Raw genomic sequence first — 56,283 nt, 5'->3', positions numbered from 1 at the left:
GACCCGCCGCCGAGACACTGCCTTCGATCGCGTAGGCACCGTTCTCATAATGGCTGGAAAAGGTCGATCTGGCGATCGAGAGACCAAGGAACGACACCGTGTATTCGCCCTTGAACGACTGCGGCGAGGCAGCGGACGCAGCGGTCGGCAAGGCGATGACAAGCGCGGCAACAAGCGCGTGAGACGAACGAGGCATGGCGGGATCGGATCCTTGGTTTCGGCCGGAGGCGGGCGACTCCGGTCTGGCGTGTCCCTATGAGACCGCTTATACGGTGAAATCCGGCCTTAATATGAAAAGTCGGGCGCTTCCGTGCGGAAGCCGGAGCTTGACGACCCGGTGAAATGCAACTATGGAACGCCAACTTTTCCATAAGGCCGCCTGACCAGAACCGCGCGCCACCCGGCGCGGGTACAAAGGTTTGGCAGGCCCCGAGAGAACTGAAGGTTAGAACCATGTCCCGCACCTGCGAACTCACTGCCAAGGCAGTCCAGACCGGCAACAATGTGAGCCACGCCAACAACAAGACCAAGCGTCGCTTCCTGCCGAACCTCGTCAATGTGACGCTCATTTCGGAAGCGCTGAACCAGAATGTACGCCTGCGCATCTCGGCCAACGCGCTGCGTTCGGTCGAACATCGCGGCGGCCTCGATGCCTTCCTGGCCAAGGCCGACGTCAAGGAACTGTCGCAGCGCGCGCGTCTCTTGAAGAAGCAGATCGCCAAGAAGCTTGCCGAGCAGGTCGCTGCGTAACATCCAGATAAAGGCGGGGGACGACCGCCTGGCCAACCTCCTTGCTGGCCGCTGAGCATCGGATAGATCCGCAAGGTTCGACACTCCGATGCTCAATTACGAAGCGAGCGCTGCCTCGGCATGATGCTCCGCTGGTTCCATTACCCAGGATAAAAAAATGTCTTCTTTTTCGCGGTACCTGCCTTTCGTGGCTGCCATGGCGCTTGTCGTCGTGGCATCGAACATCCTCGTGCAGTTTCCCATGCAGGGAAACGTCGGCGGCCTGTCGCTCGCCGACGTTTTGACCTGGGGCGCTTTCACCTATCCCTTCTCTTTCCTGGTCACGGACCTCGCCAACCGCCGTTACGGGCCTGCCGTGGCGCGCCGGATCGTCTTTGTCGGCTTCATGACGGCGGTGGTCTGCTCGATCCTCGTCCCGCCCTTCCTGTTCCGCCATGGCCTGATCGAATTCGAGACATCAGCCGACCGGCTGGTGCGCATCGCGGCGGCTTCCGGAGCGGCGTTCCTGTCCGCACAATTGCTCGATGTGACCGTGTTCAACCGTTTGCGCCGGCAGAGCTGGTGGCGGGCGCCGATCGTCGGCACGCTGGTCGGATCGGTGTTCGACACCCTCGTGTTCTTCGGCGTCGCCTTTTCAGCCGCCTTTGCCTTCGTCGGCCCAAGCGACGGGTTTGCGCTGGAGAGCGCCCCATTGATGGGCGTGTTTCATGTCGACGCCATGCGCTGGGTGTCCTGGGCGCTCGGCGACCTCAGCGTGAAACTGATCATCGCTGTCGTGGCTCTGATCCCTTACCGGCTGCTCGCCGCCCGCTGGAGCCAGCCGGCCGCCGCCGCGGCCTAGCCGTGATTCCCTGGATCCAGCTGGACTCCGCGAAAACGCCTGATGACCAGCAGGAACTGCGGCTGAAACAGCGCGGTTCTGAATTCTCGATCATGCTCGGTACCAACGAGCTGATGAACAGCCGGCTGAGCGGCTCCGAGGAAGCGCTGGCAAAACTGTCCTGCCAGAGGATTGCGGGTCATCGTCGGCCGAGAATCCTGATCGGGGGGCTCGGCATGGGTTTTACGCTGCGCGCTGCCCTCGCCGAATTGGGCGACAATGCCGAGATCGTCGTCGCGGAGCTGGTGCCGGCCGTCGTCGCCTGGGCGCGCGGCCCGATGGCCGAGATTTTTGCCGGCTCGCTCGATGATCCCCGCGTCACCATCCACGAAACCGATGTCGGTCAGCTCGTACGGTCCGCACCCATTGCCTGGGACGCGATCCTGCTCGACGTCGACAATGGCCCCGAAGGCATCGTCCACAAGGGCAATGACGCGCTCTACAGCGTGGCTGGCCTCGCCGCCGCACGCACCGCCCTAAGACCGGGCGGCGTCCTGGCCGTATGGTCGCAAGGGCCGGATGCCGGCTTCACGCGGCGGTTGAAACAGGCAGGTTTCGCTGTCGAGGAAGTCAACACGCGCGCCAACGGCAAGCGCGGCGCGCGCCATGTCATCTGGATCGCCACCAACAGCTCGCGGTCCTGACCAGAGCAGCAGCGGTGTTTGGACCTGTCTGGACTCGTGGAGCTCCGCGCAACCGTTGGCTTGTCAGGGCAGGATTCTCGGAAATGGCCGACGCATAAAAAAAATCGCCAATGAGCGTCGCGAAGGGGCTGCCCCTCAATCCTGGTGCAGAATGAATTCCAGATAGAGATTGCGCTGCAGGATCGAGTGGTTGTCGTCGGAGATCAGCGACACCATCAACGCGCCGTCATCCCGGCTCCAGACATCGAGCCCTTCCATATTGTCGATCTGGTAGCCCATGTCGGCTTGCAGCAGCACCGGCCCGTCGGCGACGGCGCCCTTCTCGACGCTCTCTCCATAAATGCGCCGCAGCCGCATCTTGAGGCCGCCCGCCATGGTGAAACTGCGCTCCAGCAGCAAGAGGTCGCCATCCGGTAGGAAGGCGCCGTCGGTGATGTCGAAATCGTCGTTGCGCTTGACAGTGAAGACGCCCCTATGCGGGCCTTCGATAATGGCGGCGTAGATGTTGCCTGATTTGTCGAGGCTCTTCTCCGAGACCACGACCAGGCCGCCTTCATGCTGGCCATTGGCATTTGAATGGGTGACTGTCTCGAAGCCGCGGTTCTGCCGCAGCTCCCACGCCTGCACCAGGAAATCCAGCTGCCTGAATGGCGCCTTCATGTTGTCCGGGTCGATCTTGAACTGGGAGACGCGGTGGTTGCGCTCGAAACCGACGGTGGCAATACCGTCATTGACCGCGAGGCCTTCGGCGTCGACTTCCCATTTTTCGTCGATCGGCCGGCCGCTCTGGTTGGCCATCTGCTGCATGCGAAAATTCTGGATGCCGAGGGGGCGCCTATCGGCGTCGCGGGCCACCGAGCCGAAGAACCAGTAACCGGTGTCGGCAACACCGATGAAATCGCTGCCGGCTTTCAGAAACCGAAAGGCCGACAACGCGCCGAAATCGCGTGATGGCGAGGTCATTTCCAGCCCACCGACGAATTCGAGCGGACCGAATTGCTTGTCGGCGCGGCCAATGTGGAATTCGGTGATCGGGCGTGCCGAGACGGCGACAGGTTCAACTGGAGCCGAGCCGGCCGAACCTGCCGGAGCCACACCGGCGAGCAGGACGATGGCGGCGAAAAGCGTTTGCCTAAACCCGCCTCGCGAAAAGATCATCCGGCGCGCCGCATGCCGCCGCGACGCGTATCCTTCGCGCTTTCCTCGGCAAACAGCGAAGCCAGCTGCTCGGTCATGGCGCCGGCCAGTTCCTCGGCATCGACGATGGTGACGGCGCGCCTGTAGTAGCGCGTGACGTCATGGCCTATGCCGATGGCCAGCAGCTCGACCGGTGAGCGCGTCTCGATCAATTCGATGACGGCGCGCAGATGCCGCTCGAGATAATTGCCCGGATTGACCGACAGCGTGGAATCGTCGACCGGCGCGCCGTCCGAGATCATCATCAGGATCTTGCGCTGTTCGGGCCGGGCAATCAGCCGGTTGTGGGCCCACAGCAGCGCCTCGCCGTCGATATTCTCCTTGAGCAGGCCTTCACGCATCATCAGGCCAAGGTTGCGGCGTGCCCGCCGCCATGGATGATCGGCGGATTTGTAGATGATATGACGCAGATCGTTGAGGCGGCCGGGGTTCGGCGGCTTGCCGTCCTTCAGCCACTTCTCGCGCGCTTGTCCGCCCTTCCAGGCCCGCGTGGTGAAGCCGAGGATCTCGACCGAGACGCCGCAGCGCTCCAGTGTGCGCGCCAGAATGTCGGCACAGGTGGCGGCGACCGTGATCGGCCGGCCACGCATCGAGCCGGAATTGTCGAGCACCAGCGTCACCACCGTGTCGCGGAACTTGGTGTCGCGCTCCTGCTTGAACGACAACGGCTGCATCGGATCGATGACGACGCGCACCAGCCGCGCCGGGTCGAGATAGCCCTCTTCCAGGTCGAAATCCCAGGACCGGTTCTGCTGCGCCATCAGCCGGCGCTGCAGCCGGTTGGCGAGCCGTCCGACCACGCCCGATAGATTGGCGAGTTGCTTGTCGAGGAAAGCGCGCAGCCGGTCGAGTTCTTCCTCTTCGCAGAGCTCCTCCGCGCCGACCGTCTCGTCGAAAGCTGACGTGTAAACCTTGTAGTCGATTTCCTTCGGCAGATTGGTGAAGGGATTGTCGTTGCGCCTAGCCTCGCCGGGCGTCTCGGCATCGGCATCGTCATCGTCGGACAGATCGTCGGCCGTTGCATCGGAGGCTTCCGTCTCCGCCGATTGCTCGTCGTCGGCCGATGCCTCGGCGTCCTCGGACTGCGACTGTTCTGAGCCGGAATCGTCCTCGCCGCCCTCCTCGCTCTGTTCCTCGCCTTGCGGCTGGTTGTCGTCATTGTCCTCGGAATCCTCGGTCTCCTGGTCGTCGCCGAGTTCCTCGGCCATTTCCATGGAGGCAAGCATCTCGCGCACGACGCGGGCGAAGGCCTGCTGGTCCTCGAGCTTTTCCGACAGGCCGTCGAGATCGGCCTTGGCCTTCTCCTCGACCCAGGGCCGCCAGAGTTCGACCAGCCGCTCGCCGCTCTTCGGCACCGGCCGGCCGGTCAGCTTTTCGCGCACCATCAGCGCCAGCGCCTCCTCGATGGGCGCATCAGCCTTGTCCTTGACGTCGACGAGGTTGGCCTTGGTGTATTTGTCCTCCAGCATCGACCCGATATTGTCGGCGACGCCCTGCATGGCGCGGCTGCCGATCGCCTCGACGCGGGCCTGTTCGACCGCGTCGTAGATGGCACGGGCGGCCTTGCCTTCCGGCGCCAGTCTGCTGTGGATGCGCACATCATGGCAGGCGCGCTTCAACGCCATGGAATCGCCGAGCCCGCGGGTAATCGCGATGTCGGACTTCGATGCCTTCTTGGGCAGTTCGGGCAGCCGCGCACGGCTGCCCGCCAGCGCCGGCCTGTCCTTGGCGAAGCCGACTTCCATTTCCTTGTCGCCGGCAATGGCGCGCATGCAGACGGTGACGGCGCGCTTGAAGCTGTCGGCTTCAGACCCCGTCTTGGACTTGTTGCGCGTATTGTCGCCCGGACCCGCCATCGAGGCTCTGCTTAGCCCAGCACCACATTGGCCGCGCTCTCGGGCAGATCCTGGCCGAAGGCGCGCTGGTAGAACTCGGCAACCACCGAACGCTCCAGCTCGTCGCACTTGTTGAGGAAGGTCAGCCGGAACGCCATGCCGACATCGCCGAAGATCTCGGCATTCTCGGCCCAGGTGATGACGGTACGCGGGCTCATCACCGTCGACAGGTCGCCATTGATGAAGGCCGAGCGCGTCATGTCGGCGACGCGCACCATCTTGTTGACGATGTCCTTGCCCTTGGTGTCGCGATAATGCTTGGCCTTGGCCAGCACGATGTTCACTTCATTGTCGTGCGGCAGATAGTTCAACGTGGTAACGATCGACCAGCGGTCCATCTGCGCCTGGTTGATCTGCTGGGTGCCGTGATAAAGGCCGGTGGTGTCGCCCAGACCAACCGTATTTGCGGTCGAAAACAGCCGGAACGCCGGATGCGGGCGGATGACCCGGCTCTGGTCGAGCAGCGTCAGGCGGCCGGACGATTCCAGCACGCGCTGGATGACGAACATCACGTCCGGACGGCCGGCGTCATACTCGTCGAAGCAAAGCGCGACATTGTGCTGGTAGGCCCAGGGCAGGATGCCGTCGCGAAATTCGGTGATCTGCAGGCCGTCCTTGACCACGATCGCGTCCTTGCCGACGAGATCGATACGGCTGACATGGCTGTCGAGATTGACACGCACGCAAGGCCAGTTGAGGCGGGCGGCGACCTGTTCGATATGGGTCGACTTGCCGGTGCCGTGATAGCCCGACACCATGACACGGCGGTTGTAGGCAAAGCCGGCGAGGATCGCCAAGGTCGTCGCCTTGTCGAACAGATAGTCGGGATCGACATCGGGCACATGCTCGCTGGTGACCGAGTACGCTGGCACCACCATCTTGGACTCGAAGCCGAATTTCTCCTTCACCGACACCGTCGCGTCGGGCAGGTTGGCGATGTCGCGATCGACCTTGTTCATATCTCTCAACGTCTCCACGGGCGAAACGTCGCGTTTCGCCGGCAATCCATTTTGTTCGGGGGCGGTCTTAGAGCCTTTTCCAACCTTATGAAAGTTGGAAAACGACACGAACCATAGGGTCGCTCAGCACAGGCCCGCCTGTTTGAGCACGCGATAGGCCTGAAGCACATCGCGGAACCGGTCTTCCGAACCTCTGTCGCCGCCATTCGCATCCGGATGGTGACGCTTCACCAGTTCCTTATAGCGCGCCTTGATGTCCTTGCCAGTCGCCTTTGTATCAAGGCCAAGCGTTTCCAGCGCCTTGGCCTCAAGCGGCTTGGCCTTGCGCTCGCGCGCCTCGCGCGGATCCTTCGGTCCCTTGAACAGGTCGAATGGGTCGCGCATGCGGTTGTAATAGCCTGCGCGGCCGGAGCGCATCTGCGCCATGTCGGGCGAGGAACGCGTCGAGGCGCCGTTGACGCCCATTTTCCAGGTCGGCCGGTGGCCGGTCATCGCTTCCTTCTGAAAGCGCGCCACCTCGGTGTCCGGCACGCCGGAGAAGTAGTTGAAGCCCTTGTTGTACTCACGCACATGGTCGAAGCAGAAGCGGAAATACTCGCCCTCCTTCATGCGACCGACCGGCGCGCGATGCGTGCCCGCCTCCTTGCAGCCATCCCACTGGCAGATCGGCGCGTGCGCCTTCACCTCCGCGTCCTTGTCGGGGCGGACGCGAATCTTCTCGAAATATTTGGGATACGGCTTCATCTCACCCATTTATGGGGCGTTCGCAGATGCGAAACAAGAATTGACATTTTCGCGATGATCGCCCTAACCGCTGAATCGCGGCTTAAAGCAGGCGGATGACCGATTTTGTTGCGCGCCAGCGGCCCGGCGAAACCTATTTCGGGTTTTCACGGCGGCGCGCCGACCATATGTGGTGAAGGGAGAAGACGATGTCCATACAGGCGACCATGGAAGACAAGCTCAACAAGGCATTTTCGCCCGAGCGGCTGGTCATCCTCAACGAAAGCCATCTCCACGCCGGCCATCATCATGTGGAATCCGGTCACCACGCTGAGTTCGATGGTACCGGCGAGACACATTTCCGTGTCCGCATCGTCTCGGCGAATTTCGTTGGCATGAGCCGCGTTGATCGCCACCGCGCCGTCAACGAACTGCTGGCCGACGAGTTGAAGGCGGGCGTTCACGCGCTGGCTATCGAGCCCGCGGCGCCCGGCGAACAGACCCGCTGGTAAGCCAAATCCCGGAGCTGGTCCTATAGCTCGTCTCGCGCTGCTCAGATTATCGCTTCGATCAGGAATGGCCCGCGCCGCGACAAGGCGGCATCGAGCAGCGCGTCGAACCGCTCGCAGGTGTCGGCACGCGCCGCCTCCACACCCATGCCTTTGGCCAGCGAAACCCAGTCCAGCGCCGGATGGTCGAGGTCGAGCATGCGCCTGGCATTTTCGCCGATCGCGTTCACCCCGACATTGCGCATCTCGCCATGGAGGATCGCATAGGTGCGGTTGGAAAAGACGATCGTCACCACGTCGAGCTTTTCCCGCGCCTGCGTCCACAGGCCCTGCACCGTGTACATGCCGCTGCCGTCGGCCTCCAGATTGATCACCTTGCGGCCGGGACAGGCGATCGCCGCGCCTGTCGCCAGCGGAATGCCGCCGCCGATCGACCCGCCCGTGCCCATCATGTAGTCGTGCGGCGCGGCAAAGGCCGACAGCGCGAAGAAACGTCGCGCCGAGGTGACGGCCTCGTCGCAGACGATCGCGTCGCCCGGCAGCTTTTTGGCCACCGAGAGTGCAATGGCATCTTCCGTCAAGCTGCCGGTTGGCGTTGCTTCCTCGGGAAAGGCGCTTGCAACCAACGCCGGCTGCGATTGCCTGACGCCCAGTTCGTCGCCAAGCGCCTCCAGTGCCGCATGCAGATCCTGACCATGGGCGGCGAGCGTCAGCACCTGGCAATCGTCACGAACAAGCCTTCCCGGTTTTCCCGGATAGGCGAAGAAGGCGACCGGCTCCTTGCCGCCGACCAGCACAAGGACATCGATATCCCTGAGCGCTGCCGTCGCCGCGTCGACCGGATAGGGAATGCGCGTCGGCGCGACGCGCCCGCGCCCGCGCTGCATACGCGCGATCAAAACCTCGCTGAACAGCCTGACATCGCAGGCCGCTGAAATCTGGCCGGCGATCTCGAGGGCATCGGCCCGCGCCGCCCGTCCCCGAACGATCATGCCGGCGCGCCCGGGAGCGGCACGGATCGCGGTAGCCACCGCTCGCACGGCGTCGATGTCGACGGCTGGCGGCGATGCGAGTTCCACCTTGCCGGGCGAAACCGGGTCGGCGTCGCCCCAGGCCGCGTCCGCCGGCAGGATCAGCGTGGTGACACCCGGCGGTGTCAGCGAGGCGCGAAAGGCCGCCTCCGTGGCCGGTTGGACATCGGCGGGCCCTCCGATGCGGCGCACCCACTTCGACATCGGCGCCGCCAGCCCCTCGATATCGCTGGTGAGCGGCGCGTCGAGCGGCAGATGGTAGGAGGCATGGTCCCCGACGATATTGATCATCGGGCTGAAGGCGCGCCTTGCATTGTGCATGTTGGCCAGCCCATTGGCGAGGCCCGGGCCGGTGTGCAGCAGCGTCGCGGCGGGACGATCGGTCATGCGCGCATAGCCGTCGGCCGCACCCGTCACCACCCCCTCGAACAGGCCGAGCACGCAGCGCATCGCCGGCTTGCGGTCGAGGGCCGCGACGAAATGCATTTCGGATGTGCCGGGATTGGCGAAGCAGACATTCACGTCATTGGCCAACAGCACGTCGCACAGAACATCGGCGCCATTCATGCGAATTTTCTCCCATTCACGAAGAGCAATTGCACCCGCGGATATCGGCACGGCAATATCCCGCCGCCGTTTTTGGCATGATCCAGCCACAGAATGGGCGAGCGACGGTCGGCAGGATCAGGCGACCGTCGATTTCAGGAACGCTGGCGCGGCGGCGTTCGGCGCATTGCCATCTCCGCCGAAATCGCGGTTGATGGACGGCCATTCGGGCCGGAGCGACGGAACAAACAATGCCTTCCCGCAGTTGAATATGCGAGCCCCATCAGAATGGCTCCGAAGGCAACGATCATGCGTGAGAACCAATCCGACGTCTTCCATCTCTTTTCGGAAATTTATGCGAACGCCGCCCAGGAAGAGATAAGTCTCCAGCAATATCTGCTCGCCTGCCGCGAGGACAAATCGATGTATGCCTCGGCGCCGGAACGAATGGTCGAGGCGATCGGCGAGCCAAACCTGGTCGACACCAGCAAGGACGAGCGGCTAGGCCGTATCTTCTCGAACCGGACCGTCAAGATATATCCCTCCTTCTCCGACTTTTACGGGATGGAGGATACGATCGAGCGCATCGCCGGATATTTCCGCTATGCCTCCCAGGGCCTCGAGGAGCGCAAGCAGATCCTCTACCTCCTGGGTCCGGTCGGCGGCGGCAAATCCTCCTTGGCCGAACGGTTGAAGAAATTGATGGAGGAGCGCCCGATCTACACGCTGAAGGTCGGCAACCAGATCAGTCCGGTTTTCGAATCGCCGCTTGGCCTGTTCCACCCCGATCGCATGAGCGATCTCCTGGAGGACAAATACGGGATAGCCCGGCGCCGCCTGAACGGACTTATCTCGCCATGGGCGGCCAAGCGCCTCGACGAACTGTCCGGCGACATTTCCAAATTCAGCGTGGTCAAACTGATGCCGTCGCGGCTGCGCCAGATCGGCATCGCCAAGACCGAGCCTGGCGACGAGAACAACCAGGACGTCTCGGCCCTGGTTGGCAAGGTCGACATCAGGCAATTGGAAAATTTCAGCCAGTCCGACCCCGACGCCTATTCCTACAGCGGCGGACTGAACCGAACGACGCAAGGCCTGCTCGAATTCGTCGAGATGTTCAAGGCGCCCATCAAGGTGCTGCATCCATTGCTGACGGCGACCCAGGAAGGCAGTTACAACGGCACCGAGAATTTTGGTGCCTTTCCCTACCAGGGCATCATCGTTGCCCATTCCAACGAATCCGAGTGGCAACAGTTCAAGAACAACAAGAACAATGAGGCGTTTCTCGATCGCATCCTCGTGGTCAAGGTGCCGTATTGCCTGCGCATCACCGAAGAGAGGCAAATCTACGAGAAGCTGCTGCGCGAGAGTGAATTGGCCGCCAGCCCTTGCGCGCCCGAGGTGTTGGACATCCTCAGCCGGTTCAGCGTCTCGACCCGCCTTGCCGAGCACGACAATTCGCCGCTGCACACCAAAATGCGCGCCTATGATGGTGAGAACCTCAAGGAAGTCGACCCGAGGGCGAAGTCAGTCCAGGAATATCGCGACGCCGCCGGCGTCGACGAAGGCATGACCGGCGTCAGCACGCGCTTCGCCTTCAAGATCCTGTCGCAGACGTTCAACTACGATACCAACGAGGTCGCGGCGGACCCCGTGCATCTTATGTACATCCTGGAAGAAGCGATCAAACGGGAGCAGTTTCCGAAGGAGACGGAAGCCGCCTATCTCGAATTCATCAAGTCGGAACTGGCCGCCCGTTACGCCGAGTTCATCGGCCACGAGATCCAGAAGGCCTATCTGGAATCCTATAGCGAATATGGCCAGAACCTGTTCGACCGCTACATCGCCTATGCCGATGCCTGGATCGAGGACCAGGACTACAAGGACCCCGACACCGGCCAGATCCTCAACCGCGAGGTGTTGGACAACGAACTGTCGCAGGTCGAAAAGCCGGCAGGCATCGCCAATCCGAAGGACTTCCGCAACGAAGTGGTGAAGTTCACGCTGCGTGCCCGGGCGCGCAACCATGGCCGCAACCCTTCATGGACGAGCTACGAGAAGCTGCGCGAGGTCATCGAAAAGCGCATGTTCGGCCAGGTCGAGGACCTGCTGCCGGTGATCAGCTTCGGCTCCAAGCAGGATAGCGTCACCGAAAAGCGGCACAATGAATTCGTCCAGCGGATGGTGGAGCGCGGCTATACGGAACGGCAGGTGCGCCGGCTGGTCGATTGGTACATGCGGGTGAACAAGGCGGGCTGAGAGCAGTCCGAATGGTTGCATGCCGATCTTTATCGACCGCCGCCTGAATCCGAAGGACAAAAGCCTTGGCAACCGCCAGCGCTTTCTCAGGCGTGCCCGCGAGGAGCTCAAGCGCAGCATTCGCGACCAGATCCGCGCTGGGCGGATCGCCGACGTAGACGCGGAGCACGTCGTGCCTATGCCTGAAAGAGGCACTGGCGAGCCGACCTTCAACGACGCCAGGGACACCGGCCGGCGCCGGCACATCCTGCCGGGCAACAGGCAATTCTCCCAAGGCGACCTGATCCCCAAGCCCGGCCAGGGCGGAGGCATGGGCGGTTCGTCACCGGGAAAAACCGCGTCCGAGGACGACTTTCGTTTCGTGCTTTCGCGCGAGGAGGTGCTGGATCTCTTTTTCGAGGATCTCGAACTGCCCGACCTGGTCAAGCTCAACCTCAAGGAGATCCTTGCCTTCAAGCCGCGCCGGGCGGGTTTCGCCGCCACCGGTTCGCCAACCAACATCAATGTCGGCCGCACGATGCGCAACAGCCACGGCCGCCGCATTGCGCTCAGGCGCCCCAAGCAAGCGGCGGTCGACGCGATCATGCAGGAACTCGCCTTGCTGGAGGCCGCACCGCCTGATGCTCAAACGCGCGAGCGCGTCGTGGCGCTCAAAGAAGAGATCGAGCGGCTGGAGCGCCGGCGCCGGCGGATTGCCTTCGTCGACCCGGTCGACATCCGGTTCAACCGCTTCCATCAGCGCCCGGTGCCGAATGCGAAAGCGGTCATGTTCTGCCTGATGGATGTGTCGGGCTCGATGGGCGAGCGCGAGAAGGACCTGGCCAAGCGCTTCTTCGTGCTGCTGCACCTATTCCTGAAGCGACGTTATGAACGCACCGAAATCGTCTTCATCCGCCACACGCACGAGGCGCAGGAGGTGGATGAGGAAACCTTCTTCTACTGCACGCAAAGCGGTGGCACCGTCGTTTCCACCGCGCTCGAGGAGATGCATCGCGTCATCGAGCAGCGTTACCCCGCGAGCGAGTGGAACATCTACGCCGCCCAGGCCTCGGACGGCGACAATTTCGCCACCGATTCCGAGCGCTGCATCGCCCTGCTGAACGGCAAGCTCATGCGCCTGTGCCAGTATTTCGCCTATGTCGAGATCATCGACGAACGCGAGAGTCACATCTTCGGCGCGACTGAAAACGGGACGTCGCTCTGGCGAGCCTACAGCGCCATCGAATCGAACTGGCCGAACTTCCAGATGAGCCGCATAGCCACGGCCGCCGATATCTATCCTGTCTTTCGTCAGCTCTTCGCCAAACAGCCCGCGCTCCGGAAGAGCGCCTGAGGGGAAACCATGGCCAGGACAGCCAGCAAACCGGGTTTGCTCTTTTCCGGATCCGACTGGGACTTCCAGAAATTGTCGCACGCCTACGACGCGATTGCGGCAATCGCCATCGAGGAACTCAAGCTGGACACCTACCCGGTGCAGATGGAAATCATTTCCTCGCAACAGATGCTCGACGCCTATTCATCGGTCGGCATGCCGCTGATGTATCGTCATTGGTCGTTCGGCAAGCATTTCCTGTACCAGGATTTTCTCTATCGCAAGGGTGGACGGGGCCTGGCTTACGAACTGGTCATCAACTCCAATCCCTGCATCGTCTATCTGATGGAGGAAAACACCATGGCCTTGCAGGCCCTGGTGACGGCGCATGCTGCGCTCGGACACAATCATTTCTTCAAGAACAATCATCTGTTCCGGCAGTGGACCGACGCCGGGGGGATTCTGAGCTATCTGGAGTTCGCCAAGGGCTACATTGCCCGATGCGAGGAGCGGCACGGACTGTCGGCCGTGGAAAGCATTCTCGACTGCGCCCACGCGCTGATGGAACAAGGCGTGTTCCGATATCACAGGCCGCCAAAGCTGTCGTCGGAGCGGCAGCGTGAAGGGCTGCGCGAGCGCCTGGAATATGAAGAACGCTCCTACAACGACTTGTGGCGCACGCTGCCTCCCTCGCAGGACAGCAGCAAGACCGAGAAGAAGGACGAAGGCTTGGCGGAGCGGAAGAAATCGCTCAACCTGCCCGAGGAAAATCTGCTCTATTTCCTCGAGAAGAACAGCCTTGTCCTGGAGCCCTGGCAGCGCGAGATCATCCGCATCGTGCGTATCGTCGCGCAGTATTTCTATCCGCAGCGGCAAACGCAGGTGATGAACGAAGGCTGCGCCACCTTCGTGCACTACACCCTCATGAACGCATTGTTCGACCGCGGCCAGATCAGCGAGGGCGCCATGCTCGAGGTCCTGCGCAACCATTCCAATGTGATCTTCCAGCCGGCCTTCGACGACCCCCGGTTCTCCGGTATCAACCCATACGCGCTCGGCCTCGACATGATGCAGGACATACAACGCATTTCGACCGCGCCGACGGCGGAGGACCGCGACTGGTTTCCCGACATCGCGGGCCGCGGTGACTGGCGCGATGTGCTCCTGGACGCCTGGGCCAACCACCGCGACGAATCCTTCATCCGCCAGCACCTCAGCCCAGCCCTGATACGGAAATGGCGGATGTTTGTCCTCGCCGATCAGGCCGACGACGCACATTACGAGGTGGCCTCGATCCACAATGAGCGCGGCTACCAAAAGATACGTGCCGCGCTGGCCCAGAGCTACGACATCGGCGCGAGCCGGCCGGATATCCAGGTGGTGGATGTCGACCTGCTCGGTAACCGGCATTTGCGGCTGCAGCACAAGGTGAAGGAGGGCGTACTGCTCGACAGTGGCAGCCGCGACGCGACCCTGCGCCATGTCCGAAGCCTCTGGGGCTATGAGGTCAGCCTCGCTTCGGTCGACGCCGAAACCGGTGCGACGCTCAGCGAACGGTCAAGCAACGACTTTTGAATTTCCGCCCGGCGGCATCGGCGGCTGCCAGGCACAACGAGTGGAACACGCCACGGACAGCCGGTGCGCTCAACCGACCGTCGATTTCAGGAACGCCAGCGCGGCAGCGGTCAGCGCGTCGCCGTCCTCGCCGAAATCGCGGTTGATCGACATGTGCGTATAGGCGGTGCCGTCGAACAGCGTCACCTCGGTGCCGCTGGCGCGCAGGCGCTCGGCAAAGGCCGTGGACTGCTTGCCGCGACCGTCGGCGCGGGAATAGGCGATGAAGGTCGGCGGATGCTTGCGGCCATCGACATAGCTCGCCGGTGACAGTGCCGCCCACTGCGAAGGATCGGAAAAGACACGCGAATAGGCCCGCACCATGCCGCCACTTCCGGCAAGGGCGGCGAGATCGTAAGCCCTTGTATCGTCGAGAAGCAGGCCAGCGACGCCGGGCAATCCGCCGCGCATGCCGGTCAGGGCGATCAGATGGCAGCCGGCCGAATGCCCCATGCCGACGATGCGGTCGGGATCGCCACCATGTTGGGCGATGTTGGTCCTGACATACGCATAGGCCTTTTCCACGTCGCCCGCCTGGGTGGCGACATCAGCCTGCGGCAGCATGCGGTAGTCGATGGAGACGAAGCAGAAGCCGTTGGCAAGCAGGAAGGCCGGCTTGGCGTTCACCTGGCTGCGTTTGCCGGTCCGCCAGGCGCCGCCATGGACGAAGAAGACCACTGGCAGGTCTTTCGCACCATCGGGCGCGTAGATATCGAGCTTGGCCGGACCGTAGTCGACAGTTTCGGGGGGATGGCGTATCTCGCGCCGCTCTCGTGCCGGTTGGCAACAAGGCAGCCACCGAGACCAGGAGCAAGGTTCGCCGATCGATCGTCATCGGCGAAGAATGCATCCCGGCGGGCGGGAGTTCCAGCGAGGATTGGCAAGGCGACGGCTCGACAGCAATTCCAGGAGAAGTGCGCAGCGGTTTTCCGTCCGGAATTGCGTAAGAACAAAGAGTTAGAGCGGCTCGGCGATCCTACCAACACTGAAAAGCTTTAACTGTCGCCGGCCGGCCGGATCCTGACCCTGGCAATCCGGTTCTTGTCGCGTTTCATGACGACGAAGCGCTTGCCGTGGAAGGTAAAAGCCTGCTTCTCCTCGGGGATCGATTGCGCCTCGTGGATGACGAGGCCGGCGATGGTGGTCGCCTCTTCGTCCGGCAGGTTCCAGTCGAGCGCCCGGTTGAGGTCGCGGATCGGCACCGTGCCTTCGACGACGACGGAGCCGTCCGCTTCCTGCTTGACGCCCTGGATGTCGACATCGTGCTCGTCGGCGATCTCGCCGACAATCTCCTCGATAATGTCCTCCAGCGTCACCAGCCCTTCGACCTCCCCATATTCGTCGACGACGACGGCAAAATGCGTCTTGCGGCGCAGGAAGGCGTTGAGCTGTTCCTGCAAGGTCGTGGTGTCGGGCACGAACCACGGTTTTGACGCGATCTTCATCACGTCGATCCGCGAGAAATCATTGCCGACTTCGTTCAGCGCGCGCAGCAGATCCTTGGCGTGCAGCACGCCGACGATGTTGTCGAGTGAACCTTTCCAGAGCGGCATGCGGGTGTGCGGGCTCTGCAGGATCTCGCGCACCACCGCTTCCGGCGCATTGTCGGCATTGACCGAGCGCATATTCGTGCGGTGGACCATGACGTCGGAAACTTCGAGCTCTTCGAGGTCGAACAGGCCGCCGATGCGGTCGCGATCCTCACGCACCACCTGGCCGTCGCGGCGAAAATCGTCGACCGCGCCGCGCAATTCGTCCTGGCTCGACCGCTGCGGCTCGATGCGCGACAGTTCATAGCCGAACATGGCAAGCAGGCGGGTGCGCACGGCAACGACCAGGATGACGAGGATGGCAAGAACGGCGAAGACGACCCAGCCAGTGTCCATCTCAGCCGGCTTTCCCGTTGCCTGGATGGTTTTCCCTGAGGAACGCCAGCACTTCCGAGGCCGGCACATCCTTGGCAATGAAGGCCTCGCCGATTCCGCGCGTCAGAATGAAGGTCAGCGCGCCGCGCGACACTTTCTTGTCCTGCGTGATGAATGAAAGCAGCGCATCCGCATCGGGCAAGTCGCCCGGAATTTCGGCCATCCGCCACGGCAGCCCGACGGCACGCAGATGCGCCTCGACGCGGGCCGCGTCGTCGGGGCTGGCGAGATTGAGCCGAGAGGAGAACCGGTACGCCAGCGCCATGCCGATGGCGACCCCCTCGCCGTGGACGAGGCGCGTCCCGTCATACTGCGTGGCGGCTTCGAGCGCGTGCCCGAACGTATGGCCGAGGTTGAGCAGAGCGCGGTCGCCGGTCTCGAACTCGTCGCGGGCAACGACACCGGCCTTGGCACGGCAGGCCTCGGCAATGGCCTCGACCCGCTCCGGTCCGCCGGCGAACACCTTTTCCCAATTCGTTTCCAGCCAGGCGAAGAAATCCGGCCGGTCGATCAGCCCGTATTTGGCAAGCTCGGCATAGCCGGCGCGAAATTCGCGGATCGGCAGCGTGTCGAGCACTTCGGTATCGGCCAGCACCAGCTTGGGCTGGAGGAAGACGCCGACGAGGTTCTTGCCGCGCGGGCTGTTGATGCCGGTCTTGCCGCCGACCGAGGAATCGACCTGCGCCAGAAGCGATGTCGGAACCTGCACGAAATTCATGCCACGCCGCACGATCCCGGCGGCAAAACCGGTGAGATCGCCGATGACGCCGCCGCCAAGCGCGATGACGACGTCGCCGCGCTCCAGCCTGGCGGCCAGGACGCCGTCGACAACCGCCTCGAGATGGGCAAAGCTCTTGGTTTTTTCGCCGGGCGGCATCGTGATGATCGCGGGCTGGATGCCACTCTTCTCGAGCCCCGCCCTCAGCGTATCGAGATGCGCGGCGGCGACGTTCTCGTCGGTCACCACAGCGGCGCGCGTGCCCGGCAACCGGCGCGAAATCTCAGCGCCGGCGCGCGACAGCAGGCCGGAGCCGATCACTATGTCGTAGGCGCGGTCGCCCAGACCGACTTCAACTGTGACTGGCTGATCCGCGCTCATGATTCGACCTCGCCCGTCGCGGCTATCGCATCGATGCCGAAATGCCGGCACAGCGCCTCGATCACCTCGGCCGCGATGACCTCCTTGCGATCGTCGCGGGTCGGCACGGTGACGTCAGAGGTGGCATAGACCGGATAGCGTTCCGCCATCAGCCGCTCCAGCACGGCGCGGGGATCGGCGCTTTTCAAGAGCGGCCGGTTCTGCTTCTTGGAAACGCGGTCCATCAGAAGGTCGATCTCGGCCTTCAGCCAAACCGAGACGCCATGGGCGGCGATGGCCTCGCGCGTCTGCGCGTTCATGAAGGCACCGCCGCCGGTCGACAGAACCTGCGGGCCGTTTTCCAGCACGCGCAGGATGACACGCTGTTCCAGGGCCCTGAACTCGGTTTCGCCATAGCGCTCGAACAGCTCCGGAACCGTCATCCGCGACACGCTTTCGATCTCCTGGTCGCTGTCGATGAAGGGCAGCGAAAGCATGGTCGCCACCTTGCGGCCGATCGCCGTCTTGCCAGCGCCCATCAGCCCGACAAAGACGATGGACCGGCTGCCCAGCCGGCCAAGCAGCGCGGCATGGGTCTCGCCTGGGGGATTTGCCTGTAGCGCGTTCATCGGCTGTTTCTTCGGCCCTCTTTGCCGGCGTATCGACATGAAAAGCCGGTTTGCGTCAAGCGTGCCAAGTGCCATGGGCCGATATGGAGAGCGACGCTTGCATCGGAAGTTGCTGACAGGGCTCCGCTTCTTCCTTGAATTGGCCGGATTGGCGTCCCATAAGGGCACAGGGTTTTGGAAACGCAGAACAAGAAGACGGGCGAGAACTGAATGCCGACACTGTTTCGCTTTGTCGTGACCCTCGCGATTCTGGCCGGCATTGCCTATGGTACGATGTTCGCGCTGGTGATGTTCGTCGAGCCGAAAAAAGCCGAGATGAGCGTGCGTATTCCGCCGGAAAAGCTCAATCCGAAGAAAAACTGAACCCCAAGAAGACCGACTCGGAACCGCCTCAAGGACATGAACAGCGCCGCTCGCATCGAGGCCTTCCTGGAAATGATGAGCGCCGAGCGGGGAGCGGCGGAGAACACGCTTTCCTCCTATCGCCGGGATCTCGAGGATGCTTCCGGCGGGATCGATGGCGGACTTGCCCGCGCCGGCGCCGCCGACATCAGGGCCTATCTCGACGATATCGCCGCGCGCGGCTTCGCGCCGACCTCGCAGGCGCGCAAACTGTCGGCGATCCGCCAGTTCTTCAAGTTCCTCTACGCCGAGGGCCTGCGCGCGGATGACCCCACCGGCACGCTGGACAGCCCGAAAAAAGGCCGTCCGCTGCCCAAGACGATGAGCGAGGCCGAAACCGGCCGGCTGATCGATCGCGCCGCGCAGGAAGCCGGCGATGCCGGGCTCGGCCACGCCGACAGGCTGGCGGCCTTGCGTCTGCATGCGCTGGTCGAAGTGCTCTACGCCACCGGACTGCGCGTTTCCGAGCTGGTCGGCCTGCCGGTGACGGTGGCGCAGCGCGACGATCGTTTCTTCATGGTACGCGGCAAAGGCGACAAGGAACGCATGGTGCCGCTGTCGGCCAAGGCGCGCGCGGCGATGCGGAGCTGGCTTGACGCCCGGGCCAAGCTGCCCGCCTTCGCCACCAGCCCGTTCCTGTTTCCGGCGGCATCCGACAGCGGCTACCTCTCGCGCCAGGTCTTTGCCCGTGACCTGAAAGGATTGGCGGCGCGCGCCGGCATCGCCTCGGCCAAGATCTCGCCGCACGTGCTGCGCCATGCTTTCGCCAGCCATCTCCTGCAGAACGGCGCCGACCTGAGAGCCGTTCAGCAACTGCTTGGCCATGCCGACATATCGACGACACAGATTTACACCCATGTGCTGGAAGAGCGGCTGGTGCGGTTGGTCAACGATCATCATCCGCTTGCCGACTAGGCCTCATATCGCTATGTGAGGACGACATTTCACCGCCCGGAGCCTTGGTTTCAACGGTTCCGCGGTCATTGCCTTCCGACGTATCGGTCCGCCCAAGCATGTACAATTACCTCGATTTCGAAAAGCCGGTGCAGGATCTTGAGCTCAAGATCCTCGAGCTCAAGAAGCTTGCCGAGAACGGCGAGGCGGTCGATGTCGCCGATGAGATCACCAGGCTCGAGAAGCGCTCGCGCGACGCGCTGCGCGAACTCTACAAGGCGCTGACGCCGTGGCAGAAGGTGCAGGTGGCGCGCCACTCCGACCGGCCGCACTGCATCGACTACATCAAGGGCCTGTTCAGCGACTTCACGCCACTCGCCGGCGACCGCAATTTCGGCGAGGACCAGGCGATCGTCGGCGGCTTTGCCCGTTTCCGCGGCGAGCCCATCGCGATTCTCGGCCAGGAAAAGGGTTCGGACACGGCGAGTCGCCTGAAGCACAATTTCGGTTCGGTGCGCCCCGAAGGCTATCGCAAGGCGGTGCGGCTGATGGAACTGGCCGATCGTTTCAAGATCCCGCTTTTGACACTGGTCGACACGGCCGGCGCCTATCCCGGCGTTGGCGCCGAGGAGCGCGGCCAGGCCGAAGCCATTGCCCGATCGACCTCGGCCTGCCTTGGCCTGAAAGTACCGTCGATCTCGGTGGTTATCGGCGAAGGCGGTTCGGGCGGCGCTATCGCGATTGCCACCGCCAACCGCGTCTACATGCTCGAACACGCCATCTATTCGGTGATTTCGCCAGAAGGTGCCGCCTCCATCCTGTGGCGCGACACGACGCGCTCCAAGGACGCGGCGACCAACATGAAGATCACCGCGCAGGATCTTTTGGAACTGAAGGTCATCGACGCCATCATCCCCGAGCCGATGGGCGGCGCCCAGCGCGCGCCCGAAACGGTGATTGCCGCGACCGGCGATCTCATCGCCAAGACGATGAAGGAATTCGCCGGCGCCAACATCGATTTCCGCGAACAGCGCCGCGAGAAATATCTGGCGATGGGCCGCAGCCTCTGACGCCGCTTGGGCGGCGGAACAGGGCTGACGGAAGCTGTCTGTCCACCCCAAATGTGGCGGCGATGAGCAGTTTCGCCACAAAAATGCCGCCCCATTCGGTTCAATGAAATCACCGCGGGAGATTGGCCGAGCCTTGCGGTAAGGAATTTTCAAGGTTAACGGGCTTACGGTCCGTCAGTGTTCAGCATGCGGGTGTGGCCGTTTCGAAGCCATTGGCCCGAAAGAAAAGACATAGCCTTATCCATGTTTGCCAAGCTTGCTCGTACTGGAGTTCTTGCCGCCTCGATTGCCGTCGCGGGCTGTAATGATTCGTCGATGAAGGACTTTGCCCCGGAAGCCAACAAGCCGCTGCCCGACAAGATCCTTGCCGATATGAGAGCCAAGGGCATGGTCCGCACCTCTTCGGTAATGGCGCGCATCTTCAAGGAAGAAGGCAAGCTCGAGATCTGGAAGGCCAAGACCAACGGTCGCTACGACATGGTGGCGAGCTACGACATCTGCAAATGGTCGGGCAAGCTCGGGCCGAAATACACCGAAGGCGACCGCCAGGCGCCGGAAGGTTTTTACACGGTTCGCCCGTCGCAGATGAATCCGCGCTCGAATTACCATCTGTCGTTCAACATCGGCTTTCCCAACGCCTATGATCGTGCCAATGGCCGCACCGGCCAGAACCTGATGGTCCATGGCGCCTGCTCTTCATCGGGCTGCTATTCGATGACCGACGCCCAGATCGAGCAGATCTACGCCTTCGGCCGCGACGCCTTCCAGGGTGGCCAGACCGAGTTCCAGATCCAGGCTTTTCCGTTCCGCATGACAGCCGCCAACATGGCGCGCTACCGCAACGACCCGAATTACGAATTCTGGAAGATGCTCAAGGTCGGCTACGACAATTTCGAGGTCACCAAGGTGCCACCGAAAGTCGACGTCTGCGAGAAGCGCTACGTCTTCAACCAGGTCGCTCCCGATGGGCAGACCTTCAATCCGACCGGCCCCTGCCCGGCGACCACGCAGCCGGAGTCGCTTAAGAGCGCCTATAACGCCTATCAAAGCACCTATGACGCGGCCTTCAACAGCGCGCTCAAGGCCAGCGTGCCGCCACCCAAGCCGACGATTGCCGGCATCAAGGAAGCCAGCATCGTCTCTGACTGGTCCAAGCGCCGGGCGCGTGGCGAGCGCGTGCCGATCGATCCGCCGTCGCTCAACACCGACGGTTCGGTCACCGAGACGGCGCGCATGGGCCGCATCGATTCGCCCGCCGGTCGCAAGATGGCCGCGCTCGAGGCCGAAAAGGCCGCCAAGGAGAAGGCCGAGCGAGAGCGGGTGGCGGCCATAGAAGCGGCAAAAGCGGCGAAGGAGGCCGCCAAGGCGCAAGCGTTGGCCGAAAAGGAAGCTGCCAAGGCGCAAGCCGTGGCTGCGAAGGAAGCGGCCAAGGCCGCCAAGGAAGCTCCGGTTGCCACCGCGACCATCGCGGCTCCGGCGGAGGCCGCGCCGGCAGCCGAGACGCAGGCTGCGAGCGCCGATGAAAGCCGGGTTACGAAGCTGAAGAACAAGCTGCTCGGCATGTTCGGCGGCTGAGGTTTTTACCTTGGCCGAACTGATAGCTATCTACGACCTCAAGGGGCTGAACTGCCCTTTGCCGGTCCTCAAGGCGAAAAAGCGCCTGGCCGGGATGCAGCCCGGCAGCAGGCTCTGGCTCGAAACCACCGACCCTCTGGCTGTTATCGATATTCCTGCCTTCTGCGCCGACAGCGGACATCAATTGATCGAGACGGCGGCGATGTCCGGTGGCCATCGCTTTCTGGTCGAACGCGGCGAATACCAATCGTAGGAGGCTAACGTCCGGCGATCGCCAGCGGATTGTTTTCCAGCGCCGCGCGGTCGGGCGTGTCGACCGACGGCCGGTTGGTGAAGGCGGCGAACAGCCGGCGCACATAGTCTTCCGGCATGTCGAGCGTAATCAGCACCAGCCGCGTGCCGCGCTGGCTGTCCGGCCAGGACGGCAATCGCACCGGCGGATGCAGGATCTTCTGGACACCATGCACGACCAAGGGCCGCGACGGATCCTCCTGCAATTCGATGACGCCCTTCATCCGTAGCAGATGCTCGCCATGTGTGGAACGCAGGAGATCGAGGAACATCTCGATGGCTGAAAACGGCACCGGCCCGTCATGCACCAGCGAATGGGTTTTTACGCGCTGATCGTGGCGATGGGCATGGTCATGCCCTTCATGGTCATGGTCATGGTGGTGGTGATCATGCGCGGCTTCTTCGCCGAGCCAGCGCCGCACGTCGGCGGACTTGGTCGCGGGATTGTAGAGACCGCAGTCGAACAATGCGGCCACCCCGGTTTTCGTCTCCCCGGCATCGAGCAGTCGCGCCCCGGGATTGATCTGCCGCAAGCGCGCCCTTAGCATGGCGAGGTCGCCGTGATCGGTGGCCAGATCGGCCTTGGAGAGCACGATGCGGTCGGCCACGGCGACCTGCTTGACCGCCTCGGCATGCGCATCGAGCGTAGCATTGCCGTTGACCGCATCCACCAGGGTGATGACGCCGTCGAGCCGAAAGGCCTGGACCAGCGCCGGATGGGCCATGATCGACTGCAGCACCGGCGCCGGGTCGGCCAATCCCGTGGTCTCGACGATGACGCGGCCAAGCCGGGCGATACGGCCGGTCTGCAGCCGGTCGACCAGGTCGGCCAGCGTGTCGACAAGTTCGCCGCGCACCGTGCAGCACAGACAGCCGTCGGAAAGCTGGATGATGCCGTCGGAGGCCTGCTCGACCAGCAGGTGGTCGATCGCCACGTCACCGAACTCGTTGATGATGACCGCGGTGTCGACGAGCGCCGGATCCTTCAGGAGCCGGTTGAGCAATGTCGTCTTGCCGGCGCCGAGAAAGCCGGTTAGCACCGAGACTGGGATCGGGAAACCGCTCATCTGGTTCTGCCTTCTAATTTGGGCATGATCTCTCGCGAAAGCCGGATTTCACTTTTTGGATCGTGCTCTAATTCGCGACCTTGGCCGGCTGGTCGCCTTGGGCGGCGGCACCCACGACTTTCGGGCCCGTGCCGGCGGGTACCGGCTTGTCGGGCCGCCAGGTCGGGATTGGCACGTCGGCATATTCCTGCGCGCCCTCGTCAAGGATCGCCTTCGGCGCCGGACCCGTGGCGCCGCCAAGGCCGACGGCAACCAGTGTCGGCACATGGTCGAGCTTCTCCCGATAGGGCGATTTAGGCTGGTCCTTGGCGGCGGCCGGCGGCGGCGCCTCGGACTGCTCCGCCTTCCTCTTCTTCTTGCAGACTTCGTCATGCATGTCGTTGGGCGAGATCAGATCACCGTAGGGAGCGAGCGTGGTGACGGTGGTGGACCCGGCGGCAGGTGCGTCAAAGCCCTGATCGAGCAATTTGGCCGCGGCTTCGGCGCGGCTGACCGCCGACTTCTCGCCAAGCACGACCGCCACCAGCGTACGTCCGTTGCGGGTCGCCGACCCGATCATGTTGAAGCCCGACGGGCAGACAAAGCCGGTCTTCATGCCGTCGGCGCCGGGATACCGGCCGATCAGGAGATTGTAGTTCGGAATGGCCCTATTGCCGACCGCGAGCCCCTCGATCGAGAACCACGGCGCATATTGCGGGAACTCGCGGCGGATCGCCATCACCAGGATCGAAAGGTCGCGTGCCGTCGTGTACTGGTCGGGCGAGTAAAGGCCGTTCGGGTTGACGAAATGGGTGCCGTTCATGCCGAGCCTGGCCGCCTCGGCATTCATCCTTTCAGCGAAGGCGGCCTGCGAGCCGCCGACATTCTCGCCGACCGCCATGGCGATGTCGTTGGCCGACTTGACCAGCATCATCTTCAGCGCATTGTCGAGCCGCATCACCGAGCCGGGCTTGAAACCCATCTTGCTTGGCGGTTCGCCGGCGGAATGTTTGGTCACCTTGATCGGCGAATCGAGCTGGACTTCTCCGGCCGCGATCGCCCGGAAGGTCACATAGGCGGTCATCAGCTTGCTGAGCGAGGCCGGATACCAGCGCTTGAAGGCATCCTGGTGCTGCAGGATCTGGCCGCTCTTCAGGTCGAAGACCACCACCGGATTGGCCAGCGCTGGCCCAGCCAGGACGGACAGCATGATTGCGCCAGCCGGGAATAGTTTGAGGAAATGCCTGTACCGCATGATCGAATCCGAAATCGCCTCTTGCCCTGATTGCCCCTGGCTCCGTAAGATTTCATTACGTGACCGCCAGCATAAGGATCCGACCCTCAAAAACCGGACCGCATTATTGCGGTGCTATTTACCCTATGTGACGCCAACATGGCAAAGCGCCTGACAATCACAATTGCAAGGCACCCCGGGCCCAATTGCAAACCACCAGGCTGAAGCCGGCTGCACCAACAACGAAATGGAACCATCATGCCAATCCTCAACCGCGCCGCCGAAATGCAGGACGAAGTCGCCGGCTGGCGACGGCATTTGCACCAGACGCCAGAACTGAACTTCGATGTCTTCAAGACGGCGGCCTTCGTCACCGAAAAGCTGAAAGAGTTCGGCTGCGACGATGTGGTGACCGGCCTCGGCAAGACGGGCGTCGTCGGCATCATTCGCGGCCGTCAGGGGGAAGGTCGCACAATCGGATTGCGCGCCGACATGGATGCACTGCCGCTCAAGGAGATCACCGGCAAGCCCTACGCGTCGACCGTTCCGGGCAAGATGCATGCCTGCGGCCATGACGGCCACACCGCGATGCTGCTCGGTGCGGCGAAATATCTCGCCGAGACGCGCAATTTCACGGGCTCCGTGGCGGTGATTTTCCAGCCGGCCGAAGAAGGCGGCGGCGGCGGCAACGAGATGGTCAAGGACGGCATGATGGAGCGTTTCGACATCGCTAAAGTGTTCGGCATGCACAACATGCCCGGCCTGCCGGTCGGCCAGTTCGCCATCCGTCCGGGCCCGATCATGGCGGCGACGGCCGAATTCACCATCACCGTGAAAGGCCGGGGCGGCCATGCGGCGATGCCGCACGGCACCATCGATCCGATCGTCATCACCAGCCAGTTGGTCGGCGCCTTGCAGACGATCGCCTCGCGCAGCACCGATCCGGTCGAGGCCGTGGTGGTGTCGGTGACCAAGTTCCACGCCGGCGACGCCTACAACATCATCCCGGAATCGGCCGAGATCGCCGGCACCGTGCGCACGCTGAAGAAGGAAGTGGCCAGGAAATCGGAAGAGCGGATCCGCGCCATCTGCGCGGGACTTGCCACCGCCTATGGCGCGACGATCGAGGTCGACTACGACGCGAATTACCCGGTGACGTTCAATCATGCGGATGAGACGGTCTTCGCCAGCGATGTGGCCGCCGACGTGGCGGGCGATGCCCAGGTGCACCGCGAGATCCAGCCGGTGATGGGCGGCGAGGATTTCTCCTACATGCTGGAAGCCCGGCCTGGAGCCTTCATCTTCATCGGCAATGGCGAGACCGCCGGTCTCCACAATCCGGCCTACGACTTCAACGACGAAGCCATCCCGCACGGCATGAGCTATTGGGTGAAACTGGCGGAGACGGCGCTAGCCGCCTGAGGCCGGTCTTATAAAGCGCCGGCCGAATTGCGTTTGGCCGGCCCTCTTGGCGAAACGATCCGAAGCGGCTATGTGTCGGGCCGCGTGGTCCCGTAGCTCAGTAGGATAGAGCGGCAGATTCCTAATCTGTAGGTCACAGGTTCGATTCCTGTCGGGATCACCAAGCTTTCAATTTTACGATGGCTACGTGCAGTAAGCTGCCCGGTTGGCGACCCGCTTTCTACACGTCACTTGCCGACATAGGCGGCCAATTCATCGGGCGTCCCCATCGGGAATGCCTGCTTGAGGTAGTCGAGGAACGCGGACACCCGAGCGCTTAGCAGCCGCCTGGACGGGTAGAGCGCCCACAAGGTGATGTCGCCTCCCTCGACATCACCCCAATGGATCAGCGAGCCGTCGGCTATGTCGTGGCTGACAAGCGACACGGGGAGGCGGCCCGCACCGACCCCCGCTCGCACCGCACCCCGGACCATGATCAGCGATGACAGGGTCAGAACTGGCTGGATCGCGATAGTTGCCCGGCCAGTGGGCGTCTTCACGGCCCAGATCGGTCGATCGCCGGCCGTGCGCACGACCGCGGGAGCGGGGTGGTGTCCGGGCGGCCGCGCGAGGTCAGGGCTTGCCACGACCACCAGCCGATCGCGCAGGAAGACTCGTCCGACGAGGCTGTCATCCGGATCGGGATTGACCCTGATCACCAGATCAAATCCCTCGTCGATCATGTCGACGGAGCGGTCTTCCGTCGACACATCGAGCCTCACTTCCGGATACTTCAGGGCGAACCCGGCGGCGATCTTTCCCATCGCGGTCTGCGAAAAGACCAGTGGCGCGCTGATCCGCAACCTGCCTCGCGGCCTTTCACCTCCCGAGGAGATCGCTGCGGCTGTCTCGTCGAGCTCGGTAAGCAGCCGACCCGCACGTTCGTACAGCGCGCGCCCTTCCTCCGTCAGCTTGAGCATGCGTGCGCCGCGTTCCAACAGGCGCAGACCAAGGCTGGTCTCAAGCTCCGCGACCCGACGCGACAGCGTCGCCTTAGGGCGAGCGGCAGCGCGGGCGGCACGCCCGAAGCCGCCGTGGCGCGCCACGATGACGAAATCAGCGAGAGCAAGCAGATCCATGTGTTCCACCAGTGATACGCTGCGTTCAAATATCACACCTATTGGCCCATGTGTGAACCACTCATATTGGGGTCGTCAAGCAACCCAACTCGGAGAAACAATCATGACTATCCTCGTTACCGGCGCCACCGGCCGTGTCGGCCGGCAAGTCGTCCAGCAGCTCGTCAAGCGCGGCGCCGATGTGCGCGTCCTCGTTCGCGACATCTCGAAGGCTGACTTTCCGGCCGTTGTAGAGGTCGTGCAAGGCGAGCTGCTCGATATCGACTCGCTGCGCAAAGCGTTTGCCGGCGTCAACACACTGTTCCTGCTCAACGCGGTGTCGGGGGACGAATTCACCCAGGCGCTCATCACCCTGAACATTGCCCGCGAGTCGGGCGTCGAGCGGGTTGTCTACCTGTCGGTGATCCACAGCGATCGTTTCGTCAACGTGCCGCATTTCGCCGTGAAGTCCGGCGCGGAGCGGATGATCGAACAGATGGGCTTCAGCGCCACTATCCTGCGCCCGGCCTACTTCATCGACAATGAACTCATGATCAAGGATGTCATCTTCAACCATGGGATCTATCCGATGCCGATCGGAGCCAAGGGCATCGCCATGGTCGACGCCCGCGACATTGCCGAGGTCGCAGCCGTCGAGCTGGTCCGTCGTGACCAGGCCCCGGGCAAGCTGCCGATCGAAATCATCAATCTGGTCGGCCCCGATACGCTGACTGGCTCGGATGTAGCGGCGATTTGGTCGGATGTCCTGGGCCGCCCGATTGCCTATGGCGGCGATGATCCTACCGGGTTCGAGCAGAATCTGGCGAACATCATGCCCAAGTGGATGGCCTATGAAATGCGCCTGATGGCCGAGCGCTATGTCGCCGACGGCATGCTTCCTGGGGCCGGCGACGTCGAGCGTTTGACAGGGATCCTGGGCCGCCCGCTGCACTCCTATCGCAACTTCGCGACTGAGCTTGCAGCATCGGTCTGAGGCCAACCGCATTCGCACTCAGCCTCAAGCAGCTGACAGTTCTATGGCTGGAATCAATCCCTACTTGGGCTTGTCGCTCGGCGTCCATTTGAAGTGGTCGCCGTCTTTCTCGATCTGCCCAATACCGGGGAACGGAAAGTGCGGTGCGAAGATCATCTCGTGGTCCTTGGCCAGCGTGGCCAAGGTCTTGGCCCTGTTCTGCTCACCTTCCGGCTTGTCGCCGTCGAAGGCCACGGCCCAGTCCGGCTTGGCGAGCGAGATGATTGAGCTGTGCACCGTGTCGCCAATATCGAACAGCCGTTCTTTTCCGGACTTTATCTGATAGCCGACATGACCGGGTGTGTGTCCCTTGAGCGCCACCGAGGTGATGCCAGGCGCGACCTGGGCGCCGGCCTTGAACGGTTTCACATGGTCGGCGATGACCTTGACGAGATCGGCCGCATCCTTGTTGGACTTGGCAAAATCCCACTCCACGTCAGACATCCTTATCGTGGCGTTGGGAAAAGCCAGTTTGTCGTCCTTGACCAGCCCTCCAATGTGGTCGGGATGAGAATGGGTGATCAATATCTCGCTGACGTCAGCGGGTTTGATGCCGGCCTTGGCCAGGCTGTCCTGCAGCGCGCCGCCGACACCCGTGTCGATCAACACGACACTGGTCTTCGATTTGACCAGTAGGGCGTCGACGCTCAGCGTGATGGTATCGGTCGGCGCTCCCGCCGCCTTGAGCAGCTCGCCGACTTCCGCGGGGCTGTGATCGAGGCCGAAGGTCTTGCCGTCGTTGGGCTTGACGAACTGGGCGTCGTGCAGGGCGACGATGTCGAGTGTGCCAAGCTTGAATGACCTGGCATCCGGCTGCTGCGCCGGCATCTGCGCCATTGCCAGCCCCTGATGGAGCAGCACCAAAGTCGTTGTGGCCAACAGCCTGGTGGAATTGAACCTTGTCATGCGGGTATCCTCTGGCCGCGGAGGCGCGACCGTACCGGGAAGACAGCTGGTGCGGCGGACAATTCCGGGGTTGGCCGATCACAAATTCGCTAGGGATATAGGTCTCGAGCACGGTCCGGCAATGGCGACCCGTCGCGGATAGCCCCTTCCTGGGACGGCTCGGCAGGCTGGGCATGGCGCATAGCCCAGAGGGCCCTATTCGTCCTCAAAAGCATCCCGAGCACCGAAGAATAGGCCGCGCTTCAGTGTCGGCTCACTTCGCCTGGACCATCGGCGACGCCCACGCGATGACGGTAGACCATTTCCCAGCCCTTCCAGCCCGTGAACAGAAGAATGAGAACCACGATCAGCGAGAGGACCAGGCCGGTGGGTACCACCGCCGTCTCGCCATGGGCATAGCGAGAGTACCAGTTGTAGAGTTCGATCAGGACGACGAGCACATTGCCGCCGGCGTGGAGCCACGCGTCACGCAAATTGCGGATTTGAACATCGCCAAGGACATCAGTCAGCCCGGCAAGAGCTGCCAAGGCGGCCATTATCAGGCCCGCCCCAAGCAGCCAGAGACTGGCGCTCACCCATCCCGGATTGCCTGTTCGCCAGAAGATCAGGTCGCAAACGAAGGTGGCGACGAAGAAAGCGATCGGGAAAGGGATCAGCATGGGATGGATCGGGTGGCCGGCAATGCTTGCCGTGCTTTGCGGGTTGCGGGCCATGGTAATGCCTCCAAAGGCAGTCGCGCGCGACTGCGGTGCATCTCTGAAAGACAGTGTGAAATAAAACGCCGGCTGCAGCCGAATGTTCCACAACCGGAAGCGGCAGAGCTCCGAAGCGGAGAGGCGCGCGGGAACAAACCGGTCAGGTGGCGGAGCTGGTTGAGTAGAGTGGTGGGGCGGATAGCTATGCCGCAATAGGCGCAAAGCAATCCGTACTTACCCGCCATGGCGAATCATGGCGGGCTTGCTTCGGCTGTGATCGGGCCGGCTCAGCCGACCCGCACGACAAAATGCTTGGTCACCGGCTCGATGATCTTCCAGGTGCCCTTGAAATCGGCTTCCACCACGAAGGCGTCGCCGGGGCCGACCTCGACCGGCGTGCCGCCGTCGGGCGTGATGATGATGCGGCCGGCGATCATGTGCACGAACTCATAATCGGTGTAGGTCGCATGATAGGTGCCTGGCGACGCACGCCAGGTTCCCGATATCACCTTGCCATCCGAAGTCGTGTGCTGGACGGCGGTCTGCATGGTCGGTTGGCCCTCGACCGCGATCCAGCCAGGCAGATCGCCAGCTTCCGCGTGCTCGACCGCGCCGAATTTCAGGATGGTCTTGTTCGTCATGCCGGGCTCCGTTTGCTTCATGTGTGCTGCGGGTCGGATAGCCGATGCACATGACGGGGGCAATGCCGTGCCATGCGAAACAGGCACGGCCGCACATTCGGGCTGACCGGCGCGAGCTGGAGTGGTTATGGCTTGTGCCGTGCCGAGACCAGCTCTGCCTTGCGTTGCGCCGTTTCCAGCCCAAGGCCGATGAAGGCACGCGCGTGCTTGGCGAGCGCCATGTTGTCGGTCCACAGATTGCGCCAGATCGCCGTCTTCTTCGACAGGTTCTCGTCGACAATCTCCGAGGAGAAGGATTCGAAGCTGAGATCGTCGGCATAGCCGATTGCGGTCAGCGCATCGAAAATCCCTGCGAAATCGATGTTGCCGGTGCCGAGGAAGCCGCGATGGCTCTCGCCGATATGGACATAGCCGATCTTGGCGGCGGCGTGGCGGATGGCGAGCCCGACATCGGCTTCCTCGATGTTCATGTGGAACGTGTCGAGATGCAGGAAGATGTTGTCCGACCCCGTGTCCTCGATGAAGGCCAACCCTTGCGCGGCGGTGTTGAGCAGGTTGCTTTCGAAGCGGTTGACGATTTCGAGGTTGAGCGTGACGCCGGCTGCCTTCGCCGTCTCGGCGACCTTTGCCAGCGTTGCCGCGCTGCGGTTCCATTGATCGCGTGTCGGTGCCTCGATCTGCAGGCCATGGCTGGTCGAAAGAATGCCGGCGACCTTGCTGCCGCCAAGGTCGCGCGTCAGCGCGACGGTGTCGCTGAGGATCTCGACGCCGCGCGCGGCGATCGCCTTGTCGGCGCTCGAAATATCGCCGTCACCAGGCAATCCGATGCTGATCGCGACGCCGAGACCAAGATCGGCGATGCGTTTGGCAAGCCCGTCAATATCGACATTGGCGGGGTCGAGATAAGAGAATTCGATCAGGTCGAAACCGGCCTCCCTGGTATTGGCCAGCGTGCGTTCGAGTTCGCCCTGCGCCGAGCTTGCCGACCAGACGAAGGAATGGATTCCGATGCGCGACATGATCGTCTCCGGTTAAAGCAATTCTCCGTCCGGAATTGCGTAAAACAAAGAGTTAAGCGGCGAGGAGAATGGTGCGGCCGGATCGCTCCGGCCGCACCGGCCTTGGGAGGCTTAGCGGGCCGCGGTCCAGCCCTTGTAGTCCTTCAGGTTCTCGGCCGTGATCAGCTTCGGGTCGAGCAGTACGGTGGCCTCGGCCGGCTTCTTGCCGGCGAGCAGGTCGGCCGCCATGGTGAGCGACTGGCCGGCCATCACATAGGGATCCTGCGAGGCCGAGGCCTTGATCATCGATTTGCCGGAAGAAAGTTCCTTCTCGATATCCGGCGCGCCGTCGACCGCGGTGAAGATGAACTCCGAACGGTTGAGCTGCTTGGCGGCGAGCTCCGCGCCGATCGCCGTCGGATCGTTGATTGCGAACACCGCGTCGATCTTGTCGAAACGGGTGAGCAGCGACTGGAACACTTTCAAGCCGCCATCGCGGGAGCCTTCGGCGTTCTGGTCGTCGGACAGGATCTTGATGTCGGGATGCTGGGCAAGCACGTTCTTGCAGCCTTTCACCCGTTCCAGGATCGACGACGACGCCGGCCCGTTGAGGATGACGTAGTCGCCCTTGCCGCCGGTGTGGTCGACCAGGTATTGGCAGGCTTCCTCGCCGGCCTTGACGTTGTTGGTCATCACCGTGACGTCGGCACCGGGCGCCGAAACGTCGAAGGCCGCGACGATGATGCCGGCGGCCTGCGCCTTCTTCACCGCCGGAGCGATCGCCTTGGCATCGACCGCGTTCAGCATGATCACGTCGACGCCGGCGGCGATGAAGGAATCGACCTGCGAGACCTGCTTGTTGAGGTCGTAGTCGGCCGATACCGACGTCACCTCGACCTTCGGATTGATCTTCCTGGCCGCGTCCTCGATGCCCTTGATGGTGGCGACAAAGAAGGGGTTGCCGAGCAGGCCGACCGAGATGCCGACCTTGTTGAGGTCCTTGGCCGATGCCGGCGCGATGGCGACGGCCGCAAGGGCGGCGCCGCAGAGCAGTTTGGCGATGGTCTTCATTACGCTTACTTCCTCCTGATGCCCCGCGCCTCTCACGGTGCGTTACACAAGCCGGTCGTTGATGCCGGCGACTAGGTCACTCACGTTCTTGCCCCTGCCTGGAGCCGGTAGCGGTCGAGGGCGACCGCCACGATGATGACCAATCCCTTGATGATGTACTGCCAGATGTCAGAGACACCGGCCAAGATGAGGCCGTTGGAGAGCACCGCGATGATCAGGCCGCCGATCAGCGTGCCCCAGATCGAGCCGACGCCGCCGACGAAACTGGTGCCGCCGAGAATGACGGCGGCGATGGCGTCGAGTTCGTAGCTTTGCCCGAGCTGCAGGCCGTTGGCGGCGTAGAGCCTTGCCGCCGACATGGCGCCGCCAAGGCCGGCCAGCAGGCCGGAAACGCCATAGACGAAGAGCAGCACCAGCGGCACCTTGATGCCGGTCAGTCGAGCTGCCTCGGCGTTGCCGCCGACCGCATAAATCCAGGTGCCGAGCACCGTCCGCTTCAGCACCAGCCAGGACAGCACCACCACCGACAGGGCAATGACGACGAGCCAGGGAATGCCGAGTACCGAGCCGTTGCCGATGAAGTCGAACGGCAGGTCGGAGTTGAACACCGTCGTGTCCTGCCCGAGCAGGCGGGCAATGCCGCGCACGGCTGTCAGCGAACCCAGCGTGACGATAAACGGCGGAAGCCTGATATAGGCGATGAGCAGCCCGTTGATGAGCCCGAAGCCGAGCCCCGCCAGAATGGCCGCCGGCACGCCGAGCAGGCCCCAGTCCGGCACCAGCGACACCAGCACCGCCACCATCGCGGCCGCTGCGAGGATAGAGCCGACCGACAGGTCGATGCCGCCGGTCAGGATGACGAATGTCATGCCGGCGGCAAGCACGATGTTGATCGACGATTGCTGCGTGACGATGAGCAGGTTGGTGCCGGTGAGGAAGCGCGGGTTGATGAACTGGAAGCCGGCCGCCAGCAGCACCAGCACGGGCAGCATGCCAAGGGCGGCAAGCGTGGTGCGCAGCCGCCGGCTCCTGACCGCCGCCTGATCCGCACTCTTCGTCGCGGTCGTCCTGTCTGTCATCGCTGAGACGCTCCCGTCGCAAGTTCCATGATCGCTTCCTGACGAAGCGGCTCGCCTTCGGATGCCGTCACCTCGCCTGATATGGCGCCGTCGCGCATCACCAGCACGCGGTCGGCGACGCCGATCACCTCGGGCAATTCGCTTGATATCATCAGGATGGCGATGCCCCGGTTGGCGAGATTGTCGATCAGCCGATAGATTTCCGACTTGGCCCCGACATCGACGCCGCGGGTCGGCTCGTCGAGGATGACGACCTTCGGCTCGGTCTCCAGAAGGCGCGCGAGCAGCACCTTCTGCTGGTTGCCGCCCGACAGCGAGCCGGCATTGGCCTGCGCCGAGTTGGTGCGGATCGACATGTCGGCGATGGCCTTTGCCGCACGCCTGTCGGCGGCCGTGAAATCGCGAAGGCCGCCGGCTCGCGCGTCCCTGACAAGTACGCCCATGCTGATGTTGTCCGAAATGGACATATCGAGGAACAGGCCGAGTTCCTTGCGGTCCTCGGTGAGGTAAGCGATGCCGGCATCGAGCGCCTCGCGCGGCGAGCCGATGGTTATGGGCTTGCCATCGAGCTCCATCGTGCCGGCGCTGCGTTTGTCGGCGCCGAAGATCAGCCGGGCAAGCTCCGTGCGGCCCGAGCCGACGAGGCCGGCCAATGCCAGCACCTCGCCGTGATGAAGATCGAACGAACAGTTCTTCAGCAGATGCGCGTCGGACATGCCGCGCACCGAGAGCGCGATGGCGCGTTTTCCGTCTGGAGGGCGATGATCCTTCTTGTAAAAGGCGGAAAGATCGCGGCCGACCATCATCGACACTAGGCGCGAGGCATTGAGGTCGGCGCGCTCGAGCGTACCGACATAGCCGCTGTCGCGCAGCACGCTGACGCGGTCGGCAAGTTGGTAGACCTCTTCCATGCGATGGCTGATGTAGATGATGGCGATGCCTTGCGCCTTCAGCGTCGCGATCACCTCGAAAAGGCGGTCGGTCTCGCGCGAGGTCAGCGATGTGGTCGGCTCGTCCATGACGATGATGCGCGCATTGGTCGACAGCGCCCGTGCGATCTCGACCAGTTGGCGCTCGCCGAGCGACAGGCCGGAGACCAGCGCACGCGCCGAGAACGAGACACCCAGCCGATCGACGATCTCTGCGGCGCGCCGGTTGCACTGGTCGCGGTCGACGATGCCGAAGCGGCGCGGTTCGTTGCCGAGGAAGATGTTCTGCGCCACCGTCAGGTTCGGCGCCAGCGACAGCTCCTGGTAGATCACCGCGATGCCGGCGGCACGCGCCTTGATCGGATCGCCGGTCGCGGCGGGCGCGCCATCGATCAGGATCTCGCCGCCGGGATCCGGCCGATAGGCGCCGGACAGCACCTTCATCAGCGTCGACTTGCCGGCGCCGTTCTCGCCCATCAGCGCATGCAGTTCGCCGGCGTGGACGCTGAGCGAGACGTCCTGCAGGGCACGGATCGCGCCGAAGGTCTTCGAGATGTGGCGCATCTCCAGCACCGGCTGGCGCGCCGCTAGCGTCCGCACCGCCGCGCTCATCGTGCACCACCCGCCGCCTTGGCGGCGGCACCATGCCCGGCAATGAGATCGCGCCAGGCGTCGCGATAGCCGGCAAGCCCGCCGAATCGCGTCGCCTGCACCGGCTCCGGCGGCTCGGCGGCGAAGTCGCGCCCCACGCTCTCGAAGGCGAGCGCGGCGGCACCCGTGGCGCTGCCTTCGAGCGAAGCACCTTGCAGGAAACCCTGGCCGGGACGCAGCTGCGCCAGCAGCCCGGCGAGCAAGCCGCCAGTGTTCAGCCCGCCATCGACGATGACAGTATTGTTGGAATGGATGAGGTCGAGGCAGAGATCGATCATCAGCGCCACATAGAGCAGCGCCACGGCAGCGCGTTCACCGGCATCGGGCGTGCGCCCGGCCAACCGGCCGGGGCGATCCGGCATCGGCCCGCCCGCCGCGAAGCTCGGCAGCGCCATGAGGCCGGCATCGATCGCCTGTTGGATCGAGCGATGCGGGATCGGGCCTTGCCAGCCGTCGCTGATGGCGGCGAATTCACGCCCGCCCATGAAGCGGATGGTCGGCACTGGGCCGCCGTCGACATCGACATTGACCAGCATGTCGCGCTCACGGTCGAGCGCTTCGAGCGGACAGTCGGGGTTGAGCACGACGACCCAGGTGCCGGTCGACACGACAGTCAGCGGGCCGAGCTCCTGGCGGCGATAGGCATGCAGCGCCGCATTGGAGTCGTGAACGCCGTTGTGGATGGCGACCGGGCGCCCGGCACCACCGAAGCGCTGCTCGCCGATGACGGCGCCGGCACGTTCGAAAGCCGGCATCTGGCCACGCCAGCCCTCGGCGTCGACCAGCGAGGAGAAATCACGTTTGCGCGGGGCCCACAAATGCGAATGGCAGCCGAGATAGGAGACCTCGCAGACCGGCCGGCCGCCAAGGCGCCAGCTCCAGTATTGGGGATAGCCGAGGATCCATTTCGCCGCCGCGAACGCGTCGGGATCGACTTCCTGCAGCCATAGCATGTGACGGCCATAGTTGAAGCCGAGCGGCAGGCGGGGAGAGAATGTCTCGCCGAAATCCGGGATGCGGCGGTCGATCCGCGCCGCGATTTCGGCCGGTGGCTCCTGTTCGTAGTCGAGGATCGGATGGGTCAGCGCCTTGTCGTCGACAAGAGCGAAGGTACAGCCATGGCCCGACACCATCACCCCTTCGACACCATGGTTTTCGACCGCGTCGGCGACGGCACCGAACGCCCAGCCATGGAGGGCGGCCTCGTCGAGCACGCTGAAGCCGCCTTGGCGCGCCCATTTCGGTTGCGTCCGGCGCTCGTCGAGAATGCGTCCGTCCTGGCCGAAGACGAACAGCTTCGAATTGGTCTTGCCGAAGTCGAGAACTGCCACGTTCACGCGAGGGCTCCCGAGGTTGAAGCGATCCGCACCATGACGCCGGCATCCTCCAGCATGCGCGCATCGGCATCGGAGAGCCCGTCATCGGTGACCAGCGTGCCGATGCGCGACAGCGGCAGCGCGACGTTGCGCGCGTGGATCGACAGCTTGCGGCTGTCGGCCAGCACCACGATCTGGTCGGCGCACAGGCTGAGCTCGACGATGGACCGCACCAGCAGCGGATGCGATTCCAGCAGCCCTTCCTGGTTGAGCCCCTGTGTGCCGAGAAAGAATTTCGAGGCATAGAAGGACGTCGCCTGGGTCGGCGAATGGATGATGCCGGGTTCACGGTGCAGGTCGCCGCCGGCAACCGTCAGGCTGCAATGGCCATGGTCGCTGAGATAGGCCGCGAGCGGCATCGAATTGGTGTAGAGCCGGATGTTGCGGTCGGCGAGCTTGACGCCGAGATGGAAGCAGGTCGAGCCGCCATGGACGATGACCGCGTCGCCATCGCGCACCATGGTCGCGGCGACCGCCGCGATCTGCCGTTTGGCCTCGACGGCAAGGTCGCGGTTCTCGTCATAGGGCCGGGCATAGGCGACGCCCGCATGCGAGGCGCCATCGAGCGCCGAAATGCCGCCATAGACCTTGCGGGCCTCACCGGCCTCGTCGATCCGGTCGATATCGCGCCTGACCGTCGCCGCCGAAACGCCGAGCCGCTCCTGCAACTCGCGCACGGAGGCAAACGGACGATCCCGGAGCAATTCGACGATCTGACGCTGGCGGCCGAGGTCGCTCAACCTTTCCTCCCTGACGCCATTTCTATGGCAATTGGTGCAACTTACTCAAGATTAGTTGGATTGCAAGCTGCTTTTGACGATAGTAGATCACTATTGACGCAGATCACTCACATCTGCGATACCAACGCCAACACCGGTCCCGACGACGGGATTTTGTGCAAGCGTTGGAGAAAAGGGCCATGGCAACCCAAGCTGATGCACAGGAACTGGCTGCCTTGCGGGCGCTTTCGGCCAGCATCGGGCTGAACCCGCATATGACGCAGGCGGCGGGCGGAAACACCTCGCTGAAGGCCGGCGACACGCTGTGGATCAAGGCTTCGGGCACCTGGCTGAAGGACGCGCTCAGCGACGACATTATGGTGCCGGTGGCGATGGCGCCGCTGCTGGAGGCCGTCGACCGGCGCGACCCGGCCGCCGACAAGCCACAGGCTTTCGCCATCGAAGACCTCAATCCGCGTGGCCTGCGTCCGTCGATCGAGACCACGGTGCATGCCTTGATGCCGCAACGCGTGGTTCTGCACGTCCACTGCGTCGACACGATTTCGCTGGCCGTGCAAGCCGATGGCGAGGCCGAGGTCGCCAAGCGGCTGGGCGGCATCGAGTGGGCCTGGGTGCCCTATTTCCGGCCGGGCCTGCCGCTCGCCCGTGGCATTGCCGAGAGATTGCGACCCGGCGTCGACGTACTGATCCTTGGCAATCACGGACTGGTGGTCGCCGCGGAAACCGTCCCCGACGCACAGGCCTTGCTGCACCGCGTCCGGTCGCTGCTGGCGCGGCCGGCGCGCGCGACCGCCGCACCCGACATCGCCGCCCTGACGACGCTAGCCGGCGACTACCGGTTACCGGCGGATATCGAAGCGCATGCTGTCGCGATCGATGCGGAAAGCCTGCACATGGCCGAGGCCGGCAGCCTCTATCCGGACCATGTCATATTCCTTGGCCAGGGCTCGGTCCTGGCGAGGCCGGGCGAGGACGTGGCCGGCGTCGTCGCGCGGCTTGGCGCGGCGCCACCGGCGATCCTGTTTCCCGGCGCCGGCGTGCTGATGCGCGGCGACGCCAGCGCCGGTGCCGACGCCATGCAGCGTTGCCTGGCCGACGTGACCGCGCGCGTCGATGGCAAGGCGCGGCTGAACTATCTCACGGCCGCCGAGAATGACGAACTGGTCAACTGGGACGCCGAGCAGTATCGCCAGAAGCTCAACGCCGCCGGCACGGCCTGACAAGGAACGGACGACATGACGCCACTTGTCGTCGGCATCGACATCGGCACCTCCGGCGCCCGCGCGGTCGCCATGCGCCAGGATTTTTCCATTGCCGCCCAATCCGCCGTGCCTCTCGACAGGTTCGGCCCGAACCCCCGCGATCCCCGCACATGGTGGCAAGCGGTCCAGGCGGCGCTGGCCGGGCTGCTTTCAAGCATAGACCGTGCCACGGTCCGCGCCATCGCCGTCGATGGCACATCGGGCACGCTGCTGCCGGTCGACACTGATGGGCGGCCCCTGGCCGAGCCGCTGATGTACAACGACAAGGTCGATGACGGAGACATCCTGGCCATCGTCGCCCGCGAGGCGCCGGAAACGAGCGCCGCCCACGGGCCGACTTCAGGCCTCGCCAAGGCGCTCCGATTCCAGCGTCTGCCCGGCATGGCGGCCGTGCTGCACCAGGCCGACTGGATCGCCGGCAACCTGTCCGGACGCTTCGACGTCAGCGACGAGAACAATGCGCTCAAGACCGGCTATGACGTCGAGGCTCGCCGCTGGCCGGATTGGATCGCGGCCACCGGCATGCGCATGAATTTACTGCCTGATGTCGTCGAGCCGGGCGAGGTCAGCGGCACGCTTACCACGGCCGCCGCCGCGCTTTTCGGCCTGCCGCGCGATGTGGTTGTGGTTGCCGGCACCACGGACGGCTGCGCCTCATTCCTGGCGACGGGCGCTACGGCAGCCGGCGACGGCGTCACCGCATTGGGTTCCTCGCTGACCATCAAGATCCTGTCCGACCGGCCGATCTCGGCGCCGCGCTTCGGCATCTACAGCCATCGTCTTGGCGACACCTGGCTGGCCGGCGGCGCATCGAATTCCGGTGGCAAGGTGCTGGCGCGGCATTTTCCGCTCGCGCGGATCATCGAGCTCAGCACCATGATCGACCCCGCGACCGAGACCGGCCTCAACTACTATCCGCTTGGGACGACTGGCGAACGGTTCCCCATCGCCGATCCGGCGCTCCCCCCGCGCCTCGTCCCGCGCCCGGCGGATGATGCCGACTATCTCAAGGCGATGTTCGAAGGCATGGCCGCGATCGAAGCGCTCGGCTATCGCCGGCTTGGCGAGCTCGGCGCGCCGGCGCTGACTTCGGTGCGCAGCGTCGGCGGCGGCGCGGCAAATCCGGCGTGGAGCGCGATCCGGCAGCGTAAGCTCGGCGTTGCGTTCTTGCCGGCTTTGTCGGACGAGGCCGCTGCCGGAGCGGCGCGCCTGGCGTTGAAGGGTGCGAACGAGGTGGGGCTGCTATGAGCGGGAAACTGGCTGAACGCCTCGACGGCATCGGACCGCTGGAGGAGCGCTACCAGGTCTTCCTGGTCGACCAGTTCGGCGTGCTGCATGACGGCTCGGCCCCCTATCCCGGTGCGGTGGTGGCCTTGGCGGCACTGAAGCGCGCCGGAAAGACCGTGGTGCTGGTCTCCAACTCCGGCAGGCGCGCCAAGCCCAACGAAGACCGTTTGCTGAGGCTCGGCTTCGAGCCCGGAAGCTGGGATCATTTCGTTTCCTCCGGCGAGGTGGCGTGGCGATCCTTCCACGAAATGGCGGCGACCGGAGCGTTGCGGCCCGGCACGAACTGCCTGTTGATCAGCCGCGATAATGACCGCACAGCGATCGAGGGCCTGCCTTTTGTATTGACCGGAACCGGCGATACCGCCAACCTGGTACTGATCGCGGCCAGCGAGGGCGACCGCTACGACCTCGAGCATTATCGCCGCTTGCTGGCCCCGGCGGCGGCGCGAAAAGTGCCATGCTTCTGCACCAATCCCGACAAGATCATGCTGACGGCGGTCGGGCCCCGCTTCGGCGCCGGCGAGATCGCCGATCTTTACGAGAGCCTGGGCGGCAGCGTCACCCGCATCGGCAAGCCCGGCCCGGCGATCTTCGAAGCGGCGCTCGCGCTCGCCGGCGAACCAAAGCGCGGCAGCGTGATCTGCGTCGGCGACAGCGTCGAACACGATATTGCAGGCGGCAATGGCGTCGGCATCGCGACGGCACTGGTGATGGGTGGGATATTGGCCGACACGCCTGACCTCGCCGCTGTCTTCGATGAGCATAAGGCCTGGCCGGACTATACGATGGGGTCCTTCAGCTTTCGCTGACCGCCGCCAGAATCCGCCTTGCACTCTCCTCGTCGGTGATCAGGATTGTGGGCGCAATCAGGTTCATTGCGCCGAGCAGGGCGTCGGTCTTCTCCGCGCCGCCGGAGGTCAGAATGCGGATTGGCGCCTTGCGCAGCCGGTCGACATCCACCGACATCACATGGTTGTTGACGGGATGGTCGACCAGATCACCATTGCGGTCGTAGAAGTGGAACAGGAGGTCCCCGACGGCGCCGCGCGCCAGCAGCGCCTCCCGGTCCGCTTCCCTGAGGAAGCCGCCGCGCGAGAAGGTGGTGGCCGAAGCGATCCCGCCGACACTCAGCAGAACGGCGTCGAGCGCGTCGGCCATTTCAAAAACCTCCTGCAGGCCGCAGCGTTCGATCAGCGCGATCTTGGTCTCGACGCTGTCGACGACGGCTGGCGTCGGCATCAGATAGCCGTCGCCCTGGAAGATCTGGGCGAAGCGCCAGGCGAACTCGGCCGGGTTGACCCGGCGCGCGACGCCGACGCCGCCAAGCAGCGAAATCACCTTGAAATCGGTCAGCGATTTGGCGCTGATGAACGGCAAGGTGTGGAACAGCGTATTGCCCCAGCCGACACCGACCTGCATGCCGGATTTCATAGCGTCGGACAGGAACATGCCGGTCTTGGCGGCTATTGCCGGGATCGGATCGGCACTGGCCGCCGTCAGCGGCGCCACCAGCGCCTGCTGGAGGCCGAAGGTCTTTTCCAGCGCGCGCTCCAGCCGCACGATCTCTAGAAGCTCGCTCTCGATGGTGATCTTGACCTCGTTGCGCGACCGCGCCTCCGCCAGCATGCGCACGATGGTGACGCGGCCGACGCCGAGCACATCGGCGATCTCATTCTGCGTCATCTGCTCGACGAAATACATCCAGGCGGCGCGGATCCTGAGGCGGTCCGTGCGGCTCTCGCTGACGATCTGCTCGGTCGCTTCCGCTCCTGCCCGCCTTTCGTCGGTCCGCCTTTCCTCGGGCCGTCTTTCCACGATTTGTCGTCCCCTGGCCAATCATCCCTCCCCCGCGGCGGACGAGTGCGCCGTCGCCGATTCTGCATGCTGGTCTAGTATCGCCTATTGATCTACCAATCGATAGGAACAATGTAGAGTCGGTGGTGCCCGTCGCAGGTGGCGCCGCACGGCACATTCGAGGCTAACCGCGATGCTCCGACAAATCTCCGAAGATGTCCGCGTCAACCTCAAGGACCGGCTGCGGGAAGTCCGCGACATCATCCGCCAGAGCCGCCACGACGGCGCCAGCGAGGCCAGCCTGCTGCGCGAAGCAACCAGCCATCTGCCGCCATTTCCGGGCAAAGGCATCGAAGGCCTGCTCAGCCATGCCGCGAGTGCCGTCGACGAAGCGCTGTCGATCGCCGAATCCTTCGTCCCGCACGAGCGCCCGATAAGAGTGGATGGAACGACCGTAAAAGGCCTCGCCACCTATTTCCCGGCCGGTGACGAAGACCAGCAATTGAGCGCCGAGCGCCTGTTCCGGCGCGACATGTACTATCTGACCAAGGCAGTGCTTGCCGGGCTGAAGATCGACCACGCCCGTATCCATGAAGCCGGGTTCGCCGCCGTCCACGCGGCCATGCGCAAGCGCCATGGCGAATTGTTGGCTGCGCTGGCCGCGCCGGGTGCCGGACTGCAGGCCATCGCGGCCATCTGCGCGGCACTGCTGGTCGAGTTGCTCAACCAGCGTCCGGTCCGCTTTGGCGAAGCCGCGCCGGAAACGAGCGCTGCCGGCGGCCAGGCGCTCGACGTAAGCTGCCTGGCGCCGGTCGTCCTGGCCTGCGGCCTGGCGACCACCGGTCGTGACGGCGCGCCGGAGCCCGACATGCTGGAAATCGCGATTCTGGCGGCCGACATACGTCATGAGCGCATTGCCCAAGCCTGCGCCAAGGCGAGCCCGGTCGATGAATTGGCACCTGTGTTCGCCACCTTGCTTGCGCATCTGCCGTAAGCTCCAGCGGCGATTGCGGGAACTACTCCCCGGCTGCCATCGCCGTGATCGTCTTCTTGGCGCGCTGGATCGAGGCCGGGCTCATCGACAGCTCGGTCAGGCCCATCTCCAGGAAGGCCGGAATGAGATCCGGCCGGCCCGCCGCTTCGCCGCACATGCCTACCATGATGCCGGCGGCGACGCCGGACTTGGCCGTCAGCTCGATCGCCGACATGACCGCCGGATTGGTGACGTCGTTGAGCTTCGCAACGGTCGGGTTGAGCCGGTCGGCCGCCATGATGTACTGGGTCAGGTCGTTGGTGCCGATCGAAAAGAAAGCTACTTCCTTGGCCAGTGCCGGAGCGATCAGCACGGCGGCCGGGGTTTCGATCATCACGCCGAGATCGAACGTCGCATGCGGCACGCCTTCGGCCTTGAGTTCGGCGGCGCATTCGTCGACAAGAACGCGCGTCTGCCGCACCTCGCCAAGATCGGAGACCATCGGCAGCATCACCTTGATGTTGCCGTGCACGGCGGCCCTCAGCAGCGCCCTGAGCTGGCGCTTGAAGATATCGGGCCGGTCGAGGCACATGCGGATGCCGCGCCAACCGAGGAAGGGGTTCTCCTCGTCGGGGAACTCGATGCCGGCAATCGGCTTGTCGCCGCCGATGTCGAGCGTGCGCACGATGACCGGATAGGGTGCGAAGGCCTTGGCCAGCGCCGCATAGGTCTCGGCCTGCATGTCCTCCGACGGAAGGTGCATATGGCGCATGAACAGGAGCTCGGTGCGGAACAGGCCGACACCCATGGCGCCGGCCTCTTGCGCTGCCTCGATCTCTTCCAGCGAGCCGATATTGGCCGCGACCTCGATGACCCTGCCGTCCGCCAGCTTCGGCGTTACCGTCTTGAAAGCCGCAAGGCCGGCACGCTCCTTCGCCGCCGCTTGGACACGACCGGCGAAATCGGCGCGCGTCGCCGCGTCGGGGTCGATGATCACCTGACCGCTGTTGCCGTCGAGCGCCACCTCTTGCGCCGTGCGCAAGAGGTGGATCCGGTCGCCAAGGCCGAGCACCGCCGGAATGCCATGCGAGCGGGCGATGATGGCGATGTGCGAGGTGGCGCCGCCATGGCCGCACACCACGCCGCCGATGCGTTTCAGCGGCGCCCGCGCCAGATCCCAGGCCCCGATATCATCGGCGATCAGGATCGCACCTTGCGGGATGTTCTCGAGGCTGACGTCGTCCTGGCCAAGCAGCACTAGGCTGATCTGCCGTCCGACCGCATGGACATCGTCCGCCCGCGCATTGAGATAATGATCGTCGACGGCGCTGAAATCGGCGGCGATGGTGGAGGCGGCGGTTATCGTGGCCGAGACCGCGTCGTTGCCGCCCTTGATTGCCTTCTCGGCCTCGCCGGTCAGGCTGTCGTCGGCGGCGATATCTCTCAGCGCCGCGACGATGCCGCGGTCACCGGCCGACAGACCATCCTGTGCCAAAGCCCGGTCCATGCGGGCCTGGACGGCGGCGACGGCGGCGCGAAACCTGTCGATCTCGCCGGCGATCTCATCGGCCTGCAGCATGCGGCCCTGCCCGGCGATGTCAGGCGGGAAATGTGCAAAAGCCGGCCCGATGGCGACGCCCTCGCTTGCGGCGACACCGCGCAAACCACTGCTTGCTTCGCCTGATGCAGCTGGCGCGGACCGGGGCGCTGGCGCGAGTGCCGCTTCCTTGCCCTGGTCATTGGCTGGAGCGTGGGTGTCTTCGTCGTCGAGACCCGCCTTGGGGTTCTCGAGATAGCCGATCAGCGCCTCGATCGCCTCGATGGCGTCGGCGCCGTTCGCCCGCACGGTGACTTCCTGGTTTTCCTTGACCGCCAGCAGCATCAGCTTGACCGAACTCTTGGCACTGACCGCCTTGCCGTCCTTGACCAGTTCGACGTCGGATTCGAAAGCCTTGGCGAGCTTGACGAAGCGCGTGGCGGGACGGGCGTGCAAACCTTCATGCACTCTGACGATGGTCGAGCGTTCCATGGCAAATACTCTGCTTTTTTGGGCGCCAAAGCCAGACTGGCTGGGCGCGAATGCTTTCAGGCGGCGATGGTGATGATCGCGTCTGTCTTCAGCGCTGCCACGAGGGCTTGCGTATCGACCTGCGACGCGCAGATCTCGCCTGGCCTTTCGGCCTCGGTGGCGCCGTTGAACGAGATGACGACGTGGCCCATCTCGAGCACCTTGCTCCAGGCGCTGGAGCCGACGGCGGTTATGACAGCCGAAACGGGGCCAAGGGTGATCGACGCGCCCTTTTCAGGCGCGCCGTCGCTGGGTCCGATCTCCGTCTTGTGGAGCACCGAGACCTCGGCAAGCTCCGGTGGCGAGCCATCCGCGAACAGGATGACCACGCCGCCCTCGGCGAGGTCCGCCACTTCGGGTCCTATTGCCGTGACCCGTGTCTTGAGAAGAACCGACATATGGCGAACCTCGTTATTTCTGGTGTTTAGAACACGATCAGGGAAACGACCCAGGCGATCAGCACCGAGACCGGACCCATGATCTGGCGGCTGATGAGCACCGCCGGCACGCCGATTTCGATGGTTTTCGGCTTGGCTTCACCCAGTGCGAGGCCGACGGGAACGAAGTCGCAGCCCACCTGGGTGTTGTAGGCAAACAGAGCCGGCAGCGCCATCGCCGGAGAGATCGTACCGTTGGCAATCTGCGGGCCGATGATAGCGACGCCGATAACCTGCGCGATAACAGCGCCTGGGCCCAGAATGGGCGACAGGAACGGCAGGCCGCAAATGGCCGAGATGATCAGCAGGCCGACGATATTGTTGGCCAGCGGACCCATCGGCTGCGCCAGCACGTCACCGACGCCGGTATACAGGATCAGGCCGATGAGCATGGTCACGAAGGCCATGAACGGCAGCACGTTGCGGACGACCTGGTCGATGGTGCGGCGGCCGGCATTGAAGAAGATGCCGACGACACGACCCATGACGCGGCCGATCGTGCTGATGAAACCGATCAGGCCGCCCTCGCTGGGCAGCGCCGTCGGCGTCGCTGTGTTGTTGGTCGAACTCATCGATGCTGCTCCCCCTGCAGTCGTGACCGCCTCGGACCCGTCCGCCATTGTGACGTCGGCCGGCTTGACGCCCGAAACGTAGATATCCTCGGTGATGAACTGGGCGAGCGGCCCGGACTGTCCGACCGGCGTCAGGTTGACGGTCGGGATACGCTTGCGCGGATAGACACCGCATCGTGCGGTGCCGCCGCAGTCGACGACGACAACCGCCATTTCGCTTTCTATCGGCGGCGCCTTGAAGCCGTCGACGGCTTCAGCGCCGGTCATATCGGCGATGAGCTGCGCCACCGGATGAATGCCGCCACCGGTGACGGAAACAACCTTGCTGCGCTGTTCGGTCGGCTCGATTACAAGCGGACCGCCCCACCCTGTTTTGCCCCGGGTGATCCGTACGGCTTTGTATGTCTTAGCCATGATGTCCTCCCCGCCCTTACAGCTCGACGCCCTGGCGGCGTGCCATGATGGCGGTGATGCGCTCGGTCAGCATGCCCTTGAGCAGGATGACGACGAGGCCGACGATGGCGTACCAGATGGCAACCTTGACATGGTAGCCGGCGGCGATGACGCCGCGCTTCTCGAGATCGAGCAAGGCCACGAGCATGCCTCCCCAGACGAAATATTCGCCAGGGTTGATGTGCGGAAAGAGGCCGAGCGGCGGATGCACGTAGGACACGGCCGCGTCATAGAAGGCCGGCTTGTGCTTTTCTTCCAGGAACGAGCCAAAGGTGTAAGCCATCGGGTTGGTGAGGAAGAACACCGCCAGCAGCGGCAGCACGGTGTAGCGGGTCAGCGCGATGCGGCCAGCGCCACGCGCCAGACCGTGGACCCGTTCTTCGCCGACCAGTTCAGTGACGGCGTAAAAGGCGGTCATCAGCACCACAAGCGTCGGGATGATGCCGGTGACAAAGCCGGCGAAAACCTCGCCGCCCTTCTGGAAAATGCCGATGAAGTACTTGCCGATGGCAGTCAGCCAGCCAAGCTGCTCTTCCTGCTGCACGTTTTTCAGCTGCTCCTTCAGCTGATCGGCGGTGACCGGCCCGCTGTCGGTCTGCGCCTGCGCCAGGACCACGAGATGATCGGAAGCATGCTCGACGGCGAGCTTGCCATGCAATGCGGCATCCGAGACCATGGCACCCGCGACATGCAAATTGTGCACGGCCATGTCGGCATGCTGAGCCAACAACGAAAATACAGACATTTCTCCTCCTTATGCCGGCCCGCCGGTTGATCCCAGTCGGCGCACGGCCTCCTCTATGCCCTTGCTACATTCAAGCCGGCCAAACCCGGCTTCTTCCCCGGCTCCGACCGTGCTTTGTCGATCTGTTCGATCGCCCGCTTCACGGCCTCGGCCACACCGGGTTCCCCCTCCCCCATGATCGCAGGGTTGGACCGGAGTCGATCGAGGGGAACGCCCTCGAATTCTTCATGTCGCTTGAATTTGGTGAACACGGAACGGCCGCTCATCACCATCATTCGGCGCACGATCAAGTCGGGCGTAACCACGACCAGCGCGATCGTTCCCTTGGCAAATCGGCCGCGAAAATTGCCGGCTCCGACGAAGCCGTCCTTGTACTGGTTGGTGACGCCCCGGAAGACATCCGAATAGTGCCGCATCTGCAGCCAGACGCCGAGCGACTGCAACGCCCACACAATAACCAGCAGAAGCAGTCCCCACTGCCAAATCGCCATTCGGTTCTCCTCCCGAAGCCTCAGTCGAGGCGCACCTTGGACCGGCGCGCGACAACAGCAAAGTGAGAACATTTGTTTCCGCGAATGTCAATATGTATGATATTGACCTCAACCACGGTCATCCACAGGGCCGCCGCGCGATTACGGCGGGGGCACGATTGTGCTAACCTGGGGGAAACGGGATACAGGAAATGGAACTGCCCTTCAGGGATGAACTGGCCCTCATGCCCGACCTGCGCCACCGGCTGCGGCAGTTGCGCTGGTTCCGCGCCACCTTCCGCGGCAGCGCCAAGGTGGTCTCGGACACATTCGGCGTACGCTTCGAAATCGACGAGGCGAAGCTGACCCGGGCTTTTCTCGACTGGGTCGAGGTCATGGAAGCGCAGAAGCGCTTTGCCGCGATCGACCGCGCCGATTTCATCGTCTTTGCCGCCGGCCTCGTGCTGCGCGAACTGATAAAACAGGCGCCGGCAAGGGAAATCTCCGGCCTCACCCAGCTCATCGAAACGGATCAGAATGCCGGCACGCTGGACATCATCCGTTTCTGGCCGGAAGGCTTTCTCTACACCAACTACTGTGTCTCGGTGATTTCGGCGATCTACGAGCAGGAGTTTGGCTCGGCGCCCAGTATCGACAAATGCGCCGACGACCTGCGCACCTGGTGGTCCTATCGCGAGAACGTCACCGAAATACCGGCCTATGCCGTGGCTTTCCTCGACCGCTTCCTGGGGGCGGAACCGAACTGGATCACGCCCGATCGCGCACAGTCGCGGCAGGCCATGCAGCGGGCGCTGGGGTCCTCCCGCGCCAGCGACGTCTTGCGCCAGCTTTGAATCGGCCTCTATCACCTCTATCCACGAGGCCGAGCGTGCCTGCTATTGAACATTTGACTTTTTGTCGATAGCGATGTGCGAATTCTGACAGAGGCCGGGAGAAACGCGTGGCGCCGTCAAGACTGATCATTTTCGATTGCGACGGCGTTCTCGTCGACAGCGAGCCGCTGGCCGCCAAGGCCTATGAACGTGTCTACGATAAGCATGGCATGCCGGGCGTTCACGGCGGCATCATCGCCCAGTGCGTCGGCATGAAACAGGCCGACATCATCGTCAGGATCAAGGAGTTGACCGGCCATCAGTTTCCCGCGTCGGCCGACGGCGATATCTGGGCCGAGACCAAGGTGCTTTTCACCGAAGAGTTGAAGCCAACGCCTGGAATAGGCTCGTTTCTGGAAACGCTTGCCGGCGACCGCTGCGTTGCCTCCTCGTCCTCCATCGAGCGTATAAACCACAGCCTGGCGGTGACCGGACTGGCACGCTTCTTCGGCGATGCGATCTACAGTTCCTCGATGGTCAAGAACGGCAAGCCGGCGCCGGACATCTTCCTTTTCGCGGCTGCCAGGATGGGCGCCAAACCAGCCGACTGCATCGTCATCGAGGACTCGCCTTTCGGCATCCAGGGCGCGGTTGCCGCCGGCATGACGGCGATCGGCTATACCGGCGGCGGCCATACTTATGCCGAGCATGCCGCACGGCTGACGGCGGCCGGCGCCGATTTCGTCTGCGCCGACTGGCAAGAAGTCAGCCGGCAATTGGCTGGACTTGGTGTGCCAGCCTAAGTGGCAGAGGCTAAAGAGGATGGTTTGGCGGCCATTCGCTGCGTGGAATCTCGGAGCCGACACGGAAGCCGAACGACAGGACCCTGGTCGCATCGGCATCCACCTCGCATCGGAAGCTCAGTTGGTACCATGTGGTTGTCGTGCTGAAGGCCGCTTCGGGGCGGTCGAGAACATTGCCGGCTTTCAGCGGAATCGTCGGCAGCCATTTGGGAGAATAGTCGGCACCCTGCAGCTCCTGGTCCAGCACGTTGGCGCAAAGGGTCGCAACGCGCTGACTGCGAGGTACGCCGCTCATGGAACTCGTGGCCAACGCGTCGCCGGTAGCGCCCTGCGAGTAGAGTTTCCGAACCCCCGGAAGACCGGAATACATTGGTGATCCAGCACCTGCGTCGTTCGTGGAATTTGAGGCGGTGGCTTTTCCGGCCCGGGACTTCAGGGCTTTTTCAGACTTGAACTTCATCGTCTTGACGACTTTGGTCTTGGGCTTTTCGGTCGCGGCCCCGGTCTTGGCGTCGCTCTCGGCTGGCGACGGCTTTGGCTCTACGGCTGCTTGCTGATCGGAAGCTTTTGGCGCAGCCTGCTGTTTATCAGCGTCTTCCGTGACCTGCTTTTCCTCGCTCGGCGTGGGCTTGGTGACGGTCGGCTCGGTTGGCGGATTCTCATCGGCTTTGCTTGCATCAGGCCGCTGCTCCGCGTTTGCCGTCGCTGCAGGCTTGTTCTCGGCGGACTTGGGCTCGACCGGAGGTTTCGAGGCGTCATCCTTTGCAGGCGACGGCGCATTGTCCTTGGCCGCCCCCCCATCCAGGGATTTCTTCGGTCCTGTATCTTTATCGCCATACTGAAAAACACGCTTCAAAGCGGTGTCGTCAGGTTGTTTGCGCGGCTGTTCGGGTGGCTTTTCAACCTTATGCTCGGGGGGCTTATCAGCCTTAGGTTCCGGCGGCTTCTCGGCTTTGAGCGGCTGCGGTTTTGGCTTGTCGGGCGGAGGCACGAGCGCGACGCTTATCGGTTGCTCCTGCTGGGGCTCTTGTGAGGCTTTTGACAGGCCGTAGATGAAGAACGATGCGACAAGCGCATGCAGGACCAGCGATGCGGCCAAGGCCCACAGCAGATTCCGGCGCCATTCGCGTGTCTCATCCTTCATCTCTTCCGATGTGGAATGAAATAGCGGCGGCTTCAAGCATAAGCACCGGATTGACGCCATTTAGCCGCTGACAGCTTGGTGATCTGGGGGATGCCGCGCAGGGAGATCGGCTAGCTTTGCCGCCAGCGTGGGATTCCGTCCAGAAATCCCTCGTCCAGCCGCGTTTCCCCAAACCAGTTCAGCCGGTTGATGCTGACGAAACCCGCATCGATCGCGGCGTTTTCATCCCCCGGTTCGCTTGCATGGGCCCGGCCACGCGGCACCGTGATGATCGTGCGATCCCCGGCGCTTTCCACCACCTCGGCCGTGCGGCCGATCTTGTCGCGGCCGATGCGCGGCTGGCGAATTTCGGCCGGCAGCGCGGTCGGCAAGTTGACGCTCAGCCAATGGCCCTCTGTCGCCCAATCGGCGCGCGATTGCCAGAGCGAGGCGATCAGCTTGCCAAGCCATTCGTCGTCGGCAGCGCCGAAGTCAGGATTTTTCACGCGCGAAAAGCCGATCGCGGGTATGCCCCAGAAACTCGCTTCGCGGGCAATACCCAGTGTGCCGGAATAGGCGATATCCTCGGCGACGTTGCGGCCGTCATTGATGCCCGACAATACGAGGTCAGGCTTCGGTTCATCAGCGAATAGCCACGTCATGGCGCTCACCACGCAATCGGCTGGCGTGCCCGAGCACGAATACCAGTTCGGCTTGACGCGCCGCATCGTCAGCGGCCTGGCGATGGTCAGCGACGAGCCGGCGGCGGTGCGCTTGCCGTCCGGCGCGACCACCCAGACATCGTCGCTCAACCCGAGGGCGGCATTGACCAGACGGGCAAGACCCGGCGCTTCGATGCCGTCATCGTTGCAGATCAGGATTCTCATGATGCGCTTCCTTGCCCCACCGTGATGCGTTGACCCGTACGGCATTGCGTGAGCAAGGACGGAATATGGCTTTTCAACTCGCCCAGAAGATCGGGCGCGCAGGAATGGCCCAGCGCCCTGGGGCGTCCCGCCTTCTCCCAGATGCCGACATTGCCCGACAGTGTCGGGTGGGTGGGCATGCGTATCCAGTCCGCCCGGCCGGCCTTGTGCATGAGATCGGCCGGAGAGCCCAAAGGCAGATGCCCGGTGAGCAACACCGGAAACCCGGCATCGTCGGCGCGAGGCAAAAGGTGCGACGACGGGCCAGCCTCGCCCATGCCGTCATTGGCCAGCAGGGGCAGCGAAGGCAGCGGGTCGGCATCGCTCCAGTCGGCCGCGCTTCGCAGGCGGGCAAGCAAAAGCTCGGAAATGCCCGGCAACAGGGACGCGGTCGCGCCGATCTGCGCTTCCAGCGACGAACGCATGCCGGCATGGACGGCGAACGACCCCGGCAAGGCCGCGATCAGTTCCAGCGATCGGCCAGACAGCGGCGTCGGCAACAGGCATCCCTGCGGATGCCGCGCCACCCATTCGGAAATTTCTTGCGCCCGGGCAGCCCCCGGCACGGGATCCGCCCCGTAGGAGGCATCGAAGACCAGGAGATCGCAGTGCGGGATCGTGTCCATGACAAACACATTGCTGTCAGGCACCACATCGGCTGAATAGGCGATGCGGCTTGTCCCGTCGTCGACGGTGAACCAGACACCGCCGACGACATGACCGGACCGCCCGGTCCTGACCGTGAAATTGCCGCTTGTCAGTGTGTCGCCCGGTTCGAAGAGTTCGATGCGGTTTTCAGGCAAGGGAAATCGCCTGAAATCCTCCGGCTCGGCATAGGCGGCAAGCGTGGCCGGCGCCTCGGCACGGGTCTCCGCCGTCATGAAGATCGGGCCGCTATAGCCGCGCGACAACAGCCAGCTCAGCGCGCCGACATGATCCTCATGGGCATGCGAAACAAAAACAGCATCGATGTCGTCGCTCGACCCGTTGAGCGCTGGGTAGTATTCCGCCCCTGAAGCGCCGACCTTGATGCCGACATCGAGCAGGATGCGATCGTCGCCGCTGTTGACGGCGAGGCTGGTGCGGCCCTTTTCTCCGAAGCCGCCGGCAAGGTCCAGTATCATCACGAGGCTGTCCCCGCCGCCGGGATCAGCCAGCCGGATTTTATGCGCAGGCGCGCTTGCGCCCCGTTCTCCAGCACAACCGGATCGGGTTGCTCGAAATGCAAGGTGAGGTCGGGACCAGCGGTCGGCGCGAATTCAATCCGCGCCGCGCCGCCCTGGTAGATCGCCCGCTTGACGAGACCATCGAAGCCCGAGGCATCGGCCGAAAGCTCGATATCGGCGGGGCGGCAGCAGATCTTGGCGCCGGCGCGCGGCCGCTCGCCAGGCCGGCAACGGACCACCAGCTCGGTTCCGAGAACCCGGACCTTGCAATAGCCGTTGTCCTCGCTGGCCAACACGTCCGCCGGAAGCAGAATGCCTTGCGAAATGAAGGAGGCCACCATCTCATTTGCCGGCTTATGATAGAGTTCACGCGGGGTGGCGAACTGCGCCAAGCGTCCATGGTCCATCACCGCGATGCGGTCGGCCAGCGCCATCGCCTCGGCCTGGTCATGGGTTATGTAGACGATGGTCGTGCCGGTGCGCTTGTGGAAGGCGGCGAACTCGTCCTCCATCGAGGCCCTGAGATGGACGTCGAGATTGGCGAGTGGCTCGTCGAACAGCACCAGCGAAGGTGTCGCCACCAGGCAACGCGCCAAGGCCACCCGCTGGCGCTGGCCGCCGGAAAGATTGGCGGGCCGGCGCTCGCCCAGGCCCTGAAGATTGACAAGGGCAAGCGCGTCTTCCACTTTTTGGCGCGCAACCGCTTTGTCGAGCTTGGCCACCTTCAGCGCATAGCCGATATTCTCGGCGACGCTCATATGCGGCCACAGCGCGTAATTCTGGAAGACGATGCCGACGCGCCGCTTTTCCGGCGCGACGCTGCCGCCGCTGTTCGACACGACATCGCTGCCGATGCGGATTTCGCCCGAGGTCACCTTTTCGAAACCGGCGACCAGCCGCAGCAATGTCGTCTTGCCACAGCCGGAGGGGCCGAGCACCGCCAGAAATTCGCCGTCAGCGACATCGATCGAAACGTCCTTGACCGCATCGAACTCGGCGAAGCTCTTGGTCACATGGTTCAGGGTCAATCGCGCCATGGCAGAACTCCGCTCGGAAGATGAGGGGCAAGCAGGTTGGTCACCAGCATCAGCACGAAGGTGACCGCGACCGTGATGACCGACATCGCCGCCGCGTAGTTGGAATCGCCGCCCTGCTCGAAGGAAAACATGACAACGCCGATGGTCTCCGAGCCCGACGACCACAGCAGCGCCGAGACGGTGAGTTCGCTGAGCGCCGTCATGAAGATCAGCAGGCCGCCGGCGATCGCCGCCGGCGCGACCAGCGGAAAGACGATGGTGCGCATGCGCGTGAACAGGCCGGCGCCCGCCACCTGTGCGGCTTCTTCGAGTGCCCGGTCGATCTGGTGATAGCCGCTGATGGTCGGCCGCAAGGCCAGCACCAGGAAACGGGCGAGATAGGCATAGAGGATGATCCAGACGGTGTTGTAGAGCTGGACGCCGGTCAGCGGGATGGGGCGCAGGAACAAGAGCAGCGAGGCGATCGCCAGCACCACGCCGGGCAAGGCATACGGCAGTTCGACTGAAAGATTGAGCAGCCGCACCCAGCGCTGCTTGCCCCAAGCGATGAGATAGCCGATCGGCACGGCGACGAGGACCGCGAAGAAAGCGGCAGCGATCGACAGCCAGAAACTGTTGAAGAAGGCGCGGCTGGCGGCATCATGCTCGAACAGCACGAAACGGTAATTGTCGAGCGTCGCCGTCTTGGCGGTGAGCGCGATGCCGTAGCCCGGCACCAGCGACGTCAGCACCAGCCCGAACAGCGGCAGGACCAGCACCAGCACGATGAGCAGCCACATCCCGGCCTGGACGACCGGCCGCCAGCGGCCCAGTTCATAAGGTTCGGCCGGCAGCGATGTCGAGGAGATGCGGTAGTCGCGGCGGCGGCTCATCACCTCCTGGGCAAGGATGCCGGCCATGGCGATGATGCCGATCAGCACCGACAGGAACGCGGTCTCGCCGAGTACCGCCGGGCCCCCGCCGGCCAGCTTCTGATAGATGAGCGTCGGCAGCACCAGGTAGTTGGCGGGGATGCCGAGAAAGGCCGGAATGCCGAAATTGCCGACGCAGGAGACGAAGGCAAGCGCGGCCGCCGCCATGATCGACGGCGTCATCAAGGGCAGCACGATGGTGATCAGTACGGTGAACCAATTCGCACCGCCGGCGCGCGCCGCCTCGACCAGTTCGCGCGGCAGCTTGCGCAGGCCTGCACGCACCAGCAGGAAGACCAGCGGCCCGTATTGGACGCCAAGCAGCAGGATGATGCCCGAGGTCGAGTAGAGCGGGTTTTTCGTGCCGAGCGGCGGCGCCGCTCCGAAAAGCTTGAGGAATGGGCTGGCAGGGCCGAACAGTTGCAGCCAGGCCAGCGCCGTCACCTGCGGCGCGATCATCAGCGGCATGACGTAGCAGAGCACCAGGGCGCTTCGGCCGCGTATGTCGGTCAGCGAGACAAGCACGGCCACCAGCGTTCCCGACAGCACCGCCAGAAGAGTGCCGCCGATGCCGACGACCAGTGTATGCCATGTCGCGATCCAGGTTGCCGGGCTTCTCAGCCCGGCCTCCACGGCCACCGTCGACAAGACACCGCCGGGTGCCACGATCTCCTTGACGAGGCGCAGCATGGGCAGCAGCGAAAGCAGGACGATGACGACGGCCACCACCGCCGTCAGGACCATTTCCTGGCCCCGGCTCTCCCTGATACGTGTCGGCATGATTGCGTTTCCTGGGATCGGTCAGCGGGGCGGCCGGGCTCACCGGAACTGACGAGATGCCGTCGAGACGGCATCTCGCGGGGATCGACGGCTCAGCCGCCGAACAGGTCCTGGAACTTCGCCTTGTCGGCGTCGGTCTCGGCGACGATCGCCTTGGTGTCGAACGGCATCACCTTGACCTTGACGCCTTCCGGCAGCCAGTCGGGACGACCGACCGAGGCGCGTGCCGGCAGGTAACCCATCGACAGCGCCAGCTTCTGGCCTTCATCGGACAGAATGAAGTCGACGAATTTTTTCGCACCGTCGACGTTCTTGGCGGTCTTCATGATGGCCACCGGTTCGGTCACGGCGGGCACGCCCTCCGAGGGGAACACGAATTCGACAGGCGAACCCTTCTTCTTGGCGTTCATCGCCATGAAATCGACGAGGATGCCATAGGGCTTCTCGCCCGACGCCACCGACTTCAGCACCGCGCCATTGCCGCGGACGCTGACGGTGTTGTTGGTCTTCAGCTTCTGGAAGAAATCCCAGCCATAATTGCTGTCGCCGGCGAAGCCCGAAAGCAGGTAGGCGGCGGCACCGGAATAGAGCGGGCTCGGCATGACCAGGCCATCGGCATAGGCCGGCTTGGCGAGGTCCGCCCAATGCTGCGGCTTTTCGGCGGCAGCGGTGTTGTAGACGATGCCGGTAGTGATCAGCTTGCTGCCGAAATAAGTCTTGTCGGCGTCATAGGCATCCGCCTCGATGCCGTCGAGCTTGGCCTCGGGATAGGCCAGCAGCCGGTCGTCCTTCTTCAGCAGTTCCATCGACACCGCGTCGGCGATCAGCAGCACGTCGGGCTGCGGGCTGCCTGCGGCGAACTCGGCCGCCATCTTGGTCAGGATGTCGCTGGTTCCGGAGCGATAGATGGTGACGTCGATGCCGGGCTGTGCCTTCTTGAAGGCATCCACGGTCTTGGCTGCGTCTGCCTCGGGCTGGGATGTGTAGAGCGTCAGTGTTTCGGCATTTGCCACGCCGGCAAACAAAGTTGCCGCGAGCGCCAGCTGGCTGGCCAGCAGCTGGATGAATAGCGTCTTCATGAGACCTCCTGTCTTGTCTGTGCATGACCGGTCTGGCCCCTGGCCAGCACCCCGTCTCTTCCTCCCTGCACGGCGCATATGACTGGTGGATGACACAGCGCGTGAAACCAACAAAATATGTTCATATGTACGATGTCAATTACAAATGATCACAGCTGTGCGATAATCGGCCTGCCGCGAACCCGGCATCCGATTGACGTAAGAGCGGCCTTGCCCGGATGAGGACAACCGTCGGCCATGACACATGAGGGACGACATCCATGCCCACGCAAAAGCCCGCACCGGCTCGCCTGCCGATGGTCTCGTCGGACCTCAGCGTCAAGACGGCATGGCTCTATTATGTCGAGGGCTTCACGCAGGAGCAGATCGCCGAAAAGCTCGATGTCTCCAGGGTGAAGGTCATGCGTACGCTGGCCGCCTGTACCGCCGAGGGCATCGTCGTTACCATGATCAACGCGCCGAC

The 56,283-nt window shown here is 63.6% G+C and carries 54 protein-coding genes, 1 tRNA gene and 1 pseudogene (2 of these 56 only partly in view); 22 read left to right on the top strand and 34 right to left on the bottom strand.

Annotation, left to right across the window (positions count from 1 at the left end):
* Positions 1–196 carry the 5' portion of a DUF3108 domain-containing protein gene (locus tag FJW04_RS05640; RefSeq protein WP_015315511.1) on the bottom strand. Its footprint begins 593 nt before the window's first position, so the window shows 196 of its 789 coding nt (coding positions 1–196); it begins with the start codon at positions 194–196; its stop codon lies off the left edge, out of view.
* Between the two features lie 257 nt (positions 197–453).
* On the opposite strand from FJW04_RS05640, the gene rpmB reads away from it, so the two are divergent.
* From rpmB to FJW04_RS05625, 3 genes are all read left to right on the top strand, one after another.
* On the top strand, positions 454–750 hold the full coding sequence (gene rpmB, locus FJW04_RS05635; RefSeq protein ID WP_010911765.1) for a 50S ribosomal protein L28: 297 nt from the start codon (positions 454–456) through the stop codon (positions 748–750).
* Positions 751–907: 157 nt separating this feature from the next.
* A complete protein-coding gene (locus tag FJW04_RS05630; protein WP_140712837.1) occupies positions 908–1,591 on the top strand; it encodes a queuosine precursor transporter in 684 nt (227 codons plus the stop codon).
* A 2-nt stretch (positions 1,592–1,593) separates the two neighbouring features.
* Positions 1,594–2,274, top strand: coding sequence for a hypothetical protein (locus FJW04_RS05625; RefSeq protein WP_140712835.1), 681 nt, complete (start codon positions 1,594–1,596; stop codon positions 2,272–2,274).
* Between the two features lie 135 nt (positions 2,275–2,409).
* Here FJW04_RS05625 and FJW04_RS05620 read toward each other — a convergent pair whose 3' ends face one another.
* From FJW04_RS05620 to FJW04_RS05605, 4 genes are all read right to left on the bottom strand, one after another.
* Positions 2,410–3,432 carry an esterase-like activity of phytase family protein gene (locus tag FJW04_RS05620; RefSeq protein ID WP_140712833.1) on the bottom strand — a complete coding sequence of 341 codons (1,023 nt, stop codon included), beginning with the start codon at positions 3,430–3,432 and terminating at the stop codon, positions 2,410–2,412.
* Positions 3,429–5,327, bottom strand: coding sequence for a cobaltochelatase subunit CobT (cobT, locus tag FJW04_RS05615; protein ID WP_015315507.1), 1,899 nt, complete (start codon positions 5,325–5,327; stop codon positions 3,429–3,431). Before cobT ends, FJW04_RS05620 begins: the two co-directional genes overlap by 4 nt.
* Positions 5,328–5,338: 11 nt before the next feature.
* Complete coding sequence (gene cobS, locus FJW04_RS05610; protein WP_140616804.1) at positions 5,339–6,325, bottom strand: cobaltochelatase subunit CobS; 987 nt, start codon at positions 6,323–6,325, stop codon at positions 5,339–5,341.
* 123 nt (positions 6,326–6,448) lie between these two features.
* Entirely contained in the window at positions 6,449–7,078 is a 630-nt protein-coding gene (locus tag FJW04_RS05605; protein WP_032922426.1) for a J domain-containing protein, read from the bottom strand.
* A gap of 179 nt (positions 7,079–7,257) precedes the next feature.
* Here FJW04_RS05605 and FJW04_RS05600 point away from each other — a divergent pair, with 179 nt between their 5' ends.
* Positions 7,258–7,560, top strand: a complete 303-nt coding sequence (locus FJW04_RS05600) for a BolA family protein (protein WP_140712832.1) — start codon at positions 7,258–7,260, stop codon at positions 7,558–7,560.
* 41 nt (positions 7,561–7,601) lie between these two features.
* Here FJW04_RS05600 and FJW04_RS05595 read toward each other — a convergent pair whose 3' ends face one another.
* Positions 7,602–9,155 carry an acetolactate synthase large subunit gene (locus FJW04_RS05595; RefSeq protein ID WP_140712831.1) on the bottom strand — a complete coding sequence of 518 codons (1,554 nt, stop codon included), beginning with the start codon at positions 9,153–9,155 and terminating at the stop codon, positions 7,602–7,604.
* A gap of 288 nt (positions 9,156–9,443) precedes the next feature.
* Between FJW04_RS05595 and FJW04_RS05590 the strand changes: the two genes are divergently transcribed.
* From FJW04_RS05590 to FJW04_RS05580, 3 genes are read left to right on the top strand one after another with little or no spacing between them, the layout of a single operon-like run.
* Complete coding sequence (locus FJW04_RS05590; protein WP_140616802.1) at positions 9,444–11,393, top strand: PrkA family serine protein kinase; 1,950 nt, start codon at positions 9,444–9,446, stop codon at positions 11,391–11,393.
* Positions 11,394–11,412: 19 nt separating this feature from the next.
* Positions 11,413–12,726: a YeaH/YhbH family protein gene (locus FJW04_RS05585; protein WP_140712829.1), complete on the top strand. Its 1,314-nt coding sequence runs from the start codon at positions 11,413–11,415 to the stop codon at positions 12,724–12,726.
* A gap of 9 nt (positions 12,727–12,735) precedes the next feature.
* Positions 12,736–14,280: a SpoVR family protein gene (locus FJW04_RS05580; RefSeq protein WP_140712827.1), complete on the top strand. Its 1,545-nt coding sequence runs from the start codon at positions 12,736–12,738 to the stop codon at positions 14,278–14,280.
* Positions 14,281–14,349: 69 nt separating this feature from the next.
* On the opposite strand, the pseudogene FJW04_RS05575 reads toward FJW04_RS05580, so the two are convergent.
* The 4 genes and pseudogenes from FJW04_RS05575 to FJW04_RS05560 all read right to left on the bottom strand — a co-directional run bounded on the left by FJW04_RS05575 (position 14,350) and on the right by FJW04_RS05560 (position 17,951).
* Positions 14,350–15,154, bottom strand: a pseudogene (locus tag FJW04_RS05575) (alpha/beta hydrolase).
* A gap of 160 nt (positions 15,155–15,314) precedes the next feature.
* Positions 15,315–16,205: an HlyC/CorC family transporter gene (locus FJW04_RS05570; RefSeq protein ID WP_015315498.1), complete on the bottom strand. Its 891-nt coding sequence runs from the start codon at positions 16,203–16,205 to the stop codon at positions 15,315–15,317.
* Position 16,206: 1 nt separating this feature from the next.
* Positions 16,207–17,343 carry a 3-dehydroquinate synthase gene (aroB, locus tag FJW04_RS05565; protein ID WP_140712825.1) on the bottom strand — a complete coding sequence of 379 codons (1,137 nt, stop codon included), beginning with the start codon at positions 17,341–17,343 and terminating at the stop codon, positions 16,207–16,209.
* A complete protein-coding gene (locus FJW04_RS05560) occupies positions 17,340–17,951 on the bottom strand; it encodes a shikimate kinase (RefSeq protein WP_140712823.1) in 612 nt (203 codons plus the stop codon). The genes aroB and FJW04_RS05560 overlap by 4 nt, the downstream gene beginning before the upstream one ends.
* A gap of 210 nt (positions 17,952–18,161) precedes the next feature.
* Between FJW04_RS05560 and FJW04_RS05555 the strand changes: the two genes are divergently transcribed.
* The 5 genes from FJW04_RS05555 to FJW04_RS05535 all read left to right on the top strand — a co-directional run bounded on the left by FJW04_RS05555 (position 18,162) and on the right by FJW04_RS05535 (position 22,145).
* A complete protein-coding gene (locus FJW04_RS05555; RefSeq protein WP_015315495.1) occupies positions 18,162–18,314 on the top strand; it encodes a hypothetical protein in 153 nt (50 codons plus the stop codon).
* Between the two features lie 36 nt (positions 18,315–18,350).
* Positions 18,351–19,268: a site-specific tyrosine recombinase XerD gene (locus tag FJW04_RS05550; protein ID WP_140712821.1), complete on the top strand. Its 918-nt coding sequence runs from the start codon at positions 18,351–18,353 to the stop codon at positions 19,266–19,268.
* A 98-nt stretch (positions 19,269–19,366) separates the two neighbouring features.
* Positions 19,367–20,317: an acetyl-CoA carboxylase carboxyltransferase subunit alpha gene (locus FJW04_RS05545; protein ID WP_140616795.1), complete on the top strand. Its 951-nt coding sequence runs from the start codon at positions 19,367–19,369 to the stop codon at positions 20,315–20,317.
* A gap of 243 nt (positions 20,318–20,560) precedes the next feature.
* Positions 20,561–21,892 carry a murein L,D-transpeptidase family protein gene (locus tag FJW04_RS05540; protein WP_140712819.1) on the top strand — a complete coding sequence of 444 codons (1,332 nt, stop codon included), beginning with the start codon at positions 20,561–20,563 and terminating at the stop codon, positions 21,890–21,892.
* A 10-nt stretch (positions 21,893–21,902) separates the two neighbouring features.
* Positions 21,903–22,145, top strand: a complete 243-nt coding sequence (locus FJW04_RS05535; RefSeq protein ID WP_015315491.1) for a sulfurtransferase TusA family protein — start codon at positions 21,903–21,905, stop codon at positions 22,143–22,145.
* A gap of 4 nt (positions 22,146–22,149) precedes the next feature.
* Here the strand turns inward: FJW04_RS05535 and FJW04_RS05530 are convergent, their stop codons facing one another.
* On the bottom strand, positions 22,150–23,250 hold the full coding sequence (locus tag FJW04_RS05530; RefSeq protein WP_140712817.1) for a GTP-binding protein: 1,101 nt from the start codon (positions 23,248–23,250) through the stop codon (positions 22,150–22,152).
* 67 nt (positions 23,251–23,317) lie between these two features.
* Positions 23,318–24,484, bottom strand: a complete 1,167-nt coding sequence (locus FJW04_RS05525; RefSeq protein ID WP_015315489.1) for a D-alanyl-D-alanine carboxypeptidase family protein — start codon at positions 24,482–24,484, stop codon at positions 23,318–23,320.
* Positions 24,485–24,721: 237 nt separating this feature from the next.
* Between FJW04_RS05525 and FJW04_RS05520 the strand changes: the two genes are divergently transcribed.
* Positions 24,722–25,885: a M20 aminoacylase family protein gene (locus FJW04_RS05520; RefSeq protein WP_140616792.1), complete on the top strand. Its 1,164-nt coding sequence runs from the start codon at positions 24,722–24,724 to the stop codon at positions 25,883–25,885.
* A gap of 86 nt (positions 25,886–25,971) precedes the next feature.
* Positions 25,972–26,048: transfer RNA gene (locus FJW04_RS05515), tRNA-Arg, on the top strand.
* Positions 26,049–26,112: 64 nt separating this feature from the next.
* Here FJW04_RS05515 and FJW04_RS05510 read toward each other — a convergent pair.
* A complete protein-coding gene (locus FJW04_RS05510) occupies positions 26,113–27,003 on the bottom strand; it encodes a LysR family transcriptional regulator (RefSeq protein ID WP_140712815.1) in 891 nt (296 codons plus the stop codon).
* Positions 27,004–27,106: 103 nt separating this feature from the next.
* Between FJW04_RS05510 and FJW04_RS05505 the strand changes: the two genes are divergently transcribed.
* Complete coding sequence (locus tag FJW04_RS05505; protein WP_140713278.1) at positions 27,107–27,976, top strand: NmrA/HSCARG family protein; 870 nt, start codon at positions 27,107–27,109, stop codon at positions 27,974–27,976.
* Between the two features lie 60 nt (positions 27,977–28,036).
* Here the strand turns inward: FJW04_RS05505 and FJW04_RS05500 are convergent, their stop codons facing one another.
* From FJW04_RS05500 to FJW04_RS05460, 9 genes are all read right to left on the bottom strand, one after another.
* Positions 28,037–28,921, bottom strand: a complete 885-nt coding sequence (locus tag FJW04_RS05500; protein ID WP_140712813.1) for an MBL fold metallo-hydrolase — start codon at positions 28,919–28,921, stop codon at positions 28,037–28,039.
* Positions 28,922–29,163: 242 nt separating this feature from the next.
* Positions 29,164–29,634 carry a DUF2231 domain-containing protein gene (locus FJW04_RS05495; RefSeq protein WP_140712811.1) on the bottom strand — a complete coding sequence of 157 codons (471 nt, stop codon included), beginning with the start codon at positions 29,632–29,634 and terminating at the stop codon, positions 29,164–29,166.
* A gap of 269 nt (positions 29,635–29,903) precedes the next feature.
* Positions 29,904–30,257, bottom strand: a complete 354-nt coding sequence (locus FJW04_RS05490; RefSeq protein WP_015315483.1) for a cupin domain-containing protein — start codon at positions 30,255–30,257, stop codon at positions 29,904–29,906.
* A gap of 125 nt (positions 30,258–30,382) precedes the next feature.
* On the bottom strand, positions 30,383–31,276 hold the full coding sequence (locus tag FJW04_RS05485) for a sugar phosphate isomerase/epimerase (protein ID WP_140712809.1): 894 nt from the start codon (positions 31,274–31,276) through the stop codon (positions 30,383–30,385).
* 111 nt (positions 31,277–31,387) lie between these two features.
* Positions 31,388–32,326, bottom strand: a complete 939-nt coding sequence (locus FJW04_RS05480) for an ABC transporter substrate-binding protein (protein ID WP_015315481.1) — start codon at positions 32,324–32,326, stop codon at positions 31,388–31,390.
* Between the two features lie 80 nt (positions 32,327–32,406).
* Complete coding sequence (locus FJW04_RS05475; RefSeq protein ID WP_140712807.1) at positions 32,407–33,405, bottom strand: ribose ABC transporter permease; 999 nt, start codon at positions 33,403–33,405, stop codon at positions 32,407–32,409.
* On the bottom strand, positions 33,402–34,946 hold the full coding sequence (locus FJW04_RS05470) for a sugar ABC transporter ATP-binding protein (protein ID WP_140712805.1): 1,545 nt from the start codon (positions 34,944–34,946) through the stop codon (positions 33,402–33,404). Before FJW04_RS05470 ends, FJW04_RS05475 begins: the two co-directional genes overlap by 4 nt.
* Positions 34,943–36,322, bottom strand: a complete 1,380-nt coding sequence (locus FJW04_RS05465; RefSeq protein WP_140712803.1) for an FGGY-family carbohydrate kinase — start codon at positions 36,320–36,322, stop codon at positions 34,943–34,945. Before FJW04_RS05465 ends, FJW04_RS05470 begins: the two co-directional genes overlap by 4 nt.
* A complete protein-coding gene (locus tag FJW04_RS05460; protein ID WP_015315477.1) occupies positions 36,319–37,101 on the bottom strand; it encodes a DeoR/GlpR family DNA-binding transcription regulator in 783 nt (260 codons plus the stop codon). The genes FJW04_RS05465 and FJW04_RS05460 overlap by 4 nt, the downstream gene beginning before the upstream one ends.
* 179 nt (positions 37,102–37,280) lie before the next feature.
* Between FJW04_RS05460 and FJW04_RS05455 the strand changes: the two genes are divergently transcribed.
* From FJW04_RS05455 to FJW04_RS05445, 3 genes are read left to right on the top strand one after another with little or no spacing between them, the layout of a single operon-like run.
* Positions 37,281–38,321 carry a class II aldolase/adducin family protein gene (locus FJW04_RS05455; protein ID WP_015315476.1) on the top strand — a complete coding sequence of 347 codons (1,041 nt, stop codon included), beginning with the start codon at positions 37,281–37,283 and terminating at the stop codon, positions 38,319–38,321.
* A gap of 15 nt (positions 38,322–38,336) precedes the next feature.
* The gene (locus FJW04_RS05450; RefSeq protein ID WP_140712801.1) at positions 38,337–39,611 is read left to right on the top strand and encodes an FGGY-family carbohydrate kinase; all 1,275 of its coding nucleotides are present in this window, start codon (positions 38,337–38,339) and stop codon (positions 39,609–39,611) included.
* A complete protein-coding gene (locus FJW04_RS05445) occupies positions 39,608–40,459 on the top strand; it encodes a TIGR01459 family HAD-type hydrolase (RefSeq protein WP_140712799.1) in 852 nt (283 codons plus the stop codon). The genes FJW04_RS05450 and FJW04_RS05445 overlap by 4 nt, the downstream gene beginning before the upstream one ends.
* Here the strand turns inward: FJW04_RS05445 and FJW04_RS05440 are convergent.
* Positions 40,446–41,465, bottom strand: a complete 1,020-nt coding sequence (locus FJW04_RS05440) for a sugar-binding transcriptional regulator (RefSeq protein WP_051041246.1) — start codon at positions 41,463–41,465, stop codon at positions 40,446–40,448. The two genes, FJW04_RS05445 and FJW04_RS05440, sit on opposite strands and share 14 nt — an antisense overlap.
* A 172-nt stretch (positions 41,466–41,637) precedes the next feature.
* Between FJW04_RS05440 and FJW04_RS05435 the strand changes: the two genes are divergently transcribed.
* Complete coding sequence (locus FJW04_RS05435; RefSeq protein WP_015315472.1) at positions 41,638–42,438, top strand: hypothetical protein; 801 nt, start codon at positions 41,638–41,640, stop codon at positions 42,436–42,438.
* Between the two features lie 22 nt (positions 42,439–42,460).
* On the opposite strand, the gene ptsP is transcribed toward FJW04_RS05435, so the two are convergent.
* The 5 genes from ptsP to FJW04_RS05410 are packed head-to-tail and all read right to left on the bottom strand — an operon-like array spanning position 42,461 to position 47,183.
* On the bottom strand, positions 42,461–44,446 hold the full coding sequence (ptsP, locus tag FJW04_RS05430; protein ID WP_140712797.1) for a phosphoenolpyruvate--protein phosphotransferase: 1,986 nt from the start codon (positions 44,444–44,446) through the stop codon (positions 42,461–42,463).
* A 56-nt stretch (positions 44,447–44,502) separates the two neighbouring features.
* A complete protein-coding gene (locus FJW04_RS05425; protein WP_140616782.1) occupies positions 44,503–44,883 on the bottom strand; it encodes a PTS glucitol/sorbitol transporter subunit IIA in 381 nt (126 codons plus the stop codon).
* Between the two features lie 26 nt (positions 44,884–44,909).
* Entirely contained in the window at positions 44,910–45,908 is a 999-nt protein-coding gene (locus FJW04_RS05420; RefSeq protein WP_140712795.1) for a PTS glucitol/sorbitol transporter subunit IIB, read from the bottom strand.
* 16 nt (positions 45,909–45,924) lie between these two features.
* Positions 45,925–46,692 carry a PTS glucitol/sorbitol transporter subunit IIC gene (locus FJW04_RS05415; protein ID WP_140616781.1) on the bottom strand — a complete coding sequence of 256 codons (768 nt, stop codon included), beginning with the start codon at positions 46,690–46,692 and terminating at the stop codon, positions 45,925–45,927.
* Between the two features lie 53 nt (positions 46,693–46,745).
* Positions 46,746–47,183: a transcriptional regulator GutM gene (locus FJW04_RS05410; protein ID WP_140662905.1), complete on the bottom strand. Its 438-nt coding sequence runs from the start codon at positions 47,181–47,183 to the stop codon at positions 46,746–46,748.
* A 191-nt stretch (positions 47,184–47,374) separates the two neighbouring features.
* On the opposite strand from FJW04_RS05410, the gene FJW04_RS05405 reads away from it, so the two are divergent.
* Positions 47,375–48,016 (top strand): hypothetical protein, encoded by a 642-nt coding sequence (locus tag FJW04_RS05405; RefSeq protein WP_140712793.1) that lies wholly within the window; start codon positions 47,375–47,377, stop codon positions 48,014–48,016.
* Positions 48,017–48,123: 107 nt separating this feature from the next.
* A complete protein-coding gene (locus FJW04_RS05400) occupies positions 48,124–48,798 on the top strand; it encodes an HAD family phosphatase (RefSeq protein WP_140712791.1) in 675 nt (224 codons plus the stop codon).
* A 10-nt stretch (positions 48,799–48,808) separates the two neighbouring features.
* Here FJW04_RS05400 and FJW04_RS05395 read toward each other — a convergent pair whose 3' ends face one another.
* The 6 genes from FJW04_RS05395 to FJW04_RS05370 form a co-directional block, all read right to left on the bottom strand.
* On the bottom strand, positions 48,809–49,942 hold the full coding sequence (locus FJW04_RS05395; RefSeq protein ID WP_140712789.1) for a DUF930 domain-containing protein: 1,134 nt from the start codon (positions 49,940–49,942) through the stop codon (positions 48,809–48,811).
* A gap of 110 nt (positions 49,943–50,052) precedes the next feature.
* Positions 50,053–50,808, bottom strand: a complete 756-nt coding sequence (locus FJW04_RS05390) for a 5'/3'-nucleotidase SurE (protein WP_140712787.1) — start codon at positions 50,806–50,808, stop codon at positions 50,053–50,055.
* Positions 50,805–51,971 carry an MBL fold metallo-hydrolase gene (locus tag FJW04_RS05385; RefSeq protein WP_140713276.1) on the bottom strand — a complete coding sequence of 389 codons (1,167 nt, stop codon included), beginning with the start codon at positions 51,969–51,971 and terminating at the stop codon, positions 50,805–50,807. Before FJW04_RS05385 ends, FJW04_RS05390 begins: the two co-directional genes overlap by 4 nt.
* The gene (locus FJW04_RS05380) at positions 51,971–53,050 is read right to left on the bottom strand and encodes an ABC transporter ATP-binding protein (RefSeq protein ID WP_140712785.1); all 1,080 of its coding nucleotides are present in this window, start codon (positions 53,048–53,050) and stop codon (positions 51,971–51,973) included. The genes FJW04_RS05385 and FJW04_RS05380 overlap by 1 nt, the downstream gene beginning before the upstream one ends.
* On the bottom strand, positions 53,038–54,741 hold the full coding sequence (locus FJW04_RS05375) for an iron ABC transporter permease (protein WP_015315460.1): 1,704 nt from the start codon (positions 54,739–54,741) through the stop codon (positions 53,038–53,040). Before FJW04_RS05375 ends, FJW04_RS05380 begins: the two co-directional genes overlap by 13 nt.
* A 92-nt stretch (positions 54,742–54,833) precedes the next feature.
* On the bottom strand, positions 54,834–55,820 hold the full coding sequence (locus FJW04_RS05370; RefSeq protein ID WP_015315459.1) for an ABC transporter substrate-binding protein: 987 nt from the start codon (positions 55,818–55,820) through the stop codon (positions 54,834–54,836).
* Between the two features lie 260 nt (positions 55,821–56,080).
* Between FJW04_RS05370 and FJW04_RS05365 the strand changes: the two genes are divergently transcribed.
* A protein-coding gene (locus FJW04_RS05365; protein ID WP_140712783.1) for a sugar-binding domain-containing protein crosses the window boundary here: on the top strand, positions 56,081–56,283 show its 5' end (the start). The gene runs 769 nt beyond the window's last position; 203 of the gene's 972 nt are visible here — the first part of the coding sequence; its start codon is at positions 56,081–56,083; its stop codon lies beyond the right edge, outside the window.

The organism is Mesorhizobium sp. B2-7-3, assembly GCF_006440715.1.
In the GTDB taxonomy this organism is placed as follows: domain Bacteria; phylum Pseudomonadota; class Alphaproteobacteria; order Rhizobiales; family Rhizobiaceae; genus Mesorhizobium; species Mesorhizobium australicum.
This window is presented reverse-complemented; position numbering and strand designations above follow the sequence as displayed.

Coding starts and splice junctions, on each gene's coding strand:
- FJW04_RS05585 (WP_140712829.1), top strand. CDS start 11,413: ATGCCGATCTTTATCGACCGCCGCCTGAATCCGAAGGACAAAAGCCTT.
- FJW04_RS05500 (WP_140712813.1), bottom strand. CDS start 28,921: ATGACAAGGTTCAATTCCACCAGGCTGTTGGCCACAACGACTTTGGTG.
- FJW04_RS05630 (WP_140712837.1), top strand. CDS start 908: ATGTCTTCTTTTTCGCGGTACCTGCCTTTCGTGGCTGCCATGGCGCTT.
- FJW04_RS05455 (WP_015315476.1), top strand. CDS start 37,281: ATGGCAACCCAAGCTGATGCACAGGAACTGGCTGCCTTGCGGGCGCTT.
- FJW04_RS05475 (WP_140712807.1), bottom strand. CDS start 33,405: ATGACAGACAGGACGACCGCGACGAAGAGTGCGGATCAGGCGGCGGTC.
- FJW04_RS05375 (WP_015315460.1), bottom strand. CDS start 54,741: ATGCCGACACGTATCAGGGAGAGCCGGGGCCAGGAAATGGTCCTGACG.
- FJW04_RS05525 (WP_015315489.1), bottom strand. CDS start 24,484: ATGCGGTACAGGCATTTCCTCAAACTATTCCCGGCTGGCGCAATCATG.
- FJW04_RS05550 (WP_140712821.1), top strand. CDS start 18,351: ATGAACAGCGCCGCTCGCATCGAGGCCTTCCTGGAAATGATGAGCGCC.
- FJW04_RS05590 (WP_140616802.1), top strand. CDS start 9,444: ATGCGTGAGAACCAATCCGACGTCTTCCATCTCTTTTCGGAAATTTAT.
- FJW04_RS05445 (WP_140712799.1), top strand. CDS start 39,608: ATGAGCGGGAAACTGGCTGAACGCCTCGACGGCATCGGACCGCTGGAG.
- FJW04_RS05370 (WP_015315459.1), bottom strand. CDS start 55,820: ATGAAGACGCTATTCATCCAGCTGCTGGCCAGCCAGCTGGCGCTCGCG.
- FJW04_RS05415 (WP_140616781.1), bottom strand. CDS start 46,692: ATGTCTGTATTTTCGTTGTTGGCTCAGCATGCCGACATGGCCGTGCAC.
- FJW04_RS05520 (WP_140616792.1), top strand. CDS start 24,722: ATGCCAATCCTCAACCGCGCCGCCGAAATGCAGGACGAAGTCGCCGGC.
- FJW04_RS05510 (WP_140712815.1), bottom strand. CDS start 27,003: ATGGATCTGCTTGCTCTCGCTGATTTCGTCATCGTGGCGCGCCACGGC.
- FJW04_RS05410 (WP_140662905.1), bottom strand. CDS start 47,183: ATGGCGATTTGGCAGTGGGGACTGCTTCTGCTGGTTATTGTGTGGGCG.
- FJW04_RS05530 (WP_140712817.1), bottom strand. CDS start 23,250: ATGAGCGGTTTCCCGATCCCAGTCTCGGTGCTAACCGGCTTTCTCGGC.
- FJW04_RS05555 (WP_015315495.1), top strand. CDS start 18,162: ATGCCGACACTGTTTCGCTTTGTCGTGACCCTCGCGATTCTGGCCGGC.
- FJW04_RS05580 (WP_140712827.1), top strand. CDS start 12,736: ATGGCCAGGACAGCCAGCAAACCGGGTTTGCTCTTTTCCGGATCCGAC.
- FJW04_RS05560 (WP_140712823.1), bottom strand. CDS start 17,951: ATGAACGCGCTACAGGCAAATCCCCCAGGCGAGACCCATGCCGCGCTG.
- FJW04_RS05390 (WP_140712787.1), bottom strand. CDS start 50,808: ATGAGAATCCTGATCTGCAACGATGACGGCATCGAAGCGCCGGGTCTT.
- FJW04_RS05600 (WP_140712832.1), top strand. CDS start 7,258: ATGTCCATACAGGCGACCATGGAAGACAAGCTCAACAAGGCATTTTCG.
- FJW04_RS05385 (WP_140713276.1), bottom strand. CDS start 51,971: ATGATACTGGACCTTGCCGGCGGCTTCGGAGAAAAGGGCCGCACCAGC.
- cobT (WP_015315507.1), bottom strand. CDS start 5,327: ATGGCGGGTCCGGGCGACAATACGCGCAACAAGTCCAAGACGGGGTCT.
- FJW04_RS05505 (WP_140713278.1), top strand. CDS start 27,107: ATGACTATCCTCGTTACCGGCGCCACCGGCCGTGTCGGCCGGCAAGTC.
- FJW04_RS05395 (WP_140712789.1), bottom strand. CDS start 49,942: ATGAAGGATGAGACACGCGAATGGCGCCGGAATCTGCTGTGGGCCTTG.
- cobS (WP_140616804.1), bottom strand. CDS start 6,325: ATGAACAAGGTCGATCGCGACATCGCCAACCTGCCCGACGCGACGGTG.
- FJW04_RS05435 (WP_015315472.1), top strand. CDS start 41,638: ATGCTCCGACAAATCTCCGAAGATGTCCGCGTCAACCTCAAGGACCGG.
- FJW04_RS05570 (WP_015315498.1), bottom strand. CDS start 16,205: ATGGACACTGGCTGGGTCGTCTTCGCCGTTCTTGCCATCCTCGTCATC.
- FJW04_RS05380 (WP_140712785.1), bottom strand. CDS start 53,050: ATGGCGCGATTGACCCTGAACCATGTGACCAAGAGCTTCGCCGAGTTC.
- aroB (WP_140712825.1), bottom strand. CDS start 17,343: ATGAGCGCGGATCAGCCAGTCACAGTTGAAGTCGGTCTGGGCGACCGC.
- FJW04_RS05620 (WP_140712833.1), bottom strand. CDS start 3,432: ATGATCTTTTCGCGAGGCGGGTTTAGGCAAACGCTTTTCGCCGCCATC.
- FJW04_RS05540 (WP_140712819.1), top strand. CDS start 20,561: ATGTTTGCCAAGCTTGCTCGTACTGGAGTTCTTGCCGCCTCGATTGCC.
- FJW04_RS05595 (WP_140712831.1), bottom strand. CDS start 9,155: ATGAATGGCGCCGATGTTCTGTGCGACGTGCTGTTGGCCAATGACGTG.
- FJW04_RS05450 (WP_140712801.1), top strand. CDS start 38,337: ATGACGCCACTTGTCGTCGGCATCGACATCGGCACCTCCGGCGCCCGC.
- FJW04_RS05495 (WP_140712811.1), bottom strand. CDS start 29,634: ATGGCCCGCAACCCGCAAAGCACGGCAAGCATTGCCGGCCACCCGATC.
- FJW04_RS05470 (WP_140712805.1), bottom strand. CDS start 34,946: ATGAGCGCGGCGGTGCGGACGCTAGCGGCGCGCCAGCCGGTGCTGGAG.
- FJW04_RS05425 (WP_140616782.1), bottom strand. CDS start 44,883: ATGTCGGTTCTTCTCAAGACACGGGTCACGGCAATAGGACCCGAAGTG.
- FJW04_RS05480 (WP_015315481.1), bottom strand. CDS start 32,326: ATGAAGACCATCGCCAAACTGCTCTGCGGCGCCGCCCTTGCGGCCGTC.
- FJW04_RS05405 (WP_140712793.1), top strand. CDS start 47,375: ATGGAACTGCCCTTCAGGGATGAACTGGCCCTCATGCCCGACCTGCGC.
- FJW04_RS05485 (WP_140712809.1), bottom strand. CDS start 31,276: ATGTCGCGCATCGGAATCCATTCCTTCGTCTGGTCGGCAAGCTCGGCG.
- FJW04_RS05420 (WP_140712795.1), bottom strand. CDS start 45,908: ATGGCTAAGACATACAAAGCCGTACGGATCACCCGGGGCAAAACAGGG.
- ptsP (WP_140712797.1), bottom strand. CDS start 44,446: ATGGAACGCTCGACCATCGTCAGAGTGCATGAAGGTTTGCACGCCCGT.
- FJW04_RS05605 (WP_032922426.1), bottom strand. CDS start 7,078: ATGGGTGAGATGAAGCCGTATCCCAAATATTTCGAGAAGATTCGCGTC.
- rpmB (WP_010911765.1), top strand. CDS start 454: ATGTCCCGCACCTGCGAACTCACTGCCAAGGCAGTCCAGACCGGCAAC.
- FJW04_RS05545 (WP_140616795.1), top strand. CDS start 19,367: ATGTACAATTACCTCGATTTCGAAAAGCCGGTGCAGGATCTTGAGCTC.
- FJW04_RS05490 (WP_015315483.1), bottom strand. CDS start 30,257: ATGACGAACAAGACCATCCTGAAATTCGGCGCGGTCGAGCACGCGGAA.